Below are 55,331 nucleotides of genomic sequence, written 5' to 3' on the forward strand. Positions count from 1 at the left end.
AAGCGCGGGGCCGAGGTGATCCTGCGCAACCGTGTCGTCGAGTTGAAGTCTCGCGCGGACGGTCACTGGGACGTCGTCACCGAACAGGGCACGATCGTCGCCGAGCATGTCGTCAACGCCGGCGGGCTGTGGGCCAAGCAGCTCGGCCGCATGGCCGGCGTCGACCTGCCGGTGACGCCGATGGAGCACCATTATTTCGTCACCGAGGACATTCCGGAGATCGCGGCACTGGACCGGGAGATCGGCATCGCCGTCGACCTCGACGGCTTTTCCTACCTCAGGCAAGAGCGCAAGGGCGTGCTGCTCGGCGTCTACGAGCAGAACCCGAAGCATTGGAACATGGACGGCGCGCCGTGGGATTACGGGATCGAACTGATCCCGGAAGACATCGACCGCATCAGTCCCGAACTCGCCAAGGCGCATGAGCGCTTTCCCTGCCTGGCCAGCGCCGGCATCCGCAAATGGGTCAACGGCGCCTTCACCTTCACGCCGGACGGCAACCCGATCGTCGGACCCGTGCGTGGCCTGAAAAACTACTGGGTCGCCTGCGGCGTCATGGCCGGCTTCAGCCAGGGCGGGGGCGTCGGCAAATCGCTTGCCGAATGGATGATTTACGGCGAACCGCAGGCCGACATTTTCGGCATGGACATTGCCCGCTACGGCGCCTTCGCCGCCAATCGCGAATATCTCAAGCAAACGACGCGGCAGTTCTATTCGCGCCGTTTCGTCATGACCTTTCCCAATGAGCGTCTGCCAGCCGGCAGGCCCTTGAAACGCCCCGGCGCCTATGACGGCATGAGTGCCGCGGGTTGCGAATGGACGGCGTCGTGGGGGCTGGAAATCCCGGCCTATTTCGCGCCGATGGGTTTTCGCGAGAACACCACGCTCAAACGCTCCAATGCCTTCGACATCGTCGGCGACGAGGCGCTGCAGGTCCGGCGTGCCGCCGGCCTCGTCGATATCTCGGCCTATTCACGCTATGCGGTGTCCGGGCCGAGTGCCGAAGCATGGCTCGACCGGCTGCTGGCCTGCAAGCTGCCGAAGGCGGGACAGGCGCGGCTGGCGCCGATGCTCGGGCCGGACGGGCGGCTGAAGGGCGACCTCACCGCGATCAACTGGGGTGGCGGCGACTATTGGCTGATGGGTTCCTACTATCTCAGGGAATTCCACATGCGCTGGTTCGAGAGCCAAGCAGGAGAGGGCGTCGCGGTCACCGACATTTCCGACGCGACGGGCGGCTTCCTGCTGACCGGGCCGAACGCGCGGAAAATCCTGGAGCGTACAACACATCAGGACGTCTCCGCCGCTGCACTGCCGTTCATGGCTTGCGGCGCGTTCGACATCGGCATGGTGCGGGCGCGGGTTGCCCGCCTCTCTATCGCCGGCGAGCTCGGCTTCGAGATCAGTTGCCCGGTAACCATGCATGCCACGCTGCGCGACACGCTGCTCGCGGCAGGCGAGGATCTCGGTCTGGCCGAGATCGGCTACTACGCGCTCAACGCGCTCAGGCTGGAGAAGAGCTTCGGCATCTGGTCGCGCGAATTCACGCAGGGCTACACGCCGGGCCAGACCGGCCTCAACCGCTTCATCGCCTTCGACAAGGGCGATTTCGTCGGCCGCGAGGCGGCATTGAAGGAACGTCAGGCAGGCACCTCGCAGCGGATCGTGACGCTGGAGATCGATGCGCTCGATGCCGACGCCAGCGGCTTCGAGCCGGTCTGGCGCGACGACCGGCGCGTCGGCTTCGTTACTTCGGGCGGTTTTGGCTACACGATCGGCAAGAGCGTCGCGCTGGCGTTGGTGGACGACGATTTTGCCGAGGAGGGGACGGCGCTTTCGGTGCACATTGTTGGCGTCGAGCGGCCGGCACGGATCATCGCGGCCTCGCCCTACGATCCCTCGGGCAAGGCGATGCGGCAATGAGGAGGATTTTCGATGGTCGATGACGCGGCACGAGACAGCAGGCGCGAACGCCGGCGCGGACGCACCGGCGAGGCCGGCAGCGAGAGCAGCCGCCGGCCCAATTACCGGTCGCTGAAGAACCCGTTCCTACCGCAGCCGGTGTTTTCGGATGACCAGGTGGCTTCGATCCACGACACGGCGCTGCGCGTGCTGGAGGAGCTCGGCATCAAGGTGCTGCTGCCGCAGGCACGGGAGCTTTTCGCCAGCGCCGGCGCGCTGGTCGACCCCGACACCGACATGGTGCGCATCGGCCGCGACATGGTGACGGCGGCGCTCGCCTCGGCGCCGAAGTCGATCCAGGCGCGAGCCGGCGACCGTTCCCGCGACCTGACGCTGGAACTCGGGTCGATGACCTTCCTCGCCGGATGCGGCGCGCCGAACGTCACCGACCTAGAACGCGGCCGGAGGCCCGGCACGCTCGCCGATTTCGAGGATCTGCTGCGGCTGGTGCAGCATTTCGACGTGCTGCATATGCTTGGCCCCTGCATCGAGCCGCAGGATGTCGACAACCACCTGCGTCACTATGCCGTCAACCGCGCGCAGCTGACGCTGTCCGACAAGTTTCCGTTCGTCTTCGCGCGCGGCACGCCGCAGGTCGAGGACGGTTTCGAGATGATCCGGCTGGCGCGTGGCCTGTCGCAGGACGAATTCCTGGCGGACGCGCATTGCTACACGGTCATCAACACCAACTCGCCGCGCCAGCTCGACATCCCGATGGCGCAAGGCATCATCGATTTCGCCAAGGCGGGGCAGGTTTCCGTCATCACGCCGTTCTGCCTGGCGGGCGCGATGGCGCCGATCACGGTGGCCGGCGCGCTGGCGCTGCAGCATGCAGAGGCGCTGGCGGGGCTGACGCTGGCGCAGATCGTGCGGCCCGGCGCGCCGGTCGTCTATGGCTCCTTCTCCTCCAATGTCGACATGAAATCCGGAGCGCCGGCCTTCGGCACGCCGGAACATGTCAAGGCGACGCTGGGCGCTGGCCAACTGGCGCGCTTCACCGGACTGCCCTGGCGTTCCGGCGGCGGCAGTGCCGCCAACATCTCGGACGCGCAGGCCGCGCACGAAACGCAGTTCGCGCTGTGGGGCTCGGTGTTGGCCGGCGCGACCATGTGCATCCACGCCGCCGGCTGGCTGGAAGGCGGCCTGAGCGTCTCCTTCGAGAAGGTGATCACCGATATCGAGGCGCTGCAGACGGTGGCCGAACTCTGCGCCGCGACGCCCGGTGACGACGATGCGATCGGCTTCGAGGCGATCGCCGAAGTGCAGCCGGGTGGTCATTTCTTCTCGGCCGGCCACACGATGGCGCGCTACCGCACCGCCTTCTACGAACCGCTGGTGGCCGACTGGTCGAACTTCGGCAACTGGACGCAAAGCGGATCGAAGACGGCGAGCGAACGCGCCACCGGCATCTGGCGGCGCGCCGTTGCCGATTTCGAGCCGCCCGCCTCGGCCGCCGCCACATCAGGCGTGCTCGACGAATTCATCGCGCGGCGCACCGAGGAGGGCGGCGCGGCACCGGTGTCGTGACCGGCAGCCGCGGCGCCCAGATGGGCTATGTCGGGTTGTCGAGCGTGAACAGATCGCTCTCCTCGTCGTAGGCAAAATACTCGGCGTAGCGGGCCCAGCTGATGACGGCGCGCACCGTCTGGTCGGCATAGCCCTCGGACATGTGGTCCTCCAGCTCGTCGCGGAAGCGGCGGGCCGGCGCCTTGTGGTTGGCGCGTTCGTCGAGCACGCGGCGGATGTGGCCGGCCAGCGGCACATAGGTCGCCAGCTGCTGCGCGAACAATTGCTTGCGCGCGTCGACCTCGCTTTCGGCGAAGCGTTTGCCGGCCAGGGTCAGCTGGATGTCGCCCTCGGCCAGTTCGGCAAAGCGCAGCAGCTGAAGCGTTTCGGCGATCGGGAACAGGTCATCGATCTCGAGCTGCAGGCTGGCGGCCAGCGGCGGCAGATCGGCATGCCCGTTGTAGGGCGCCGCCGCGACGGCCTCGATCAGGCCGGCGAGCAGGTTGGTCGAGACGCGCGGCAGCACCATGGCGATGCCCGAACCCGGGAAGACGCCGTCGCGGGCAGGGCTGCCCGGCTCCTTCCTGGCGGTCATGCGGGCATAGATGTCCTCGACCAGCGCGCGGAAGGCCGGGTCCAGCCGGTTGCGCGGCTGCGGCAGATCGATCCTGAGCTCGGCGACGACGCGGCCCGGATTGGACGAGAAGATCAGCACGCGGTCGCACATCAGCACCGCCTCCTCGATGTTGTGGGTTACCATCAGGATCGACTCGATCGGCATGCGGCCTTCCGACCAGAGGTCGAGCAGGTCGGTGCGCAGCGTCTCGGCCGTCAGCACGTCGAGCGCCGAGAACGGCTCGTCCATCAACAGCACCTTGGGATGCACCACCAGGGCGCGGGCGAGCCCGACGCGCTGGCGCATGCCGCCCGACAGCTCCTTCGGATAGGCGTTTTCGAAACCATCGAGGCCGATCAAGTCAATGGCCGACAGCGCGCGCTTGCGGCGCACTGCCGGCGAGACGCCCTGTGCCTCGAGCCCGAGTTCGACATTCTGCAGCACGGTCAGCCAGGGAAACAGGGCGAAGCTCTGAAAGACCATGGCGATGCCGTCCGGCGTGCCGGAGACAGCCTTGCCCTCGAAGGTGATGGCGCCCTGGCTCGGCCGGATCAGGCCGGCGATCGAGCGCAGCAAAGTAGACTTGCCGGAGCCGGAGCGGCCGAGCAGGCCGACGATCTCGCCGGAACCCAGCGTCAGCCCGACCTGGTCGAGGACGATGAGCTTGCCGGCACTGCCCTTGTCATAGGTCTGGCAGACGCCATGGACTTCGACGAGCGGACGGTTCTTGGTGACGACAGCTTGGGTGATGACAGCTTGGTTCATGATCAGTCTCCTGAAGAATGGGTCAGTCGAGCCGCATGCGGCGTTCGGCGAAGACATAGAGGGGGCGCCAGAGGGTGCGGTTGAAGAGGGTGACGAAGAGCGACATCACGGCGATGCCGAGGATGACGCGCGGAAAATCGCCGGCTTCTGTCGCCTTCGCGATGTAGGAGCCGAGCCCGAAGGCTTCGAGCCTGGTATTGCCCCAACTTGCCAGTTCGGCGACGATCGAGGCGTTCCACGAACCGCCGGAGGCGGTCAGAGCGCCAGTGATGTAATAGGGAAAAATCCCCGGCAGCATGACGTTCTTCCACCACGACCAGGACCGTATCTTGAAGACCCTGGCCGCCTCCTTGAGATCGGAAGGGAAGGCGCTGGCGCCGGCGATGACGTTGAACAGGATGTACCATTGCGTGCCCAGCACCATCAGCGGCGACAGCCAGATGCTGGGGCTGGCGCCGGTGGCGACGATGGCGATCACCGCGAACGGGAACAGCACGTTGGCGGGGAAGGCGGCGAGGAATTGCGCCAGCGGCTGCACGCGTTCGGCGACCGCGGGCCGCAAGCCGATCCAGACGCCGATCGGCACCCAGATCACGCTGGCCACCGCGATCAGCACGACCACGCGCAGCAAGGTGAGCAGGCCGCCGCTGAAGGCTTCGGCCACATCGTTCCAGCCAAGGGTCTGCCGCAGATACAGGACCGTCTCGACCACACCCCACAGGGCGACAAGCAGCACCAGTCCCAGCCAGGCGATGTCGAGCGCCCGCGAGAAGCGGCGCGACGTGGCGGTGGACGCTGCCGGCATGGCCCGCTTGCCCAGGCGAAGCAGCATGGCGCGCTGCCAGAGCCATGCGATCGGCAGCCCCACGGTGTGCAACAACCGGGCCCGGCGCAGGATGTCGTAGACCCAGGAGCGGGGCTTTTCCTGCCCGGCGGTCTGCTCGAAACGGAACTTGTCGGCCCAGGCGACGACAGGCCGGAACAGCAACTGGTCGTAGAGCAGGATGAGCACGCCCATCGCCAAAACTGCCCAGGCGACGGCGGTGAAATCCTGCTTATCGATGGCGAGCGCCAGCCAGGAGCCGATGCCGGGCAGTTGCACGGTGGTGTTGCCGACGGTGATGGCCTCGGAGGCGACGACGAAGAACCAGCCGCCGGACATCGACATCATCGTGTTCCAGACAAGACCTGGCGCGGCGAACGGTGCCTCGAGCCGCCAGAACCTCTGCCACGCCGAGAGCCCGAAACCGCGGCTGACCTCGTCGAGGTCGCCCGGCACCGTGCGCAGCGACTGGTAGAACGAGAACGCCATGTTCCAGGCCTGGCTGGTGAAGATGGCGAAGATCGCGGCGCATTCGGCGCCGAGCTGGCTGCCGGGAAACAGGCCCATGAAGAAGGTCACGGTGAAAGTCAGGAAACCCAGCACCGGCACCGACTGCAGGATGTCGAGCGCGGGAATGATCACCATTTCGGCGCGCCGGCTCTTGGCGGCCAGCGTCGCCACCGTGAAGGTGAAGACCAGTGAGACGATGATGGCCGCGAACATGCGCAGCGTGGTGCGCAGCGCGTATTCCGGCAGGTTGGCGAGATCGAGCGTGACCGGCGATGTGGTGAGCAGGGCGCTCGGCGCACGCATGCCGGCGGCGCCGTGCGCCAGAAGCACCAGCAGAGCCACCAGCATGGCAAAGGCGATGGTGTCGTAGATGTTGGGGGCGATGCGTCCGCGCGCCAGCGCGGCGGCTTCGCCGAGGGAATTGCGGTTGTGAGGCAGGAAGATCATGGCGGGCCTCCGGATGATGGGCAGATTGCAGTGTGATTTGGGAGAGGGTGATTGCGGGCGTGCGGAAGGGTGCGACCGGGTGGCGGTCGCGCCGGGCGCCAGGGCCCGGCCGTCAGTGCGGAGGTCTGGGCTGCGTTGAAGAGGGGCTCAGGCAGCCCGCCGTGGGAGGACCGTTCGACAACTGACGCCCTCTTCGGAGACGGGCTGCCGTTCCCGGGTCCAGCGGCATTCCAGCCGGCCGCTTACCGAGCCGCGGCGCCAGACGCAGACGAGCCGGGTCGGCGGCATGGTGAAGCCGGCCTTGCCCGCCAGGCCGCGCGTTGTTGCCACGGATGGCCGGGCAGCTGAAGCGGGGCGCGTGGCGGAACGCGCACGGAAGGGAATGACATTGGTGTTCATGGCTCACCTCTCGCGGTCCGGCGGGACGGCAAGGCGAGCCGAAGGCGGGTTATGCCCTGCCGAGGACCGACCGGCGCCACATGCCGGAAACCAAATCTGTTGACGGGGCCAGTGTCCGGACCGTGCCTTGGGCTTGATCCGGACAGCGACTGGGATAGCTGTCCATTACCTGTTCGATCTCGAGTTGATGCCTCGGTCAGCCGAGGCCACGCCGCCTTACGCCCATGGCTTGCAGCGTGTCAACGCGAGCGCCGGAATCTTAAGTATATGGCTTGATACCAAGGCATAAGGAGGCAGATCCCGTGGCAAGGGATGCGCTAACAATGCATTGAAAAATAACGGTTTATCTGTCGGCCTGAAGGGGTCAGATTCCGAGCTTGGCGGCCATTTTGATGAGCTCGGCCAGCGAGCCGGCCTGCATCTTGCGCATGGCGCGGGCGCGGCGGACCTTGACGGTGATCTCGCTGACGCCGAGGTCGCCGGCGACCTGCTTGTTGAGCCGCCCCTGGACCACCAGCGCCACGACGCTGCGCTCGCCTTCGCTCAGCGTCGCCAGGCGTTCGCGCAAGATATCAATCTCGGCTTTCAGCGCCCGCCGCGACCGGTCCTTGTCCAGGGCGGCGGCGATGGCATCGAGCAGGTCCTGTTCTCGGAACGGTTTCGGCAGGAAGTCGACGGCGCCGGTCTTCATCGCCTGCACCGACATGGCGATATCGCCATGGCCGGTCATGATGATCACGGGCAGCGGCGCATCGGAACGGGCGAGCTCTTTCTGGAAGTCCATGCCGCTTTTGCCGGGCAGGCGCACGTCCAGCACAAGGCAGGAGGGGATGTCCGGCAGTGGCGCCCCCAGGAATTCGGCGACCGAACCGAAGCAGCTGATATCCAGCCCGACCGAGCGCAGCAGGCTGTCGAGCGCCTCGCGCATGGCGGGATCGTCGTCGATGACGAAAACGATCTGTTCCGGTTTGCTCGTTTCCGATCCGCTGGCTTGCTTCATTGGTTCGACCCGCGCGATCCTGTCCGGTCTGCCGGCAGCGAAAGGAAGAATGCGGCACCGCGCGGCATTGTCGGCTGTACCCAGATGCGTCCGCCATGGCTTTCGACGATCGAGCGGCTGATGGCAAGCCCCATGCCCAGGCCCTCGGGCTTGGTGGTGTAGAAGGCGTCGAAGACATGGTCGAGCTGGACGCCGCTCAGGCCACGGCCGGAATCGCGGACTTCGATCACGATCTCGCCGGGCTTGCCGGCACTGGTCACGATTGTCACGTCGCGCTCTTGCTCGCCGCTCACCGCCTCGATCGCGTTGAGGATGAGGTTGAGGATGACCTGCTGGATCTGTACCGGGTCGGCCTCGGCTCGAGGCAGCTTGCCGGCGAGTTCTGTGCGCAAGGAGACATGGCTTCTGCCGGCCTCGTTCTCCACCAGGGTCAGCGTCTCCGATATCAGCTGATTGACATCCAGCCAGACGGCCTTGCCGGCCGCCTTTCGGGTCAGGCCGCGCAGGCGCTTGATCAGCTCGCTGGCGCGTTCGGCATCCCTGACGATGCGCTCGGCCGCCTTGCCGGCCTCATCCGGATTGCCGGCCGCCAGCCAGCGCCGGGCGGCGTTGCCGTTCAACACGATCGCCGCCAGCGGCTGGTTGAGCTCATGGGCGATCGAGGCCGTCAGCTCGCCCAGCATCGTCACCCGCGTGATGTGGGCGAGCTGTGCCTGCGCCTCGCGGGCGGACGCCTCGGCGGCGGCGGTGCGCAGCGCCAGATAGGCGGTGACGGCGATCGCCACCAGACTGATGGCGCAGTTGATCACGCCTGCCGGCACCGAACCTGCCCGCGTGAGGAAGAAACTCAGCACGGTCAGCGCCATGCAGGCCGCCGCGACCATCGCCACGCCGCGCTGGTCGAGATAGCGGACCGCGATCAGGACAATGGCGACATAGAAGACCGCGACGGCGATCTCCAGATTGGTGATCGTGTCGGCGAGGAAGATCGCCGCCGCCAGCAGCACAAGCAGGGCCGGCAGCAGCGGCCGGCGCCAGAGGAGCGGCAAGGATGATCTTCCAGACATGCCGACCTCCTTGCTGATCAAATTGCCCTGTTTGCGGACAAGAGGACACTACCGTGCCACCTTTTGGCCCGGCAAGGCGCTGCCATATCGCATTGGAACCACGAATACGCCCGACTTTCGTCTTTGACGGGCCGCCCTGGCATTGGCAATTGGTGCGTCCCGTGCAGAAATGCGGTTCATGCGCGAAGCCTTGATCGCATTGGTGATTTTCCTGTGCCTGGCGGCGTCGGCGTTCGCCAGCATGACGATCTGGCCGAGATTGCCGGCCAGGCATCGTGATGACGACACGAACACGGTGGTTCGGCTCGCCGCCAATCTGTTCGGGGTGATGACCTCGCTGATACTCGGCCTGATGATCAACTCGGCCAAGAACACCTTCGAATCGATCGATCACAACGTGCACGCCTATGCGACGGAGCTGATCCTGCTCGACAGGACCTTGCGCCAGTATGGCCCGGAGACCGACGCGGTGCGCCAACCATTGGTCGCCTATGTGCAGCGGGTGGTGGACACCTCGTCACAAAACAGCGAAACGACCATCGCCGCCAATCAGCTTTCCGAACGCCTGCTGACGGAGATTGGCGTGCGGCTGAATGGCCTGACCCCTCCCGACGCTGTACACGGTTCCCTTCTGCAGGACGGACGCCAGCGCCTGCAGAAGGTGCTGGAACTGCGCTGGGTCCTGGTCGAGCAGTCTGAAGGCACGATTCCCTGGCCGCTGATCGCCATGCTGGTCACCTGGCTGGCGCTGATCTTCGCCAGTTTCGGGTTCAGGGCACCGAAGAATACAATCACCGCCGGAACCCTTATGGTGTCGGCCGCGCTGATCGCCGGGGCGATCTACCTGATCCTGGACATGGATGTGGCGTTCTCCGGACCCATCCAGATTTCGGCGGCGCCGCTGGAAAGGGCATTGGCGGAATTGCAGCGATGAGGCGGAACCGGCCGCATTCCCAGGCATTCATGGGAATGAACCACGGAGGACGACATGGGTTTCGACCAGTATCACGAGCCGCCTGAAGAACTGTCGCAGAAGGTGCGGACCTTTGCCCGCATGATCACCTCGCTGATCGAGGAGGCGGAAGCGATCGGCTGGTACGAACAGCGCATTTCGGTGGAGAAGGACCCGCAGGCCAAGGCGATCATGAAGAACGCGCAAAGCGAGGAGTTCAAGCATTTCGGCATGGATCTGGAATTCCTGCTGCGCCAGAAGAAGGACTGGCGGGCGGAACTGAAGGAAATCCTGTTCACGACGGGCGACATCGTCAAGGCCGGCGAGCGGGGCGAGAAGAAGGTGGATTGATTGCCTTCGCCGACTTTGCGGGAAGCCCGCAGGGTTCGGTTCATACCGCCGCGACGAACCCGTCCAGCACGCGTTTCTGCCCTGCCTTGTCGAAGTCGATGGTCAGCTTGTTGCCTTCGATGGCCGAGATATTGCCGTTGCCGAATTTCTGGTGGAAGACGCGGTCGCCGACGCTGAAGGCGGACGGCGTGTCGGAGACGGATTTGGCGACCAGTTCGCCGTCGATGGTGCGGCCCTTTACGCTCGTGCGGCCCGCGCCGTAGCCGCTGTCGGTCTCGCCATAGCCGATGCGCTCGACCTGGTGGCCGGAGCGCGAACCCCAGTTGCGGTCGGTCGCTTCGGTGCGGTTGGCCTGCGCGCGCTGCCAGCCTGGCGTCGAATAGGTGTTGGAGAAGGCGCCGGATTTCTCCGCGCCGCCATTGCTGGCGCCAACATTGTCGAAGCGCGACGCGCCATAGGGGTTCTGGCGGCCGCCACGACCGGAGGCGAATGAGCCACCGCCGTAGGAATTGCCATAGCCGCCATAGCTATTGCCGCTTTCCGCGACCTCGACATGGGCCTCCGGCAGCTCCTCGAGGAAGCGCGACGGGATGGTCGATTGCCAGAGCCCGTGGATAAGACGGTTGGAGACGAACCAGATATGCAGGTTCTTCTTGGCGCGCGTCAGGCCGACATAGGCCAGCCGGCGCTCTTCCTCCAGCCCGGAGCGGCCGCCTTCATCGAGCGCGCGCTGGTGGGGGAAGAGGCCTTCCTCCCACCCGGGGAGAAAAACCGTCTCGAATTCGAGGCCCTTGGCCGAATGCAGCGTCATGATGGAGACGGCGTCCTGCCCGGCATTCTGCTCGGCATCCATGACCAGCGCCACATGTTCGAGGAACGAGCGCAGCGACTCGTATTCCTCCATCGAGCGGATCAGTTCCTTCAGGTTCTCCAGCCGACCTGGCGCCTCGGCCGAGCGGTCGTTCTTCCACATGTCGGTATAGCCGCTCTCCTCGAGAATGGTCTCGGCGAGCTCGGTGTGCGGCTTGGTCTCCAGCGCCTTCTGCCAGCGCTCGAAATTTGCGGCCACTTCGCGCAGGGCTGCGCGCGGCTTCGGCTTCAACTCGTCGCTTTCGGCGAGATTGCCGGCGGCCTCCAGCATCGGAATGCGCAGCGCGCGCGCCGTGTCGTGGATCTGGCGGATGGTGGCCTCGCCCAGGCCGCGCTTGGGCACATTGACGATGCGCTCGAAGGCGAGGTCGTCGCCGCCGTTGGCAACGACGCGGAAGAAGGCCAGCGCGTCGCGGATTTCCATGCGCTCATAGAAGCGCGGGCCGCCGATGACGCGGTAGTTCAGGCCGAGCGTGATGAAGCGGTCCTCGAAGGCGCGCATCTGGAAGGACGCGCGCACCAGGATCGCCATGTCGTTCAGATTATGCTTCTGGCGCTGATACGCCTCGATGGTCTCGCCGATGGCGCGGGCTTCCTCTTCGGAATCCCAGGCGGCGTGGACATTGACCTTGCCGTCCTCGGGGTCGTTGCGGTCAGTGAACAGCGTCTTGCCGAAACGGCCCTCATTGTGGGCGATGAGGTGGGAGGCAGCACCCAGGATATGCGCGGTGGAGCGGTAGTTGCGCTCCAGCCTTATGATGGTGGCGCCCGGGAAATCCTTATCGAAGCGCAGGATGTTGTCGACCTCGGCGCCGCGCCAGCCATAGATCGACTGGTCGTCGTCGCCGACGCAGCAGATGTTGACTTTGTTGTCGCTCACGGCCGCACGCGAGCTTCGCTCGCTGGCCTCCGCGGGGGCGGCCTGGCCGGCCGACGCCCGGTCGGGCTTGCGGCCTTCGGCCGATCGCATATCCGTCGACGTTGACGCACGACCGGCTTCCGGCCGCTGCGCCAAAAGCCGCAGCCACATGTACTGGGCCGTGTTGGTGTCCTGGTATTCGTCGACGAGGATGTATTTGAAGCGCCGGTGATAGTCCTTCAGCACATCCGGATTGGCGCGGAAGATGCGGATCGGGTGGCAGAGCAGGTCGCCGAAGTCGCAGGCGTTCAGTGTCTGCAGCCGCTCCTGATAGGCCTTGTAGAGCTCGCGGCCCTTGCCGTTGGCGAAGCTGCGCGCGTCGCCTTCGGCGATATCGGCCGGACCTTGGCCCTTATTCTTCCAGCCGTCGATCATCTGCGCGAACTGCTTGGCCGGCCAGCGCTTGTCGTCGAGGCCCTCGGCCTGGATCAGCTGCTTGATCAGCCTGACGACATCGTCGGTGTCGAGAATGGTGAAATCGGAGCGCAGCCCGGCAAGCTCGGCATGACGGCGCAACAGCTTGACGCCGATCGAGTGGAAGGTGCCGAGCCACGGCATGCCCTCGACATTGCCTTCGCCGATCAGGATGCCGATGCGCTGTTTCATCTCGCGCGCGGCCTTGTTGGTGAAGGTCACGGCGAGGATCTGGGAGGGGAAAGCCTTGCCGGTGGCGAGGATGTGGGCGATGCGGGTGGTCAGCACGCGCGTCTTGCCGGTGCCGGCGCCGGCCAGCACCAGAACTGGACCCTCGGTGGTCTCCACCGCCAGCCTTTGTTCTGGATTCAGCCCCCGGAGATAGTCCGGCGCATTGTTGTGGCCGCCGCGGGCAGCCATGGCGCGCGCGGCAATGCCCGACGGGGCCGTGGGCCGCGCATTGGGTTCGTCGAAAAAGGGCATGTCTTCGGAAAAGCCGGACATCTTCCCCCCGAATGTAGTGATTCGGGAGGGAAAGACCAGAACTGTCTACGTTTTGTTCTGGGTAAAGTGGCTTATCCGGCCACCTTGGCTCGCATGACGCTCAGCCCGCCGCGCATTTGCAGCCGGACCGAGAGCTGCCCGTCGGCTTGTGGCCCAAGCTTGACAGGCGAGGCGGGCGGGAGAAAGTTGCGTACCGGGCAGGAACGCAATGCCGGGTTGCCCATGGCCGCGCGAGGCGCGCAACAGTCGAAGGAGTATCATCTTGGCTGTCACCATCACCTCCCTCGTTCTCTTCCTCCTCAGTCTGGCGCTTGGCGCTGGCGGCATCTGGTTGGCCTCGCTGGGCGGCAGCTGGTACTACATCATCGTTGGCTTGGCCTTCCTGGTCGCGGCCTGGCTGCTCTACCGGCGCCGTTCCACGGCGCTGTGGCTCTACGCGGCGATCGTGCTCGGCACGCTGGCATGGGCGGTCTGGGAAACCGGCTTCGACTGGTGGGAACTCGGCCCGCGCGGCGGCATCATCGTGCTGGTGGCGCTATGGCTGCTGACGCCGTGGGCGCGGCGAGGCCTTGTCGGTCCTGACGGGCGCGCGCCGCTGATCCTGGCGGTGCTGGCCTCGCTGGCAGTGGCCGGCTATTCGATGACCACGGACCCGAAGGACATCGCCGGCGCGCTCGACACCGACAAGGTGACCCCCAACGCCAATCTGGGCAATGACGTGCCGGCCGGCGAATGGCACTTCTATGGCCGCACGCAATTCGGCCAGCGCTATTCGCCGCTCGACCAGATCACACCGGATAATGTCGCCAATCTGCAGCCGGCCTGGACCTATCGCACCGGCGACGTGAAGGGGCCGGACGATATCGGCGAGACCACCTACCAGGTGACGCCGCTCAAGATCGGCGACACGCTCTACATCTGCACGCCGCACAATTTCGCCATCGCGGTCGACGCCGCGACCGGCAAGGAAAAATGGCGCTACGATCCCAAGATCAAGCTCGACAAGGACCGCCAGCACCAGACCTGCCGCGGCGTGTCCTACTATGCCGATGCCGCTGTCGCGGCCGGCCAGCCCTGCGCGACCCGCGTCTACCTGCCGACCTCGGATGCCCGGCTGATCGCGCTCGACGCCGCCAACGGGCAGGTCTGTCCCGCCTTCGCCGAGGCCGGCACGCTCAACCTCCTGACCAACATGCCGTACCCGAAATCGGGCTATTACTATTCGACCTCGGCGCCGCTGATTGCCGGCGGCAAGATCATCGTCGGCGGCGCGGTCAACGACAATTATTCGACGCAGGAGCCGTCGGGCGTTATCCGCGCCTATGATGCGAGCACCGGCAAGCTGATTTGGAACTGGGATTCCGGCAATCCGGACCAGACGACGCCGCTGCCGGCCGGCCAGACTTACACCGCCAACTCGCCCAACATGTGGTCGACGCCCAGCGCCGACGAGAAACTTGGCCTGCTTTACGTGCCGCTCGGCAACCAGACGCCGGACCAGCTCGGCGCCGGACGCAGCGCCAATGTCGAGAAGTTCTCCTCCTCGATCACCGCGCTCGATCTCAATACCGGGCAATTGAAATGGGTGCGGCAGACCGTGCACCACGATTTGTGGGACATGGACGTGCCGGCGCAGCCGAGCCTGATCGACATCACCAAGGCCGATGGCACGATCGTGCCCGCGCTGGTCGGGCCGACCAAGCAGGGCGACCTCTATGTGCTCGACCGGCGCACCGGCGAGCCGGTGATCGCGGTCAAGGAAGTACCGGCGCCCGGCGGCGCCATCGAGGGCGACCATGCGTCGCCGACGCAGCCTTCGTCCGATCTCTCCTTCAACCCGAAGCCGCTGACCGAAGCCGACATGTGGGGCATCAGCATGTTCGACCAGCTGGCTTGCCGCATCGCCTTCCACAAACTGCGCTATGAAGGCCGCTACACGCCGCCCTCGTTGCAGGGATCGCTGATCTATCCCGGCAATTTCGGCACCTTCAACTGGGGTGGCGTGGCGGTCGATCCGGTGCGGCAGGTGATGTTCGGCATGCCGACCTATCTCGCCTTCACATCCAGGCTTGTCCCGCGCGCAGACGTGCCGGCGCCGGGCGACGACACCAAGGGCAGCGAGCAGGGGCTCAACCGCAATGAAGGCGCGGCCTATGCGGTGGTGATGGGGCCGTTCCTGTCACCGCTCGGCGTTCCCTGCCAGGCGCCACCGTGGGGGTATGTCGCCGGGGTCGATCTCAGGACCGGCACGATTAACTACAAGCACCGCAACGGCACGGTCTACGACATGACGCCACTGCCGCTGCCGCTGAAGGTCGGTGTGCCCGGCATTGGCGGGCCGATGATCACCGCCGGTGGCGTCGCCTTCCTGGGTGCCGCGGTCGACGATTATCTGCGCGCCTACGACCTGACGTCGGGCAAGCAGCTCTGGCGGGCGCGGCTGCCAGCCGGCGGTCAGTCGACGCCGATGACCTATACGGTCGCCGACGGACGCCAGTTCGTGGTCATCGTCGCCGGCGGCCACGGCTCGGTCGGCACCAAGCCGGGGGATTATGTGATGGCTTACGCGCTGCCCAAGTAGACGGGTTGCCTGGAGGCAAGCTCGGCGAATTGACGATCAGCCGAGCCCGAGATGGCTCTTCAGGCTGGGCACCGAGCCCAGCACCTGGTTGGTCAGATCGGGGCCGGCCGCGGCTTCGGCCTGCTGGACCAGTGTGGCGCCAGCCTTCTGGATCTGCGCCAGATCGAGGCCGGATGCCTTGAGGGCGGCGAGGCCGTTGACCAGCGCGCCCGCCTTCTCGCCGAGAACGCCGCCAAGCGCGCCTTGCAGCGACGACAGGAAGCCGCCACCGCCGCCGGCAGGGGCGGCGGCCATGACGTCATATTTCTGCGCCAGTGCATCGGCGCCCGGGATCTTGGCGAAGAAGGCTGAGGCGCTGGTGCCTTCCGCCTCATGCTCGAGCACCGAGAAGATAGTGCCGACGACCTTTTCCGTCGTTGCCTGGTCAAGGCCGGCCTTCTGCGAAACGGTGTTCACAATATCCTGTACGTCCATGACTTCACCTCAACCTTGGGTTTTCGTGTTTGCCGGATGGCGCTGGCGGCCGCGGATCTTGACCATGGACTTCCGGCTTGCCGCTACAACGGCCGCGCGCATCGCCAGGATGGCGGCCGCGGCAACGATAAGGCGGTTGCCAGGATCGGCGAGGGCATGGTCATTGGCGGCTTCCTTTCATATCGGGCCTTTTGGGACCGTGGCCGCGCCATGGGGCGGCCGTGCGGGCAGTTTCCCCTACTATTGTGGCAGCGCCATCAAGATTTGCCGTCGATGACCAAATTGTGATGAAGCCAAATCGGGATAATGGTGCCGCCGCTCTGCGGGAGAGACGGGATGTCACCGCGCCGTGACTGGACGATGCAAGGCCCACCCCTATCTTGCGGACGGCAGGACATCGCATCGAGACAGCGAGATCGAGGAGTGCGCCGATGACCAAATCCACCGCCACCGACAAACCCGCCATCACCCAGGCGATGATCGATGCCTATGACGAATACACGCATCTGACGCTCGACCGCCGCCGCTTCATGGAACAGCTGACCAGGCTTGCCGGATCGGGTGCCGCGGCGGCCGCGATCGTGCCGATGCTGGCGGCGAATTCCGCCCAGGCGGCAATCGTTGCCGACAACGATCCGCGGGTGAAAGGCGAGGAGATCACCTATCCGGGCAGTGGCGGCGAGATGAAGGGCTATCTGGTCAAACCGGCGAACCAGGCCGGCAAACTCGGCACCGTCATCGTCATCCATGAAAACAGGGGGCTCAACCCGCATATACGCGACGTCGCTCGGCGCGTGGCGCTGGAGGGGTTCGTGGCGCTGGCGCCGGATTTCCTGTCACCGCTCGGCGGCACGCCCGCCGATGAGGACAAGGCGCGTGACATGTTCACGAAGCTCGACCCGGCGCAGACCGCTGCCAACGCCGTGGCGACCGTCGCTTTCCTGAAGGCCGACAAGGACGGCAATGGCAAGGTCGGCGCCATCGGCTTCTGCTGGGGCGGCGGCACGGCCAACATGCTGGCCGTCAATGCGCCGGATCTCGCGGCGAGCGTCGCCTATTACGGCATGCAGCCGAAGGCCGCCGATGTTTCGAGGATCAAGGCCGCGCTGCTGCTGCACTATGCCGGCCTCGACGACCGCACCAATGCCGGCATCGATGCCTTCAAGAAGGAACTCGACGCCGCGCATGTCGACTACGCGGTGTATGTCTATGAAGGCGCCAACCATGCCTTCAACAACGACACCTCGGCGGCGCGTTACAACAAGAAGGCGGCCGATCTCGCCTGGGGCAGGACGATCGCCTTCCTGAAGCAGAAGCTGGCGTAGGACGTCAGACCGCTGGCGTCCAGACCGCCGCGAAGGCCGGCGACAAGGTGAAGCCGGCTGGACGTGTCGAAACCGGAGGCGGGCGGCGCACGCCCTCCTGCAGGTACCGCAACGCCGATGTCAGCCCGTTCATCGTATAAGGCTTGGCGATGACGCCGATCGCACCGGCGAAATGGTCGGGGATGCGCTTCGGATTGGCGGTCATGAACACCACCATCGAACGTTTCTTCTCGCCGATATAGTGGGCCACGTCGACACCGGTCGGCCCGTCGGTGAGATGGATGTCGACAAAGGCGATGTCGGCATCCGTGGACTCGACCATGCTTTTTGCTTCCGCCGAGGACGTCGCCCAGCCGACGACGCTATGGCCGGCTTCCTCGACAAGGCTTTCCAGTTCCATCGCCAACAGCGCTTCATCCTCGACGATCAGGACCTTGAGTGGTTCAGTCATGAGAGAGTCCTTTTTTGCTGCGGTTCGTTTGGCATCGAGATCACGACCGTGGTGCCGGGGCCGGCGTCACGCCATTCAATATCGGCGTGCAACTGGCGGGCGAGCGATTTGATCAGCCGCATGCCGAAAGAGGCATCGCCATTCGCTTCGGCCATGCCGACGCCATCGTCCGAGACCTCGATGTTGAAGTGTCCGTCGGGCTGGCTCATCTTGACGCCGATGCGCCCCGCTGTGGTCCCGTCCGGTCCTTCCTTGAAAGCATGCTTCAAGGCATTGGTGACGAGTTCATTGACCATCAGCGCGACAGGCGTCGCCTTCTCGGCTGAAATGACGATGGGTTCGAGCTCAAGGTTCGACTTGATCCCGGATCGCCCCGACGCCGTCAGCAGATCCGTCACCAGGTCCTTGGCGAAATCCGAGACGTCGAACCGGCTGACATCCTTCGACTGGTAGAGCCGGCGATGCACGGTGCTGAGCGCCTCGATGCGCTCCAGCATGGTGGTCAGCGAATGCCTGGTCGCCTCGTCCTGTATGGTCCGCCGCTGCATGATGATGAGCGATGAGATCATCTGCAGATTGTTTTTCACCCGATGATCCACCTCGTGCAGCAAGGTGGTCTGCGCCTCAAGGGCTGCTTCCAGTTCGGCGGTGCGTTCCTTCACCGCTTTCTCGAAGCGGTCCTTGTCGGCGGTGATGCGATGTTCCGAGCGTTTGCGGTCCGAGACGTCGAGTTGCGAGGCGAAGAAGAACTGCACTTCGCCCTTGTCGTTGGAGACAGGGCTGATGTAGAGCGCGTTCCAGAAAGTCGAACCGTCCTTGCGGTAGTTCAGGATGTCGACGCTGACATCGGCGTTGTCCTCGACCGCCGCGCGGATCTGCCCGACGGCGGCCTTGTCGGTTTTCGGCCCCTGCAGGAAGCGGCAGTTCTTGCCCATCACCTCATTACGCTCATAGCCGGTCAATCGCAGGAAAGCGTCATTGGCGAAGACGATCGGGTTATCAGGTCGCCGAGGATCGGTGATGATCATCGACATGCGGGTGGCGCGAATAGCCGCCGCGAACGGGTCGCCCTTGCCGTGCTCGACATGAAGGTCATCCGTCATGTGCCAAGCGTCGGCGGGCTCCCTGGTCCGTTTCCAGTCCATGGTGTCACTCCAAGCCGTTTTCGTAGGGGACAACGGCTCAAAGGCGAGATTGGTTCAATCTTGAGCGTCTTGTCGCAGTCAGGCGAGATCGGGAACCGACTCGGGAGTTCTACAAGCAATTGAAGATAAAGACTTTCCTGGCGGCTAACTGCTGGATGCAGGCTTGTGGAAGGCGACACCGGCAACCACCAGTGCGATGCCGAGGCAATCGATGAGGCTCGGAATCTGACGCAGCACGATGACGCCGATCAGCGTTGCCGTGACCGGCAGCAGCGACAGCATCAGCGCGAAACTCGCGCGCGGCAACCGCGACATGGCAAGCTGGTCGCAGATGTAGGGAATGACCGAAGAGCAGATGCCGACGCCGATGGCGGCGACCAGCAGCGGCGCCGAGAAAAAGGCGGGCAGGGCATCCGCGAAGCCGATCGGCAGCACGACGATGAAGGCGACCGCCATGGCGGCACCGAGGCCCGCAATGCCGTCGCCTGCGCCGGAACGGGCGACGCGGTGGCCGAGCACGATGTAGCCGACAAACAGCGCGCCGTTGAGGAAGGCCCAGAACAGACCGACGGGATCATCGGACCATCTGACGTCGATGAGCAGCAAGGTGCCGGTGACGGCGACGGCGAGGGTAGCCAGGTTGCGGGCGCTCCTGAGGCCAACGAGCGCGACGCCGATGGTGCCGACGAATTCGATCGCCGCCACCAGCGAGATCGGCAAGCGGTCCAGCGCCAGGTAGAACGAGCAATTCATCACCGCCAGGCAGGCACCGAAAGCCAGCAGCAACAGGCGCGTTGCGGGATCGGCGCGAGCGAAGCTTCGCCACGGGCGCGTCAGCGGCGCGAAGATCAGCGCCGCGGTGGCGATACGCAGCCATGCCATGCCGAGCACGCCGACATGCGGGAACAGCAGCACCGCGAAGGCCGGGCCGAGATAGTGGAAGATTGCGCTGACACCGAACCAGACATGTGGCGGCAACCTTGCCGCCAGAGTGTCGAGCACCGGCCCGTTGAGGGCAGGGCCGGCAGCCGGCGCTTGCGTCTGATCGTTCATCGGATCAGTATCGCAGGCAATTTTTCTACTTTATATGGCGAATAACCGACTGCTCCGGCAATTTCATTCCTGAAAGAAAGGATTTTTCGTTGAAACGCCTTGGAACTGAAAATGCCGACCTCGACGCGGCGGATATGAAAATCCTGCGCCTGCTGGAAAAAGATGCGCGCATCAGCACGGCGGAGCTTGCGCGCTCGGTAGGCCTGTCGGCGCCGAGTGTCGCCGAGCGCATCAAGCGGCTGCAGGAGAATGGCGTCATCGAAGCCTATTGCGTCCGGATCAATCCGGCCGCGCTTGGCCTGACGTTGTCAGCGTGGCTGCGCATCCGGCCGGTGCCGGGACAATTGTCGGTCGTCGCCGATATCATTCGCGAGCTGCCGGAGATCGCGCAATGCGACCGGGTGACCGGCGAGGACTGCTTCATCGCGCTCGCCCATGTCGGCTCGGTGGCCGAGCTCGAACGGGTAATCGACCGCATCATCCCCTATGCGATGACGAATACGGCCATCATCCAGTCATCGCCGGTAGCGGCGCGCTCGCCGCTGGCGGCGGCGAAGCGATCGCCGTGAAATGGTACGACAAAATTGGTTGGCCGGTTTTTCTCAGGCCGACGCGCCGACGCTAGGCGTGGCCGCGCTTCAGGCGGGCGCGCTTCAAAATGCTGCGCCAGCGGATCATGTCGAACGGGATCGGCTCGTTGTTGTTGGCGATATGGAAGATCTCGTTGTCGACATTCTTGAGCGAACGCCAGAAATCATAGTCCGATATGCGCGGATCAGCGGCCAGCCTGTCCACCTCGACCTTGATGTCGGTTTTCATGCACGTCCCTCGAACCGGCTTCGCCCCGCCGCTCGTAAACAAACTCTATGCGGATGGTTTTCGACCGCTCCGCTGAGTCGTTCAACGGCTCAATTGGCTTGTTCCCGTTAAAACCTCGGTAAGGTTAACGCCGGTCCAAACCCGCTTCAAGCACCGCTGCCGGTGGATATCGGGAGCTCCGCGATTTTGAGTTCAGGGTGTGGCTTTGAAGTCAGACCCAATGCCCCGCCGTGCCGAATCTGGATGGATGTCGGCTTCGCCCTACTTGTGTTTGATGCCGATCGCGCGGCCGGCGCGCTCCGGCATGGGCAGCACCGAATGGGCGGCGCGCATGGCTTCGATCTTGGCCAGAACATCGGCGGGGAAGGGCGCGACCTTCGGCCCCGCCATGTCGACATGCAGCGACAGCGTCTCGGACGTGGCGGCGAGCCAGCCGTCGACATGGCGGATTTCCTGGTAGGACCTGATCCGCTTCGCGTCATGGTCGATGAGCTGGAAGGAGACCGTGACCTTGTGGTCGAGATGCAACTCCTGGACGTAGCAGACATGGACTTCGGCGGTGTAGATGGTGAGGCGCCGTTGCTTCACATAGTCCAGTCCCACCCCCATCGCCGCGAAGGCCTCATCCGAGCAGCGGTCGAACAGGACGTTATAATAGGCCATGTTGAGATGGCCGTTGTAATCGATCCAGTCCTTCTGGATGTCCATGGGCCTGGAGACGAAGGGGGCGGGGATGGACATTGAAACTTCCTTGTTCTGGTGCTGGACAGAGCGTGGCTGCGGAGACTTTTTTGTTCTGACGCCATCCCCAGGGAAAGCGCCATGCGGTTTTCCCGGGAAAAGCGCTTCACACTTTTCCTGGAATTGCTTTAGGCATCCATAGCTGCAAAACAAGCGTGGGCGCTGGTCCATTCGCGGAGGAATTCATGGCTCTGAGCGACCTCAATCCGGTCGAACGCAACGAGGAAGGGATCGCTGCGGTCCTCGGCATCCTCAAGCAACAGTTGGGCGAGCGCTTCCAGACCGGCCAGGCCATCCGCTCGCAACACGCGCACACCACCACCTATATCCCGACGCAGGCGCCCGATGGCGTCGCTTTCCCGGAGACGACGGCCGAGGTGCAGGAGATCGTGCGCGCCTGCGCGGCGCACCGTGTGCCGGTGATCGCCTTCGGTGTCGGCTCCTCGCTGGAAGGCCACACCAACGCGCCGGGCGGAGGCATCTCGGTCGACACCTCGCGCATGAACCGCATCCTTGCGGTCAACCCGCAGGATCTCGACTGCACGGTCGAGCCCGGCGTGACACGCGAGGATCTGAACCGGCATCTGCGCGACACCGGCCTGTTCTTTCCGATCGATCCGGGCGCCAATGCCTCGCTGGGCGGCATGGCGGCGACGCGGGCTTCCGGCACCAATGCGGTGCGCTACGGCACGATGCGCGAAAACGTGCTGTCGCTGACGGCCGTCATGGCCGATGGCGAGACGGTGACGACCGGCAAGCGAGCCAAAAAGAGCTCGGCCGGCTACGATTTGACCAGGCTTCTGGTCGGTTCGGAAGGCACACTCGGCATCATCACGTCACTGACGCTGAAGCTGCAAGGCATTCCGCAGGCGATCTCGGGTGGTGTCTGTCCATTCCCGAGTGTCGAGGCGGCCTGCAACGCCGTCATCGCGACGATCCAGATGGGTATTCCGGTGGCGCGCATCGAACTGGTCAACGGGTTGCAGATGCGGGCGATGAAGAATTATTCCAAGCTCGACTATCCCGAGAGCCCATGCCTGTTCGTGGAGTTCCACGGCAGCGACGCCAGCGTTGCCGAACAAGCCGAGACTTTCGGCATGATCGCCGAGGAAAATGGCGGCGGCCCGTTCCTGTGGACCAGCGTCGCAGAAGAGCGCACCAAGCTGTGGAAGGCCAGGCACGATGCCTACTGGGCGTCGCTGACGCTGCGGCCGGGCGCCAAGGGCCTGTCGACCGATGTCTGCGTGCCGATCTCGCGCTTTGCCGAATGCGTCACCGAAACCGAGGCCGACATCGCCGAAATGGGCCTGATCGCGCCGATCGTCGGCCATGCCGGCGACGGCAATTTTCATACGCTGGTGCTGATGGATGTGAACGATCCGAAGGAGATCGCGCTCTGCGAAGAATTCGTCGCGCGGCTCAACATGCGGGCTATCGCCATGGATGGCACCTGCACCGGCGAGCACGGCATTGGCCAGGGCAAGATAGGCTTCCTGCGCCGCGAACTCGGCCACGGCGTCGACATCATGCGCACCATCAAGCAGGCGCTGGACCCGCAAAACATCATGAATCCGGGCAAAATCCTGCCTGACGTGGGGTAGGGACCATCCCGCCGCAGCCAGGAGCCGGCGCGAGGCCGGTATTCTCATGTCCAGCGGTGGCCCGGATCATATCGACGAACGACGTACCGGCTCGGCCCGATGGAGATAGCCGGTGAATGTGTCGGGAGACGTGGGCTTCGACAATTGGGTGACGATGCGGCCGACTTCGCCGCGATGATAGCCGCCATGGGTGATGACGTGCGCCAGCATCTCCTCGCGCGACATTTGCCCCAAGGCGCCGTCCGTGAAGGTAAACCGGATCGTCTCCGCCAGCGCTCCCGGTTCAACCTCTTCGACATAGCGGAGATACCACCGGTCCGTTTTGACGATTGCCTTGGACAGTTCGGCAAGGGTCGGCGTGTTGTTCGTGCCGGTGTCCCGGTAGGCGTGCTTCTTCTTCTCGACGTTCGAGGCAAATATCCGATCGACGACATGCGCGTGATTGATGGTTTCAAGGATCTCGCCGAGCTGCTGGTCGGGTAGCTCACTCTCGATCTCGGCCAGCAAAGCGAGCAATTCGTCGTCGGCCCAGCATTTGTAACGGAACAGGGATAGAAGCAGTGTCTTGCTGCTCATGATGGTCTCTCATTGGCTTGCGTTGCGGGCTTGGATAAATGTGAGCTGACAATCGCATTTTGGTGAAGACGCCCTGACATGGCTACTCGCGTTCCGGCAGAGCAGGCAAACGTGCGCAAAGCGCCGCGGCAGCAGCGTTCGCGCGCGACCGTGGACACGATTGTGGAGGCTGCGGCTCGCGTTCTGGCGCGGCGCGGCTGGGCGGATTTCACCACCAACGAAACCGCCTCCGTGGGCGGTGTCAGCGTCGGTTCGATCTATCAATATTTTCCCAACAAGCTGGCGCTGGCGGAAGAGATCCGCAAACGCCATCTCGACGCAGTGCTCGCCGCGATTTCCGGTTCGGAACAGCGCGACGGAGCGATGACGCTCGAGCAGTGTGCAGCAAAACTAATCGACGGTGTCGTCGCCGCCCATAATGTCGATCAGGACCTGCATCGTGTCCTGCTCGACGAGGTGCCGCTGGCCGCGCGCTCGACGCAGGATGAGTTCGAGGCGGAGTATCTGCGCCGCTACCAGGGCGTAATCGCATTGGCCTCGGGCAAGCCCGATCCCAAGCGGGACGAGATTGCCGGGCGTGTGCTGTCGGGCGCCGTCGAAGGGGTCGTGCATACTGCGGCGCGACATGGCGAACTCGATTCACCGGCGCTGCGGGCCGAACTCATCGAACTGGTCTGCGCGTATCTGCGCGGCCGATCCGCTAGCTGATCGGAGTGGCATCGGCTGCCCGACAAAAGGCTCGTCTTGACCGCGCCACCATTCGGACCGAACCTCCAGAGGCGGCGGGCCTGAAAGAGCAGGCACGCCAGCTGAGGAGGACTGTGATGGCCATTTCACGCAAGGAAGAAGCGCGCGCGCTGAGCGCCGATGAAAAGGAACTGGTGGAAAAGTCGCACCATCCGGCGGTGCAGGAGCTTTCCGACGCCGACCTTTCCGGTCTGGTCAAGCTGCTGCGGGAGCGGCGCGACAAGGCGCAGACCGAAGCGCACCGCCGCCGGCGTGAGATCCGCGGCAAGGGTGCGCCGAAAGGCGCTACGCCTTCAAAGGCCGATGGTGGCTCGCAGGTGAAGCTGGCGGTGCTGGCCATGGCCATGCGGCGGCTGAATGGCGAGGCCGAACGGCGGCGCCAGCTGGCAGCCCGCGTTTCCCTGGTCGGGAACGCACGCAAGGCCTTGGCCTTGAAGCAAGGTGCGCCATCGGACGGTCCGTCTCACAATTCACGGACGGCTCACAAGGGCATGCGCTCCGTGGCCAATAAGCGGGCGCCGAATCTGGTCCGGCCGGCGGAACTCGGCCGGCAGCGCAAGGCAGGCAAGGTGGCACAAGCCAAGCGCGACGCACGCTGAGGTTTTGCGGACAATAGCTGTCGGCCCGCCGCTTTACCGTGCGGCGGGAAGCTGCTCCTGCGCGTTCTGGACGAGCGTTTGCAGCAGGGGACGGGTCGGCGCGAAGAATGTCGTGCCGGTCTGCGGTGTCGAGACGTCGAGCAGCCGGTCGTAAGCCCCCGGCGGATCGCCGACATACATGCGCTGCAGCATTTTCTCGGTGACCCAGAGGTACCTGCTGTAGCCGATGAAGTAGGTGCCGAACTCGTTCTGTCCGGGCCTGCCGAACGGCATGTTGTCGCGCAATATGTCGTACTCGTTGCCGTCGGCATCCTCGATCGTGGCCAGCGACTTGTGCGATTTGCGCGGCGCGTCGTCATCATCGATCTCGATGTTGTCGATCTTGGTTCGGCCGATGATCGCCTCCTGCTCGGGCGTCGGAATGCGCCCCCATGCCTGCATATCGTGCAGATATTTCTGGACGACGACATAGCTGCCGCCGGCAAAGTCACCATCTTCGTCGCCCACGAGTGCCGAGGCGGGCAGGTCGAGGCCGGTCGGGTTGGCGGTGCCGTCGACGAAGCCGAGCAGGTCACGGGCATCGAAGTAGCGAAAGCCCGTCACCTCGTCCACGACGGTCACATCGGGACCAAGCCTGTCGAGCAGGATACGCTCGAACTCGAAGCACATGTCTGGCCGTTCGGACCGGATGTGAAAGAGGAGGTCGCCCGGTGTCGAGGGCGCCGAATGGACCGCTCCCTTGATCGGCGCGAACGGCTTCAGTTCCAGCGGCCGCCGGCCGGGGCTGAGACGGTCCCAGAGATCGCGGCCGATGCCGGCAATGCACGACAGGTGGCCACCCAGGTCGCGGAACCCGACGGTCTTGACCAGATCGTCAAGCTCGCCCAGCACGGAACAAACCTTGGCCAGGGCCGGCTGTTCCGCGGCGACCGTGACGACGAGGAAAATCGCCGATTGAGAAAGCGGAGCATCGACGCTCTGCGCATCGATCGGCACACGGTCCCAGTTCTTGCTCGACATCCGAAAATCTCCGCTTGTCCCGGATTTGTTTCAGATCGTCCGGGATGACGCAATACTGGATGAATTGCCTCTTTATCGACACGCGGATGCGGGTAGAGTGCGGCAGAATTTCAATCAACCTGTTCGGAGCTGATGCTCGCACGCCTGTTCGTGATCTTCGGTGGCTTGTTTGTGCTGGTGCTGTGCGCGGCGCTGGTGGGACCGTATTTTGTCGACTGGACCGGCTACCGCGCCCAGTTCGAGCGCGAGGCAAGCGCGATCCTCGGCCGCAAGGTGACGGTGCAGGGCGACGCCACGGCCAGGCTTTTACCATTCCCCTCGGTGACCTTCTCCAACGTCGCCGTCGCCGGTGGCCCCAACGGCCAGCCGGCCATGACCGTCGAGACGTTTTCGATGGATGCGGAACTGGCGCCCTTCCTGCGCGGCGAGGTGCTGATCTTCGACATGCGGCTGGTGCACCCGAAGGCGACCATCGATATTGCCAATGACGGCACGGTCGACTGGGCGATACGGCCGTCGTCGCCCTTCGATCTCAACCAGATCTCGATCGAGAAGCTGACGGTGACGGAGGGGCAGATCGAACTGCGCCATGCCGCGGGCGGACGCAGCCATGTCTTTTCCGAAATCAACTCGACCATCTCGGCCAAGTCGCTGGCCGGCCCATGGCGCATGGACGGCACGTTGCGGCTGGACGGGTTGCGCACCACGGTCGCGGCGTCGACCGGCAAGGCCGAAGGCAATGGCCAGATGCGGCTTCGCCTGAAGGCCGATCCCGATGCCTATCCGCTGGTCATCGAGACCGACGGCAATGCCGGCATCGTCAACGGCGCCGCCGTCTATTCCGGCCAGTTCAAGATTTCGAGTGCTGACAAGAATGGCGCCGACAAGAACAGCGCCCAACTGCGCGGCAACGATGGCGAGACGGTGAAGGTCAGCGCCGGCAAGCCCGATCCGGGCTTCCGGCTGAACGGCAAGTTCTCGCTCGACCATCAGAAGCTCGGCGTCGACGAGTTCCGCTTCGAGACCGGACCGCTGGACAATCCCTATACAGCCGACGGCAAGGCCTCGGTCGATCTCGGCCAGAAGCCCAGCTTCGCCATCGAGGCCAATGGCGCGCAGGTGCAGTTCGACGAGGCGGTCGGTGCCCAGGCCGGCACCGGCCTGACACTCGACCAGCGCATTGCCGGGCTGGAGCAGGCGCTGCTCGGGCTGCCGAAGCCGACCATACCCGGCACCGTGGAAGTGAAGCTGCCGGCGGTGGTGGCCGGCGATACGACTGTGCGTGATGTCCATCTTTCCGCCGAGCCGGTCGAAGGAGGCTGGTCGGTTAAGTCGCTCGCCGCGACCTTGCCCGGTCGCACCACGCTGGAAGCCAATGGCATGCTAAGGGTCGAGGACCATTTCGGCTTCACCGGCTCGCTGCTGCTGGCCGTCGCCCAGCCGTCCGGTTTTGCCGCGTGGCTGTCGAAGGATGTCGACGAGGCGATCCGCCGTCTGCCCGCCGCCGGCTTCAAGGCCAAGGTCGATCTCTCCGAGAAGCGCCAGGCCTTCAGCGACCTCGAACTGATCCTGGGCAAGGCGAAGTTTTCCGGACGCATCGATTCCAGCCAGCCCGACGAAGCCAGGCCGTCGGTGCTGATGCGGCTTGAAGGCGGCGAGCTTGACGTCGATGGGCTGGCGGCCTTCGCCTCGATCTTCGTCAGCGACAAGGGGGCCAACCGCTTTGCCGACCGCGATCTCGATTTCCAGATCAAGGCCGGGCCGGTCAGCGCCGGCGGGTTGACCGCCGACACGGTCGACACCGCGCTCAGGCTGCGCGATGGGCTGCTCGAAGTCGACCGGCTCTCGGTCGGCGGGCTGGCGGGCGCCTCGATCAGCGCCACGGGCCGGATCAAGGATTTCCCGGCGAGCCCCACCGGCAAGCTCGACGCTTCCGTAGTCGCTGTCGACCTCAAGCCGCTGATCGACGTTGCCGCGCAGCATTATCCCGACAATGCGGTGCTGAAGGGGCTGGCAAGCCGTGCCGCCGCCTATCCGGACCTGTTCCAGGATGCGCGTGTCGACCTTGTGGCGAGTGCCGCCGACAATGGCGACGGCACGACGGGATTGGCTGTAAGCGGGCAGGGTAACGCCGGAGGCTCGGCCTTTTCGGCTTCGCTGTCGGGGAAGGGGACGCTGGACAGACTGCTTGACGCGCCGGTGACGCTGACCTTCAACGCCAAGAACCCGGACGCCACCGCACTGCTGGCGCTTTACGGCCTGCCGGCGCTGCCGCTTGGCATGCTGGGCGAGGCACACACGGACATCCAGGCCAAAGGCACGCTTGGCGGCGGCCTGGCGACGACTTTCAGCCTTGTCGGCAATGACTTCAAGGCCGGCTTCGAAGGGACGATCGCCGATACGCCGCAAGGGCCCACCGCCAAAGGCAAGATCGACCTCGATGCCGCCGACATCGAACCCTGGCTGATGACGACAGGCATTGGCCTGCCGGGCATGGGAGCGGGCATGTCGACGTCGCTCTCGGCGCAAGGCGACTATGGCAACGGGCTGCTGGTGCTGGACAGCGTCAGCGGCGCCATCAACGAAGCGGCGGTCTCAGGCGACATCAATATCGACACCAAGGACGGCATTCCGCATCTGGCCGGCGCGCTGGCGCTCGATGAGCTCGATCTCGATCCGATGGCCGTGGCGCTGTTCGGCGATTCCGCCTTCCTTGTTGACAAGAAAAACGGGGCCGACAAGAGCGCGAGCGACAAGGCGGGCGTTTGGCCGTCCTCGCCCTTCAGCCAGAAATCCAGCCTGCCGTTCACCGCCGACCTCGACCTGACGACATCAGCCCTTGCCGCCGGACCGTTCGCCACCGCCTATGACGCCGCCTTTTCGCTCAAGCTCGACAAGGAAGGCATCCGTGTTTCGGACCTCAAGGCGAAACTTCTTGGTGGTGCGTTGACCGGCCTGTTCGAGCTGAAGAACAATGAAGGCACCGGGCTCTTCACCGGCCAGATGAAACTGGCGGGTGCCGACCTGGCGAACGTGTTGCCGGATACAGGCATTGGCGGCATCGGCGATTTCTCGACGACGCTATCGACCAGCGGCAAGTCGGTCGATGCGATGATCGCGGCCCTGTCCGGCTCCGGTACGGCGACGCTGAGGAGCTTGCAGGTCGCCGGCGTCAATCCCGATGCGTTCAGCGCCTTCCTGGCCAAGGCGGACGCGATCGGGCGCGACATCGACGTGGCCAAGACCGCCGACTTCGCGCCCGGGATCGCGGCTGATGGCAGTTTCGCCGCCAAGGATGCCGACATCGCCTTCACCATTGCCGGCGGCACGCTGCGGGCGCCGCCGATCAGCCTTGAAAACCCGGCGGCGACCCTGTCCGCCGACATCACGGCGGATCTCAACACCAGCACGGTCTCCGCCAAGGGCGCGATCACCTATCGGCCCGGCGACGAGGCGCTGGTCGGTTCGGAGCCGGTCGTCAATTTCACCGCCGAAGGGCCTTTCGGCGCCGTCACGCGGCAGTTCGATAGCGAGCCGCTGGCGCAGTTCCTGACCCAGCGCGCGCTGGAAAGAGAGCAGCAGCGCGTCGAGGCCATGCAGGCGGCGCTGCTCGAAAAGCAGAGGCTGCGGCGCGAGGTGCGCTATTACGCGGCACTACAGGACGCGCGCGACAAGGCGGCGGAAGAATTGCGCCAGCAGGAGGAAGCGGCGCGGCTGAAGGCCGAGGCGGACGCCAAGGCGAAAGCGGAGGCTGACGCCCAGGCCCAGGCTGAAGCGGAGGCGAAGGCGAAGGCCGACGAAGAGGCGAAAGCCCAGGCCGATGCCGACGCCAAGGCAAAGGCCGATGCCGATGCGAAAGCCGCGGCCGAGCAGCAGGCCGCCGACGAAGCCGCCAAGGCGCAAGCCGAGCAGGAGCGGCAGAAGGCGGAAGAAGCGCTACGCATCGCTTCGCAGGAAAAGGCCAGGCTCGAGGCCGAACGCAAGGCCGCGGAACAGGCACCCAAGGTCGACCGTGCGCCGCTGCCGGAGGCCAACGACAATCCACCGCCGGCCAAGCCGAAGTCCAATCCGTTCACGATCGACAATCTGCTGAAGTCGCTGCAGTAGGGCCGCGCAAGACGCCCGCGCGTCACTCGCGGCCCTGGTCGAGCAGGCGCCGCAGCATGGGCTCGATGCGAGAAAGCTCGTCGAGATGCGCCGCCGACAGTTCGGCCAGGCAATCGTCGGCGCGCTCGGTCAGCCGCAGCAGCACACGGCGGTGGTCATTCTTGTCCTGATCCCGTGCGACCAGGCCCGCCTCGCTGAGGCGATTGACCAGTTCGACCGCGCTGTGATGGCGGATGCGCAGGCGCTCCGCCAGGTCGCCGACCGTCACCGGTCCGCCGCCCGGAAATCCCTTGATCGCCAGCAGGGCCTGGTGCTGGCGCGGCGTCAGGCCGGCGTCTTCCGCCTGCAACTGGCTGAATTCGAGGAAGCGGCGGATCAGGTAGCGGAATTCGGACAGCCGCTGGTAGTCGGCCTGTTTGATGGCGGGGCGAGGTTTCTTCGGCTGCGTCATTCCTGACATTTGTTCCATTCCGGCAAAAGGCTCAAACGGTTTTGATGCAAACCGGCTTGAATTTATATCGTGTTACGATACATAGCGAGCCGACAAAGCCGGCTGGCGTCTTCGCCCGTGCCGCATATCCGAGATCCGGCCGCCGCCAGAAAGCCAGCCATGAAGCCCCATCATTCCGAAAACGGTCACTTGCGCGATTTCACCACCGACGCGCGGGTCTTGACGATTGCCACCATAGCCGTGGTGGTCGCCACGGCGGGGCTGTTCGCCGGCATCGTGCTTTTGAAACTGATCCGGCTCGCCACCAACATCGCCTACTTCGGCCAGTTCACGCTCGACGACCTGAAATTGCAGGACACGCCGCTCGGTTACGCCGCGGTGGTGGTGCCGGTGATAGGTGCACTGATCATCGGCCTGATGGCGCGCTATGGCAGCGAGAAGATCCGCGGCCACGGCATTCCAGAGGCCATCGAGGCGATCCTGCTCGGGCGCTCGAAGCTCGATGCCAAGGTTGCGATCCTGAAGCCGTTATCGTCGGCGATTTCGATCGGCTCCGGCGGACCGTTCGGCGCCGAGGGCCCGATCATCATGACTGGCGGCGCGATCGGCTCGCTGATCGCGCAGATGCTGCCGGTCACTGACAATGAGCGCAAGACGCTGCTGGTGGCCGGGGCGGCGGCGGGCATGACCACCGTGTTCGGCACGCCGATAGCCGCGATCATGCTGGCGGTGGAACTGCTTCTGTTCGAATGGACGCCACGCAGCTTCATTCCGGTGGCGGTGGCCGCCATCGTGGCCGAGGTAGAGCGCACCGTGCTGCATTTGCCCGGGCCGATCTTTCCGTTCCAGGGCGGCATGGCGGTGTCGTTCACCGGGCTCGGCGGCTGGGTTCTGGTCGGCATCTGCGCCGGCCTGTTGTCGGGGCTGCTCACCCAGATGGTCTATGCCTGCGAGGACGCCTTCCAGAAACTGCCGATCCACTGGATGTGGTGGCCGATGATCGGCGGCCTGGTGGTCGGTATCGGCGGCTTGATCGAACCACGGGCACTCGGCGTCGGCTACGACAACATCGCCGACATGCTGGATGGCCGCACGATCGCCGCCGCGGCGCTTCTCCTGCTTGTGGTCAAGGCGATCATCTGGTCGGTGGCGCTCGGCTCGGGAACATCCGGCGGCGTGCTGGCGCCACTGCTGATCATGGGTGGCGCAATGGGCGCGGTGCTTGCCGGGATACTGCCCGCGGCAGATCCGGGCTTCTGGGCGCTGCTGGCCATGGCCGCCACGATGGGTGGTACGATGCGCGCGCCGCTGACGGCCACGTTCTTCGCCGTCGAGTTGACCGGCAACACGCATGTGCTGGTGCCTCTGATCGCGGCCTGTGCGGCGGCGCATGCCGTGACGGTGCTCCTGATGAAGCGTTCGATCCTAACCGAGAAGATCGCCAGGCGAGGGCACCACCTCGTGCGCGAATATCGTGTCGATCCATTCGCGCTGACCAGGGTGCGCGAGGTGATGACGTCGCAGGTCGAGAGCGTGCCGGCGACGATGACGCTGCATGGCGCGGCGGCGTTCCTGACCGCGCCGGAGACACGCCATCCGAGTTTTCCCGTGATCGATGAGAACGGGCAGGTGCTCGGCCTCATCGATCCGCCGGCGATCCTGCGCTGGCGCCGTGCCGGCACGCACAGGACGACGACGCTCGGCGAGCTGCTCGCCGGAAGCAAGGTGACCCTGGCTTTTCCCGACGAATATCTGGAAGGTCTGTCCGACAAGCTGTTGATGGCCAATGTGTCGCATCTGCCGGTCGTCTCGCGCGAGGACGCAAAGCTGGTCGGCTATGTCGGCTGGAAGGATCTGATGCGCGTGCGGTCGAGAAAACAGGCCGAGGAGCGTGATCGTTCGACCTTGCTTGGCTTCGGCACCAGGCGCGGGAAAAAGGCAGGCGCTGTCGAGAGCACCTAGGCTAGGCGTTGGCTCCGCGCTTCGCCCACTCCAGGACATGCAGCCTCAGCGCCGAGGACAGGTTGGTGTCACGGCGCCGGCTCTCGTCGACCTCGGCCACGAGTGCGGCGAGCGTCAGCTTTCTCTGTGCCGCGATCGCGACGAGATCGTCGTAGAACGGTTTTTCGAGGGAATAGCTGGTGCGATGGCCGCGAATGGTCACCGAGCGCTTTTCGACGACGCTCACGGCCGAACGCTCATTGCTCGTCCTTGCCGGACGGCTCGATGCGATGGCCTTCGACAAATTTTTCGGCCTTGTCGGCGACCAGCCGATCGCGTTGCTTGTCCGCCTTGGAACGACCGTGCAGGGCACGGTTCTGTTCGGCGACGCGCAGCTTCTCGTCCCGCGCCCTCTGCTTGCGAGCCTGGCGGAGATTGACGATGTCGGCCATGGCGGGAGCCCGGGAGCCTATTTCTTGCGGAAGGCGTCGAGCGAAACCACTTCGGCGCCCTTGGTGCCGGCTTCAGCCGCGGCGGGCTTCTTCTCCGCTTCGGCGGCGGCTTTCTTCTCGGCCTTCGGCTTCTTCTCGGAGACGATGGTCAGCGGCTCGGGCGCGGGCGCGGCCGGTTCCTCATCGGGCTGGGCGTCGGTCTTGACGTCGAACTCGAGTTCGAAATTGACCGAGGGATCATAGAAGCCGCGCACGGCAGAGAACGGGATTTCCAGTTTCTCCGGCACGTCGGAGAAGGACAGGCCAACCTCGAAGCCGGTGTCGGTCACCTTCAGGTCCCAATACTGGAACTGGATGACGATGGTCATCTGCTCGGGATAGCGCTCGCGCAACCGCGACGACACGCGCACGCCGGGCGCGCCGGTCAGGAAGGTGATGAAGAAGTGGTGGTTGCCGGGAAGGCCGGTGCGTGCGACCTCGGCCAGGACCTTGCGCATGACGCCGCGCAACGCCTCCTGGGCCAGAATGTCGTAGCGGATGTGGTCGTCGGCCATGTGGTGGTCGGGTTCCGTTGAATCGTCCGCATAGCTGTAATCAAGCTTGAGCGCGGCGTAAACCGCATATAGATCACCGCCGCGTCGAAGCGAGGACTATTGCCAACGATTTGATCGGCAAGCCGGCTTCATGGCAACCGCAAATGTTATGCGTTAGCCAGCGTAGCGTGCTTTTTCGTGCTGGCCGCCGTGGGGCGCTTGCCGAAAGCGCGCAGGAAGGTGCGCACGCCGTTTGTCGCCGATTGCACCACCTCATCCTCGCGCGGCGTGCCGCCGAGCATGAAGGTGGTCTGCAGTTCGGCATTGACCAGGCCGAGGAACTGGCGCGCCGCGACGTCGGGATCATCGATTACGAGATGGCCGCCATAGGCGAGGCGGGCGAAGCGGGCGGCGATTGCCGGCCATGTCCTGCCCGGGCCTTGCTCGCGCCACTCGGCAAACAGTTCGGGATAGCGCTCACCTTCGGTCTGGATCAGCTTGCGCAGGAATTTTCCGTCGCGGTTGCAGATGCAGTTCTGGTTCAGGCGCACGGCAAAGCCGATCAGGTCGGCTTCGAGATCCCCTGGCTGGTCGGGAAAGGTGGCTATGGTGGCGAAGATGCCGACATTGCAGCGCTCGGTGAGGTCGCGCACCACGGCCATGAAGAGCTTTTCCTTGTCGCCATGGTGGTTGTAGACGGTCTGGCGCGAGACGCCCGCCTCGGCGGCGATCAGGTCGATATTGGCGCCGGCGAAGCCTTCGCGGCAGAACACGGTCGCCGCGGTGTCGACGATCGACAGGCGCTTGGCCTCGTGGCCGCGTGGCGGGAAAGTGTCAGGAGAAACGCTCGCTCTCATGAAAATCTATATAGAGGTGATTGACGATTTAGACAAGACTGTCTAAATTTGTGGACAAGATACAAAGAGGTTTCGCTCCGAAGAAGTGTCGGAACCTCATGGGATGGACCGTCCTAGGGTTAGACGTCGCTTGGCGGCGGCAGCCAGATTCGAAAGAAGCCAATATCATGAGTCCCAAATTCCTCCGCATCGCGGTCGTGCTCGGCCTGTTGTCCGCCATCGGCCCGTTCGCGATCGACATGTATCTCCCCGCTCTGCCGTCGATCGGGGCGGATCTGCATGCCGGCACGGCCGCCGTGCAGATGAGCCTGCTGATCTTCTTTCTGTCGATGGGTTTCGGCCAGATCGTCGTCGGTCCGATCTCCGACATGGTCGGCCGCAAGCTGCCGCTCTATGGCGGCCTTGCGCTGTTCATGGTCGGCGGCATCGGTTCGGCAATGGCGCCGACCATCGAGTGGCTGATCGCCTTCCGGTTCCTGCAGGGCCTTGGCGCCAGCGCCGGCATGGCCGTGCCGCGCGCGATCGTGCGCGACCTGCACACAGGCAATGAGGCGGCCAAGCTGATGTCCTTGCTGATGCTGGTGTTTTCGGTGTCGCCGATCCTGGCGCCGCTGACCGGCAGCCAGATCATCGAGAATTTCGGCTGGCGCGCCGTATTCTGGACGGTGACCGGCGCGGCGGCCCTTGCCACCATCCTGCTCGCGACCTCGCTCAAGGAGACGCGGCCGGCGGAAGAACGCGTCGGTTCTTCCTTCGGAACCGCACTTGCCGGCTACCGCTTCCTGATGGGGGACCGCAATTTCCTTGGCCTGGTGGCGATCGCCGGCTTCGGCATTGCGAGCTTCTTCGTCTATCTGTCGAGCTCGTCCTTCATCCTGATCGACCATTACGGGCTGTCGCCTTCGGTCTACAGCGTGTTCTTCTCGATCAATGCGGTCGCCTTCATCGGCATGTCGCAATTGACGGGAGTGCTGGCCGAGCGTTTTGGGCTGCGGCGCGTGGTGCGCGTCGCGGTGACCGGCTATGCCTCGACGATGGTGGTGCTGTTCGCGGTGATGGCGACGGGTATCGACCGGCTCGATGTGATGGCGGCACTGCTGTTCGTCGGTTACGGCTTCCTCGGCCTGGTCATCCCGACCACTTCGGTGCTGGCCATGGAAGAGCATGGCGAGATCGCCGGCACGGCCTCGGCGCTGATGGGCACGCTGCACTTCGCCATCGGCGCACTCGCCATGGGCGTCGCCGGTGTGTTCTTCGACGGCACGCCGCTGCCGATGGTCGCCGGCATCACGCTGTGCGCGGTGATTTCCTTCACGCTGGCCAAGGTCACACTCGGCCGCTCGCGCGAGGCAGTCGAGGCGCCAGCGGAATAGGCACCACTTGCAAGCACATGAAAAGGCCGGGTTTCCCGGCCTTTTTTATTGCGTGGCCCATGGCGGCCGGCACAAGCACGGCCATGTTCCGAGCTGCGTATCTCTCCGCAACGCCTCATGAAATCCGGGCTTCGAACGACCTTGTGATCAAATGGGTACCACGTTTAAGTGAGTATCTTGCATAAACAGGTACCTTCCAATAGAGTGTACTGGACTTGCCGGGAACGGACGATGACCGATCCAAATGACGTCCAGCTGAAAAAGGGAGCGCTCGAACTGTGCGTGCTTGCCTTGCTCGCCCGGCGGGAAAGCTACGCCTATGAGATCGCCAGCACGCTGGCCGAGCGTGTCGGCATGGGGGAAGGGACGATCTATCCGCTGATGCGGCGCATGCAGAGCGATGGGCTTGTCGCGACATGGCTCGTCGAATCGACGAGCGGCCCCTCCCGCAAATACTACCGGCTCACCGCGGCCGGCAGGACCGCCTACGAAGCGCGCAGCAGAGAGTGGCGGAGCTTTGTCGATGCCGTCGACCTTTTCCTGGGAGAGATGGAATGAACCGCGATGCTTTCTTGGTTTCCCTGCGCAACAGCCTGGCCGGAATGCCCGCGGGCGAAATCGACGAAATCGTCGCCGACTACGGTGCCCATTTCGACGAGGCGCGGGCCTCGGGACGGAGCGAAGAGGATGTCGCCAAGGCACTCGGCGATCCGGCGCGGCTGGGGCGGGAGCTGAGGGCGGAAGCAGGGATCCGCCGCTGGGAGCATGATCGTGGTCCGGCCGGCGTTGCCGCCGCGCTGCTCGCGCTGACCGGGCTCGCCGCCTTCGACATCCTTCTGCTGCTGCCGGTTCTCATCGTCTTCTGCGTCGTTGCGCTCGGTCTCGGCATTGCGGTCCTGGCGCTGGGCGTCACCAGCATCGGACTGCTGTTGAGCGTCGTGCCGTTCTGGCATTTCGCTTCGTGGGCCACGGCGTTCGCACGCCTGCTGGCCGCTGTCGGCCTTGCCGCCGCCAGCATCGGATTGGGCTCGCTGCTGCTGCTTGGCCTCAATGTCGGGGTCAGGCTGCTGGGGGATTATGCGCGCCTGCACTACCGCCTGGTCAAACCACGCCAGCCCTGATCAACCCCGTGGCGCGCTGCCACGCAGAAATAACAGGTGCAACATGAACAAGACGCTTGCCTGGACCGTCGTGCTGTCGCTCGCCGTGGCGGTGATTTGTCTGTCGCTGGCCAATTCGATCGCCGGCAACGAGTGGAGAGGCGGCCGTTGGTGGAATTTTGCCTCCAGTTGCCGCACTTCCGGGGACGGGACCAAGCCCGGATCGGTAACGCTGGCCTGGGAACCGATCTCCAGCGAATTCCAGATTGCGCTGCCGGCAACGGTGACTTATCGGCCCGGCACGCCTTCCCAGGCTGTCGTGAGCGGCGATCCCGAAGCTGTTTCGCATGTGCGCCTGTCCGGCAATGTGCTCGACTTCGATGACGGTTTCGATTGTGACGGCCTGCCGGTCAGCGTCCAGCTTACCGGTCCAGCGGTCCCCAGTTGGCGGTTGAGCGGCAGCGGCAAGCTCGAGCTTTCCGCTCTTGCCCAGGAGGCGCTCGATCTGCGCATCAGCGGCAGCGGCGATGTGCGCGCCAGCGGCAATGTGCAGGATCTGTCCTTGCGCATCTCCGGTTCGGGTTCAGGCGATTTCGGCAAGCTCGCGGCCAAGACCGCCAGCGTCCAGATCAGCGGCAGCGGCAATGCCGATATTGCGCCGCAGAACCAGGCTGACATCCGCGTGTCGGGCAGCGGCAACGTGCAGGTCCACGGCAACCCGAAGATCAATTCGCATGTCAGCGGAAGCGGCAGGGTCGAGACCGTGCCCTGAACGGTCGTAAGGCGCTTGCGCAGCCGCGCCGGTAGCACGCCTGGTGGCCACGACGACTCATGCCGCCGGCCTGAAATTCATTCGGATTCCGGCGGATGCGGCGGGGCCGGCCATCGACGCGGCCATGTGGTCGCCGTGTGCCGGCGGCTTCGACCGCATTGCCTTCCACAAGACGTTCAATGCCGATGTGTTTTGCCTTCTTTCGCCGGTATCTGGACGAAGACCAGGGGGCAAAGACGTCCGGGTCTGGCCATGAAGCAGTTGAAACGGTGGTGCAATAGGCAATTGCCACCGATGGAAGGCCCGGACTATCCGGCCTTTCACGCCAATCCTGCCTCGGCCAGTATGAAGCGCAGCCGTGTCTCGACCGGCCCCAGAGGCAGCGGAACCAATTCATAGCCCTGCTCCGTATAGACGCCGGCCAGCGCATGGTAAGTGCGCTCGGCCTCGTCTGGTGTCTGCTTGCGTTCCTCATCCTGCGCGAAGATATCAGGCCAGGGCGGAGCGATGAAGACGCGCGGATTGTAGCGGAAGCGCTTGGCGGCGGTCCTGACGTGCTCTGCCACGGGCAGGCCGCTCAGCCTGAGATAGCCAAGCGTGTCCGGCACGCCGCGATCGAAGAAGACCGGTCCTTTCTGTTCGATAGCGTTCTGGTAGGAGCGCATCTCCCAGGACAGCATCAGTTCGGCGAACAATCCACGATCCTCCCAGGGTAGGGCGGATCCGCCAATGGTGCCCTGGTCGCGGATGATGCCGCGTCCGGCCTCGACTGAAGTCGCAAAGCCTGCCCGGCGCAAGGCTTCGATCAAAGTGGTCTTGCCGGAGCCCGGACCACCGGTCAGCACGAAGAATCGATCGGAATCGTTTTGCATTGTTTGCCCATGGAGGAACAGACACGCGCGACGCGGCAGCTTCGCGGCCCACGGGCCGTGCGAAGTCTGGACGGCGAAAAGCTGCCGTCGCGCATGACTCGGATTGAAGGAGGGGGAGAAGTGGAGGTTTCTGTTGCCAGGTACCTCCGAACCCCGCCTAGAAGTGCGAACCCCTAGGGCTTGATTTGAAGCGTTCGCACTGCATTAAGCAGCGAGACGAGCTTCCGCATAGTTGTCGTTGGCAACTATAAGTTTAGCCCGATGACGGTGGTACAATGCCGGGCAAAAGTACGATCTTTACACCTTCGTCGATCCTATTTCGCCCCCAGCAAAAACCGCTCTGTCGTCAACAGCGGCTTTTGGTGGAGGCGCCGGGTACCGCCCCCGGGTCCGAACGGCTTATTTCATCGCCCATTTATCGCCATAGTCGGTCAAGCCGACAAAACGAATATAGGGGGCGTTTGACTGAAATGAAAGGCCGCAATGGGGCTTTGTCCCTGTGTCAAATTGCGACGGCAAGGGTTGACTTGGGCGCGGTCTCAACCGAAGCTTTGCGGGCGGTGAGGAGTTATCGACCTAGCGCACAGATTGCGAAGCGCGCCACAGCCCTCATCGATCGGATCCGTGGCGCCGACGAGGGGAATTTTAATGGCCGACTATCTTGCAGACGTGAAGAAGTACGACGCGGGCGCCAGCGCTGAAATTGTCGAAAAGATCGTCAAGCATCTGGGCATTGCGCTCAGGAACCGCGACTCCTCGCTGGTGTCCTGCACGGACCCGAAGGAGCTTGAACGCGTCAAGGAGAGCTGGGTCGCCAAGAAGCTCGGCATCAGCGACGGCGCGAAAGCCGATGCCTCGATCGAGAAGACCTGCAAGGCCATGCACGCCGACAATACCAAGAGCCGGGTGACTTTCTACTATCTGGTGGCCAAGGATCTGGGCAAGCTCGGCTCGCTCTGAAACATCTGATACTTCCACTTTGGCGGCCGATTAGCGCGGTCTTGCGCGCTTCGGCTCGCCGGAGCGAGTTCTGAAGAGGGCTCCGCTGCTCATCCGCGTGGGGAAGACTTCAGACAGGCGTGGCGTCGGCGCGCACATGCGCTATGATTGGTGAAATCTCGAATCGAGCCGGAACCGATGCGCCAATATCTCGACCTCTTGCAGCATGTGCTGGAAAACGGTGCCGATCGCGGCGACCGCACCGGTACTGGCACGCGCTCCGTCTTCGGCTACCAGATGCGTTTCGATCTGGCGCGCGGCTTTCCCGTGACCACGACAAAGAAGCTGCATCTGAAGTCGATCATCCATGAACTGCTGTGGTTCCTGGCTGGCGACACCAACATCAAGTACCTGACCGAGCATGGCGTCACGATCTGGGACGAATGGGCCGACGAGAACGGCGACCTTGGCCCCGTCTATGGCAAGCAATGGCGTTCCTGGCCGGATGGCCATGGTGGCTCGATCGACCAGATCGCGAATCTTCTCAAGGAGATACGCCGCAATCCGCAATCGCGGCGGCTGATTGTCTCGGCATGGAATCCCGCCGAGGTGGAAGCCATGGCACTGCCGCCGTGCCACTGCCTGTTCCAGTTCTATGTCTCCGAGGGCCGGCTTTCCTGCCAACTCTACCAGCGCTCCGCCGATATCTTCCTCGGCGTGCCGTTCAACATCGCGTCCTACGCGCTGTTGACGCTGATGGTGGCGCAGGTGACCGGGCTGAAGCCGGGCGATTTCGTCCATACGCTGGGTGACGCGCATCTCTACTCCAACCATTTCGAACAGGCGCGCGAGCAGTTGCGGCGAACGCCAAGAGCGCTGCCGACGATGTGGATCAACCCAGAGGTGAAAGACCTGTTCGCCTTCCGCTTCGAGGACTTCCGGTTGGAAAACTATGTCGCCGATGCCTCGATCAAGGCGCCGATCGCGGTTTAAGCCGCTCGCAGGACTTAGCCAATTTCGAAGTCACCCGCCTGTGGCGGCGCGATCGGCTTGAACAGCGTGCGATCCGGTTTGAGGTCGAGCAGCGGCGTGCCGTCGACGCAATCCATGCCGCGTACCAGCAGTGCCGATCCCTCGACGCGGACAAGGCTGACGATCGAGGTGCCGATCGGATTGGGCCGGACCGGCGAGCGCAGCGCGAATGTTCCGCGCGAGGTGCCGTCGCTGGCCGGGCTCTGCTTGACGAGGTCGCGCCGCGACAGATGCAGCCAGTAGAGCACTTCCAGCCGCTCGAATTTTTCGACGCCCTCCAGGGCCTGCCGCCAGGGATCGAAGATTTCGATGCGGCAGACAGGGCCGTCGTCACGGCCCTGTCGCGGCGTGACCAGACGCGAAACCCAGGGCGTGCGGATGACGCCGATGAACACCAGTCCGGCGTCGGTCGCCGGCGGTGCCTCGATCGCGACCTCGCTCGGCCGGATCTCGTTTTCGCGAACCATGTCTGGCCGCAAGTGGTTCAGTCGATGCCGACCATCACGTCCGAGGCCTTGACCACGGCATAGGCCTGCTTGCCCTTTTCGAGCTTGAGGTCGGCGACGGCTTCGTTGGTGATCGAGGCGGTGACGATGGCGCCGCCGCCGATATCGATCCTGACATGCGAGGTGGTGGCTCCCTTGACGATCTCGGTGATCGTCCCCTTGAGGACGTTGCGGGCGCTGACCTTCATCGGGCTCTCCTTTGGTTTATGCATGCCGTTCTCCCAAGACCGAGGTCACTTTTGGGCGACATGCATTAGGTTTCCTGATCGTCTTACCAGAACAATCGACGCCGCACAGACGTTTTCGCAAGGCGCCGGGCCTTCCCTTGTTATATTCATGCGGATATATCGGATGGCAGGCTGCGAGCCGCACGGATTTCAAACCAGGGAGAGTTTTCGATGACGCGCAAAGGTTTCGGGTTGAGGGCGATCGCCATTGGCGGTTTTGCGGCGACGCTGATGGCGGCGATGCCGGCCGCCCATGCGGAAGACAAGGTCGTGGTGTTCGCGGCGGCCAGCCTCAAGGACGCGCTCGATGCGGTGAACAAGGCCTGTGAGGCTGATGTCGGCGAGGCCGCTACCGTCTCCTATGCCGCGAGTTCGGCACTGGCCAAGCAGATCGAGGGGGGGGCACCGGCCGACGTCTTCATCTCGGCCGATCTCGACTGGATGAAATATCTCTCCGACAAGAAGCTCACCAAGCCGGACACCGAGGTGAAGCTGCTCGGCAACGAGATCGTGCTGGTGGCGCCGAAGGATTCGACGGTTGACGCCAAGATCGAGAAGGGTTTTGACCTCGCCAAGCTGGTCGGCGACGGCAAGCTCGCCATGGGCGATTTCAAGGCGGTGCCAGCCGGCAAGTACGGCAAGGCGGCACTGGAATCGCTGGGCGTCTGGTCTTCGGTCGAAGGCAAGGTGGCGCAGGCCGAGAATGTGCGCGCGGCACTCAAGCTGGTTTCAACGGGGGAGGCCGCTCTCGGCATCGTCTACGCCACCGACGCGCATGCCGAAAAGGGCGTCAAGGTGGTCGGCACATTCCCGGAGGATTCGCATCCGCCGATCATCTATCCGGTTGCCCAGACCGCCGATTCAAAGGACAAGGATACGCCTGCTTTCCTGAAATGCCTGCAGTCCGCCAAGGCCGGCGCGCTCTTCAAGGAACAGGGCTTCACCGTGCTCACGCCGAGCAACTGAGACGGGTCTGACATCGCAATATGAACTGGCTGCTGGACCTCACTCCCGACGAATGGAATGCGGTCCGGCTATCCATCAAGGTGGCGACTGTGGCGATGCTCGCCAGCCTGCCGCCCGGCATATTGATCGCGCTACTGCTTGCCCGAGGACAATTCTGGGGCAAGACGCTGCTCAACGGCGTTGTCCACCTGCCGCTGATCCTGCCGCCCGTGGTGACCGGCTATCTCCTGCTTTTGACGTTCGGCAAGCGCGGCCCGGCTGGTGCCTTCCTGGCCGAGCATTTCGGCATTGTCTTCTCGTTTCGCTGGACCGGTGCGGCACTTGCCTGCGGCGTCATGGGATTTCCGCTGATGGTGCGGGCGATCCGGCTGTCGATCGAAGCGGTGGACCGCAAGATGGAGGCGGCGGCGGGCACGCTTGGCGCCAATCCCTTGTGGGTGTTTGGCACCATCACGCTGCCACTGATCCTGCCCGGGCTGATCGCCGGTTCCATCCTGGCCTTCGCCAAGGCAATGGGGGAATTCGGCGCGACCATCACCTTCGTCTCCAACATCCCTGGCGAGACGCAGACGCTGCCCTCGGCGATCTACACTTTCACCCAGGTGCCGGGCGGCGATGAGGGCGCATTGCGGCTGACATTGATCTCGATCGTCATCTCGATGGCGGCACTGGTCGCCTCGGAAGTGCTGGCGCGGCGCGTCGGGCGGCGGATGGACATCGAATGAGCGTCATCGTCGACATCGGCCACCGGCTGGGCGATTTCGCCATCGAGGCCCGTTTCGAGAGCGCAGGGCGGCTCACAGCGCTGTTCGGGCCGTCCGGTTCGGGCAAGACCACGCTCATCAACATGATCGCCGGGCTGATCCGGCCCGACAAGGGCCGCATCGAGGTCGACGGCCGCGTGCTGGTCGACACAGATGCCGGGATTTTCGTACCGAAGCACAAACGCCGCATCGGCATGGTGTTTCAGGATGCGCGCCTGTTCCCGCATATGAGCGTGGCCAGCAATCTGCGTTACGGCCGCTGGTTCACGCCGGCAAAGGAGCGCTATGCCGACATGGATGGCGTCGTCGACCTGCTCGGCATCGGCCCGCTGCTCGGGCGGCGCCCGGCAAAGCTGTCGGGCGGCGAGAAGCAGCGTGTGGCGATCGGCCGGGCGCTGCTGGCCAGCCCCGGATTGCTACTGATGGACGAGCCGCTGGCCTCGCTCGACGAGGGGCGCAAGGCCGAGATCCTGCCCTATATCGAGCGGCTGCGCGACGAGACGAAAATCCCGATCGTCTATGTCAGCCATTCGGTCGCCGAGGTGGCGCGGCTGGCTAGCGACGTGGTGATGCTGGCGCAAGGCAAGGTCGTCGCCAGTGGTCCGACCGAGGCCGTCATGCAAAGGCTCGACCTGTTGCCAGCGGAAGAGCGTGGCGAGGGTGGCGCCGTGCTGGACACGAAGGTGCTGCGTCACGACGAGGTGTTCGGCATGACCGTGCTCGGCTCGGCCGCCGGCGAAATCCGCGTGCCGCGCCTTGCGATGAAGACAGGGGCTCCCGTGCGTGTCCGCATTCGTGCCCGCGATGTGATGATCGCGACGGAGAAACCGACAGGCCTCAGCGCGCTCAACATCCTGCCCGGCACGATCGTCGCGATCAGCCCGGGCGAGGGGCCGACGGTCGAAGTCGGCATCGATTGCCATGGCGCGACCGTGCTTGCCCGCATCACCGAACAGTCGCGGCAGGCGCTGAAACTGCGGCTTGGCGGCAAGGTTTTCGCGGTGGTCAAGACGGTGAGCTTCGACCGGGCGAATACTGGGGCCGGCCTGCCCGCCGAGGCGGATGGATGAGTGCGCTATGTCTTTTTGGAATAGCGGTATCGCTGAAGACCTTCTACTATGGGGATCTGGCGTGAGCGAGGAGGAGCAAAAATGCCATCGCTGAGCTTGCGGATAAATCTCGATCCTGACGGGCGGATCGGTCCGGGCAAGATCGAGCTCCTGGAGCATATCGCCACCTTCGGTTCGATCTCGGCCGCCGCGCGCGGCATGGAGATGTCCTACAAGCACGCCTGGGATCTGGTCGAGGACATGAACCGGGTGTTCGGCAAGCCGCTGGTTTCGGCGCAGACCGGCGGCCGCAAGGGGGGCGGCGCGCAGCTGACTGCCATCGGCCTGGCCGTGGTCAGCCGGTTCCGCGCCATCGAGCGCGCGGCGACGGCCGCGGCGGCGACGCATATGGATGCACTGCAGGCGGAGATCGACGCGGGTTGAGATCGACTGGAAACTCTACCCGACGGGCGACTAGCGCGATTTTCTGCGCTTCCGGTGCTCTCGGACTTAATGTCCGCTCCGCTCCGGTTCTCGAAATTCACGCTATTCACCTCGTCAGGGCGAGTTTCGAGCCGATCTCAGCGTTGGCGCTGAGAAAAGGGATTAATTCTCTTCCGGTTCACCCGCCTTGCGCAGGAGGTAGGTGTCCATGATCCAGCCCTTTTTCCGACGGGCTTCCTCGCGGACCTTTTCAATTTCGGCGCCGACATCGCTGAGGCGGCCTGAAAGAATGATTTCGTCAGGCGTGCCGAGATAGGCACCCCACTGGATGAAGACATCCTTGTCGGTAAGCGTGTTAAAGGCGCATTTGCCATCGAGCATGACGACTGCCGAGCCTGCATTGGCAGGCAAGCCTTCCTCGGTCAGCCGTCGGCCAGTGGTGACCAGGATGGAATCGCCGATGCGGTTCAGCGCTGTCTTGTGACTGGCGGCAAGCGCCTGGATTGCGGTGATGCCGGGGACGACCTCCAGTTCGAAGGCCACATTGTCTCTCAGGCGCACCCGCTCGAGGATGCGCAGCGCGCTGTCGTAAAGCGAAGGATCGCCCCAGATCAGGAAGGCGCCGCAGCCGTCGTCCGCAAGTTCATCGCGGATCAGGCTTTCGTAGATGGCGGCGATGGCTTCGTGCCAGTCGTCGACGGTCGAGCGGTAGGAGGATGTCGGTTCGGCGCGCACCGGCACGTCGAACTCGACCCGGCGGGATTTCGGGTTGGTGACGAAGCGGTCGCAGATCTCGCGCCGCAGGTCGGCGAGGTCGTTCTTTTTCGCGCCCTTGTCGGGGATGAACAGCACGTCGGCGCGGTTCAGGCCTGATATGGCCTGCACGGTCATGTGGTCGGGATTGCCGGCGCCGATGCCGATGACGAGAAGCTTGCGCATGAGGCGAACTCCTGCCTGATCGCAACCTGCGTGTCCAGACCGCCACTGCGTGTCCAGAGCGCTACTGCGTGTCCGGCCCTGGGCCGCATGCCAAGACGCTGTCGTGTGCCCATGCGAGCGGAAGGGCTTTGAAACGCCGCATTGAAACGGCTAGGGTCATCAGGGCATTCTTGCCGAGGGGGCTTCGATGTTGCGATATGTTCTAACTGCGGCGCTTGCGCTTTCCGCTGTGCCTGCCTTGGCCAACGACTCTGTTGCCGAACTCGGCACCGGCGGTCTGATCCTGTCGCGCAGCGACGCGGTCGCGATGCAAAGCGAGGATCTCTTCATCTCGCCCGAGAAGGTGACGGTCGACTACGTCTTCCACAACAACACCGATAGGGATGTCGATTCGATCGTCGCCTTCCCGATGCCGGACATTTCGGGCGATCCCAATGAGATGCCGGCGATTCCTGAGAACCAGAGCGACAATTTCCTCGGCTTCGAGGTGACTATCGACGGTGTCGCGGCAAAGCCGCAACTCGAGCAGAAGGTGTTCGCGCTCGGCATCGACATCAGTGCCGACCTGAAGGCGCAGAATGTGCCGTTCAACCCGTTCGGTGACGCGGCCAAGGCGGCACTGGCGAAGTTGCCGAAGGCGGTGGCAGACGACTGGGTTGACCGCGGCATCATCATCGAGGATCCGGAAGGCGACAGCGACCCAGGCACCAGCCCGTCCTATGCACCCTTCTGGCAATTGCGCTCGACCTATTGGTGGCGCTCGACCTTTCCGGCCAACAAGGACGTGCGTGTCTCTCACCGCTACAAGCCCAGCGTCGGCGCCACGTCATCGGTCAGCTTCTTCAGTGACGGCCAGTTCCAGGGCGCATACGCCGCCTACAAGACCCGCTACTGCCTGGACGGCACGTTCGAGAACGCGGTGCGCAAGGCGGCGAAGGACAATCCGGACGGTTATCCGAAATATTACGAAAGCCGCATCGCCTATATCCTGACCACGGGCGGCAACTGGGCGGCGGGCACCATCGGCAAGTTCAAGCTGACCATCGACAAGGGCAATGCGAAAGCCCTGGTCTCGTTCTGCGGCGACAACGTAAAAAAGGTCGGGCCGACGACCTTCCAGATGACGGCGGATGATTTCTACCCGGAGCACGACATCGATATCCTGCTGCTCGAACCGTCGAACAACAATGGCGGGGACGCGAACTGATGCATGTCGCTATCTATGTCGCCATTGCCGAGAACGGCGTGATCGGGCGGGACGGCGGGTTGCCTTGGCGGCTCTCCACCGATCTCAAGCGGTTCAAGGCCGACACGATGGGCAAGCCCATTATCATGGGCCGCAAGACCTATGAAGGCATCGGCCGTCCGCTGCCGGGCAGGCTGAACATCGTCGTCACGCGCGACAAGACCTGGCGCGCCGAGGGCATCGAGGTGGCGCATACGCTGGAAGCCGCGATTCAGCTGGCAACGGTGCGCGGGCGCTGCATGGCCGGCGTGGACGAGGTCTGCGTCATCGGCGGCGGGGAGATCTATGCCCAGGCGCTGCCGCTGGCCGACCGGCTGCACGTCACCCATGTGCTGGCCAGCGTCGATGGCGATGCGCATTTTCCGCCGATCGACCCTGAGATATGGCGCATGGTCAGTGCGCAGGAGGTTCCGGCTGGAGAAAAGGACAGCCACGCAACGCGCTATTCGGTTTACGAGCGCCTTCGCCAGATACTTTGATAGATAAAAAACGTGCATTGAGGGACGACAAAGGGTCGCTACCGGGCCAAAAGGGATGATGTCGGCGGCGCATCGCGTTGAAAGCGCGCCGTGGCGTCCCTATAGAAGAACAACACTGGATTTGCGCCGTAACTCCGGCGCTTGAGGGAATTCCAAGCGAAAGGACATTCATGCCCTGGAACGACAAGAGTGGCGGAGGCGGCGGCCCGTGGGGCGGCGGCGGTAACAATCAGGGACCCTGGGGGCAGGGGCCAAAGGGGCCGAGCGGCCCGCAAGGCTCGCCTCCCGACCTCGAAGACATCATCCGCCGGGGCCAGGATCGGCTGCGTCGCGCGTTGCCCGGTGGCGGCGGTGCCAGTCCGGCTATTTTCGCGCTTGTCGCGGCAGCGCTTGTCGTGCTGTGGGCGTTCCAGGCGATTTACACCGTGCAGCCCGACGAGGTCGCGGTCGAACTGCGCTTCGGCAAGCCAAAGGCCGAACTGTCACAGCCCGGCCTCCATTTCCATTGGTGGCCCCTCGAAACCGTTGAAACGGCGAAGATTTCCGAGCAGCTCGTGGACATTGGCGGCGGCAATACAAGCGGCAACGGCCTGATGCTTTCCGGCGACCAGAACATCGTCAACGTGCAGTTTTCGGTGGCCTACCAGGTCTCCGATCCCCGCGCCTATCTGTTCGACGTTTCCGATCCTGACGGCATGCTGCGGCAGGTCGCCGAAAGCGCCATGCGCGAAGCCGTCGGCCGCAGGCCGGCGCAGGACATCTTCCGCGACGACCGCCAGGGTATCGCTGCCTCGGTGCGCGAGATCATCCAGACCACGCTCGACGGCTACAAGGCCGGCCTGCAGGTCAATGCCATCTCGATCGAGGACGCGGCGCCGCCGCGCGAAGTGGCCGATGCCTTCGACGAAGTGCAGCGCGCCGAGCAGGACGAGGACAAGTTCGTCGAGCAGGCCAACCAGTATTCCAACCAGAAGCTCGGCGGCGCGCGGGGCGCGGCGGCGCAGATCCGCGAGGACGCGGCCGCCTACAAGAACCGCGTCGTTCAGGAGGCGGAAGGTGAAGCGCAGCGCTTCATCTCGGTCTATGACGAATATGCCAAGGCGCCAGATGTGACCCGCAAGCGGCTTTATCTGGAAACGATGGAGAAGGTTCTGAAGGACTCGAGCAAGGTCATCGTCGAACAAGGCAACGGGCAAGGGGTCGTCCCCTATCTGCCGCTGCCGGCATTGCAGCCGAAAGCGCCGGCACCAGCCGCCTTGGGTGCGAACACGGGAGGTAACCAGTGATGGCCAACCGTCTTCCCATCTTCGTCGTCATCGCGGCGGTCATCCTGTTCCTCATCTATTCCTCGGTCTTCGTGGTCAATGCGAAGCAGCAGGCTATCGTCCTGAGGTTCGGCGAGATCGTCGACGTCAAGAGCGAGCCTGGCATCTACTTCAAGGCGCCGTTCTCGTTCTTCGACGCCGATACGGTGCAACTGATCGAGAACCGGGTGCTGCGCTTCGACCTCGACAACATCCGCGTCCAGGTTTCGGGCGGCAAGTTCTACGAGGTCGATGCCTTTATCGCCTATCGCATCTCCGATCCGCGCATCTTCCGTGCCGCGGTGTCCGGCCAGATCGAACTGGCCGAAGCGCGGCTGAGGACCCGTCTCGACGCTGCCTTGCGCCGTGTCTACGGCCTGCGTGACTTCGAGGCGGCGCTCTCGGAAGAGCGCGCCGTGATGATGCGCGAAGTCCGCGATCAGCTCAGGCCCGACGCCACGTCGCTCGGACTGCAGATCGAGGATGTCCGCATCCGCCGGACCGATCTTACGGCCGAGGTTTCACAGCAAACCTACGACCGCATGAAGGCGGAGCGCTTGGCGGAGGCTGCGCGGCTCAGGGCACGCGGCAACGAAGCGGCACAGCGCATCACGGCACGGGCCGATCGTGAAGTGGTCGAGATCGTTGCCGAAGCGCAAAAGGAGTCCGAGATCCTGCGCGGCGAGGGCGAGGCCCAGCGCAGCGCCACCTTCGCGCAAGCCTATCAGCGCGACCCGGCCTTCTTCGATTTCTACCGGTCGATGAACGCCTATGGCACGGCGCTGGACAACACCGGGACGACCATGGTGCTGTCGCCGAGCTCGGAGTTCTTCCGCTACTTCCGCGATCCCGACGGCAAGGAAGGGCCGGCGAAACAGACGCCGCCGGCACCGGCCGCACCGGCGACGGCACCCGCCGCGCCGACGACACAACCCAGCACCGGCCAGCAATAGCCGGTGCAGGACTTCTTCGCGGCGATAGGCCTGGTCCTTGTCATAGAGGGCCTGGTCTATGGCGGCTTTCCCGGTTTCGCGAGGAAGCTCGCGGGCGAGGTGCTGTCGATGCCGGAGAACGCATTGCGGATCGCGGGGCTGGTCGCCATCGCCATCGGGGTCGGCGTCGTCTGGCTGGTGCGGGGCGGATGAGAACCACCGGTTTTCGTCTTCGGCAAAACGGAGGATTTATCCTCTGACGCTGGTCGTAGCCGCAAACGTGCCGTATTTTTTGCCAACATGGCGCAACGCGGTGTTTTTGCCGTTGCGCTTTCTCTTTCAGAAATACCGGGAGGCTTCTCGATGACATCAACACTCCTTTTGCGCGCAGCACGGCGGACATTCATAGCCGGCACGGCGGCACTTCTTGTCGGCACTGTCGCCGTACCGTCCTTCGTGACGCCGACCTTCGCGGCCGACGGGCCTGCTTCGGTGGCCGACCTCGCGGAAGGCCTGCTCGGCGCGGTGGTCAACATCTCGACCTCGCAGACGGTGAAGGGCACGGAAGGGCCGGGCGCCGTGCCGATGCCGCAGCTTCCGGAAGGCTCGCCCTTCCAGGACTTCTTCGACGATTTCTTCAAGAACCGCGGCGGCGACAAGGATAATGGCGCGCAGAAGGTGCAGTCGCTGGGATCCGGTTTCGTCATCGACGCCGAGCAAGGCATCGTCGTCACCAACAACCACGTGATCGCGGACGCCGACGACATCGAGGTCAATTTCTCCGATGGCGTGACGCTGAAGGCAACGCTGGTCGGCACCGACACCAAGACCGACGTCGCGGTGCTCAAGGTCGATCCGAAAGGCCACAAGCTCACCGCGGTGAAGTTCGGCGATTCCACCAAGATGCGCGTCGGCGACTGGGTGATGGCGATCGGCAATCCGTTCGGCCTTGGCGGCACGGTCACGGTCGGCATCGTCTCGGCGCGCAACCGCGACATCAATTCCGGCCCCTATGACGATTTCATCCAGACCGATGCGGCAATCAACCGTGGCAATTCCGGCGGGCCGCTGTTCAACAGCGCCGGCGAGGTCATCGGCATCAACACGGCGATCATTTCGCCCTCCGGCGGCTCGATCGGCATCGGCTTCTCCATCCCCTCGCAGCTCGCCTCGGGCGTCGTCGACCAGTTGCGCCAGTTTGGCGAGACGCGGCGCGGCTGGCTCGGCGTGCGTATCCAGCCAGTGACGGACGACATCGCCGAGAGCCTCGGCATGGCGACCGCCAAGGGGGCGCTGGTGGCCGGCGTCATCAAGGGCGGACCTGTCGACAACGGCACCATCCAGGCCGGCGACGTCATCATCAAGTTCGACGGCAAGGACATCCATGAGATGCGCGACCTGCCGCGCGTCGTTGCCGAAAGCCCTGTCGGCAAGGCAGTCGACGTGCTGATCGTGCGCAAGGGCGTCGAGCAGACGGTGAAGGTGACGCTCGGCCGGCTTGAGGATGGCGAGAAGCTCGCCAGCGGCGAGAATGGCAACACCGACAAGGACAAGGGCGACAAGGCTCCGGCCGTTTCGACCGCCTCGGTGCTCGGCATGACCGTGGGCGAGCTCAATGACGAGACGCGCAAGAAGTTCAGCATCGCCGCCGATGTCTCCGGCGTCGTCATCACGGACGTGGCCAAGGACTCGGCCGCCGCCGAGCGGGGCATCCAACCGGGCGAAGTGATCACCGAGATCGCGCAGGAATCGGTCGCCACGCCCAAGGACGTGATGGACCGGATCGGCGCGCTGAAGGAGCAGGGCCGCAAGAACGCGCTTCTGATGCTGGCGTCGAAGACAGGTGAGTTGCGTTTCGTGACGATCCGGATGGATTGAGTTTTCAATCCGCCATCTTTCAAAAAAAACGCGGCTAACGAGCCGCCTTTTTTCTTGCCTGCCAACCCTCGCGAGAGAGCCGGTAGAGCACATGCCGCTTGAGCGCGGGATGGCTGTCGGGAATGCCGGGATGATCGAAGTCGGCCGACGGATCGGCCGTCATGCCGAGGCGTTTCATGACGGCGGTCGAGCGGTGGTTTTCCGCGACGGCGAAGGAGACGATTTCGTCAACGTCAAGCGTCTCGAAACCGTAGGCAAGCCATGCCTCGGCGGCCTCGGTGACATAGCCCTTGCCCCAGAATTCCGGGGCCAGCCGCCAGCCGATCTCGATCGTGCCGGCCGGCAGGACGTCCATGTCCTCGGTTCCTGATAGTCCGACAAAGCCGATGCACGCGCCCGTGGCGGCAATTTCGGCCGCGGCGAAGCCATAGCCGTCCTCATCGATCCATGCGCGGACCTCGTCCATCTTGGCGTCGGCGGCGGCGCGGTCGCGACGGAACGGGAAGAATTCCATGACGCGCTCGTCGGAATTGATGCGATGGAAAAGCTCGCGGTCGCGCTCTTCCCAGTTGCGCAGGATCAGCCGCTCGGTACGCATTGGTTTCATTGCGCAAATTCTTCCTGGCGATAGCCCTGCAAATAGAGCAGTGCGGTCAGGTCGCCATGGTCGATGCGCACCTTCGCCTGCGCCGCCACTGTAGGCTTGGCATGGAGCGCCACGCCGGTGCCGGCGAGGCGGATCATGTCGAGATCGTTGGCTCCGTCACCGACGGCGATGGCGTCGGCGGGTGTCAGTCCAAGGCGCGCCGAAATTTCGAGCAGCGCGTCGGCCTTGGCGGCGCGACCGAGGATCGGCTCACCGACCAGGCCGGTGAAGTGTCCATCCTGTTCGAGCAGGCGGTTGGCGCGGTTTTCCTGAAAGCCGAGCATCGCCGCGATGCGTGTGGTGAAGACCTCGAAGCCGCCCGAGACCAGCGCTGCCCAGGCGCCGTTGGCGCGCATGGTCTGGACCAGTTCGCGGCCGCCCGAGGCCAATGTCAGCCGGTTGGCGACGATGCGATCGACGACGGCGGCATCGAGCCCCTTCAACAGCGCGACGCGTTCGCGCAGAGCCGGTTCGAAGGCAATCTCGCCGTTCATCGACCGCGCGGTAATTGTGGCAACGCGATCCTTGACGCCGATCTCGTCGGCCAGTTCGTCGATGCATTCCTGGTCGATCATGGTCGAATCCATGTCGGCGATGAGGATTTTCTTGCGACGCGTTTCCGCCTGCTGGACGATCACGTCGACCGGTTCAGCGGCCAATGCGGCGCGCAGGGCGTCGGTGATCCCGGCGATGTCAGCCTCTTGCGGCAAGGCAATATCGCAGGCAATGCCTTCGGCCAGCCAGACAACGGTGCTTGCGCCCACCGTCCGCGAGGCCATATTCGCAAGCGACCGCGACAGAGCGCGGTCAGCGGGACGGGAAACAAGCGTGGCAATGAGCGGCATCGAGAATTCCGGCGCGGATGCGGGCGAAGGCCGCGTGAAGAATGCGATCCTGATAGCCGGGCCGACCGCCAGCGGCAAGTCGGCGCTGGCGCTCGACCTGGCCGAACGCACAGGCGGCGTCATCATCAACACCGATTCCATGCAAGGCTATTCGGTTCTCGACGTGCTGACCGCCAGGCCGCAGCCGGCCGACCTCGCACGGGTGCCGCATTTTCTCTACGGCCATGTCCGTCCCGATACGGCCTATTCGACCGGCGCGTGGCTGCGCGACGTGATGAAACTCATCGACGACGGAACGCTGTCGCGGCGGCCGGTCTTCGTCGGTGGCACGGGCCTCTATTTTCGCGCGCTGGCCGAGGGCATTTCGGAAATGCCCGATATTCCGCCGCGCATCCGTGACCGCTGGCGCTATGAGCTGAAAGAGCAAGGCGCGGTCAAGCTGCACGGGCTGCTGCTGCGCGAGGATTCGAGAGCCGCCATGCAGCTCAAGCCAACCGACAGCCAGCGCATCGTGCGGGCGCTCGAAGTGCTCGACGCCTCCGGCCGGTCGATCCTGGAGTGGCAGGCAGAGCGCGGCCGACCACTCATCGACAGACAGACGGCGCGTTTCCTGGTCATCGAGCCGGACCGGGCCGCGCTGGTCGATCGCATCGAAAGGCGCTTCGACCAGATGCTGGACAAGGGCGCGCTGGAGGAGGTCAGGCAACTTGCGGCCCTTCACCTCGATCCGGACCTGCCGGCGATGAAGGCGATCGGCGTTCGCGAACTGCAAGCCGCGATGGCCGGCCTATCCAGCTTTCCCGAGGCGATCGAGCGCGCCAAGATCGCGACCCGGCAATATGCCAAGCGGCAAGCGACCTGGTTTCGACACCAGCTGGGGCCGGAATGGCAAAGATTGCGCTGGGATGACGATCTCGAAACCACGATCCAAACGCTTGTTGCTAATGCAACTTAAAAAGTTGACCTTGAGGGAAAGGTTCCCGTCGAGGTTGTCGGAGTTAACGCTCCGTAAGGCGGTCCGTGCCATAAGGTCGACGGGCACTTTTCCATTGGGGAGCAGATGCGTTTCCACAAGGCGGAATCCGCTTTTTTCGTCTTTATTTTCGTGATCCTGGCCGCTGGTCTGGTGACGCTGCACGCCTATGGACTCATGCAATCCTTCGCCACCGAACTCCATACCCAGTCGGGCCTGGACAAGGTCATCTATCTCAACAAGCTGTTGTTCGCGACCGGCGTTCTGCTCGCCACCGCGCTGTTTTTCGGCATCTTCTTCATCTACCCGCTGATCCGCAAACAGGCGACGGAAGAAGGCAAGCTGCGCGCCATGACGGTTTCGCTCAGCGCCCGTTCCGAAACGCTCGAGCACGCCGCCCTGACCGATGGCCTGACCGGCATGCAGAACCGGCGCTATTTCGACGATGCGCTGAAGGAATATCTCGAGGAGTTCCGGCGTATCGAGAAGCCGGTCGGGTTGATGATCCTTGATCTCGACCATTTCAAGCAGGTCAACGACACGCACGGTCACGACGTCGGCGACGAGGTGCTGAAGGCCGTCGCCAGCTGCCTGAAGGACATGACACGCTTCCATGATGTGGTGGCGCGGCTCGGCGGTGAGGAGTTTGCCGTGGTCACGCCTAATATGGAGGCGGAACTGCTGGGCAAATTCGCCGAGCGCATCCGCAAGGCCATCGCCAACATGTCGATCCTCTCGGGCAATGTCAGGCTCAAGATCACGACCAGCGTCGGGCTCGCCGTCTGGGACCGGAAGGAAACGGCGGAGGAGTTCTATCGCCGCGCCGACCGCCAGCTCTACGAGGCGAAGAGGCAAGGCCGCAACCGCGTCTGCGCCTGAAATCCCATCATCGAATTCGTGAGGCCGGCCGTCTGTTGCCGCTTTCTGCGCTTCCGGTGCTCACGGACCAAAAGTCCGCTCCGCTCCGGTTCTCGAAAACAGCACCAGCCGACTCGGCCCGACGAATTCTCTGACGGGATTCACCCAAGCTTCCGAGCGGAGAAGAGCCATGGCCTGGCGCGGCTTCTCTGAACTGCCGGCAAATGGGCGTGACGCTCTGGACTCAGTCGTTCTGGGGGCGCAGGCCGAAGGTGGCGGGCTTCAGGCCGTAGCGCATGTCGAAATCGTCGTCCGATGGCACGCGGGTGGTCGCCGGCTTTCGATAGTCGGGGTCGCCGGCCTGGCGGCCGGAATCGACCACCTCGGCGAAGGCCATCGCCTGCGGTGTCGGTTTGGGCACGTTGCGCAGCCGCTCGACGATCGCCACCAGATCGACATCGTCGCCGGTCTTCGCCGCCTCGGCTTCTTCGCGTTTGGCCGTACCGGGCAGCAGGTGGGCTGGCAGTTTTTCAAACTTCAGCCGCATGGTCGTCGCCACGCCTTCGCCGAAGGCAATGGCCTCGCGCTGGCCCATGGACGACAGGAAGG

At 64.2% G+C, this 55,331-nt stretch carries 56 protein-coding genes and 1 other RNA gene (2 of these 57 only partly in view); 31 read left to right on the forward strand and 26 right to left on the reverse strand.

All coding sequences use genetic code 11. The features are described from left to right. Both MesoLj_RS18215 and MesoLj_RS18220 read left to right on the forward strand, forming a co-directional pair. On the forward strand, positions 1-1,923 hold the 3' portion of the coding sequence (locus tag MesoLj_RS18215; protein WP_202327035.1) for a GcvT family protein. 489 nt of this gene lie to the left of the window's left edge; 1,923 of the gene's 2,412 nt are visible here — the last part of the coding sequence; the start codon falls outside the window, past its left edge; the stop codon is at positions 1,921-1,923. A 12-nt stretch (positions 1,924-1,935) separates the two neighbouring features. After that, positions 1,936-3,489, forward strand: a complete 1,554-nt coding sequence (locus MesoLj_RS18220; RefSeq protein WP_202327036.1) for a trimethylamine methyltransferase family protein — start codon at positions 1,936-1,938, stop codon at positions 3,487-3,489. A 25-nt stretch (positions 3,490-3,514) separates the two neighbouring features. Here the strand turns inward: MesoLj_RS18220 and MesoLj_RS18225 are convergent, their stop codons facing one another. The 4 genes from MesoLj_RS18225 to MesoLj_RS18240 form a co-directional block, all read right to left on the reverse strand. Beyond that, positions 3,515-4,849 carry an ABC transporter ATP-binding protein gene (locus MesoLj_RS18225; protein ID WP_140775824.1) on the reverse strand — a complete coding sequence of 445 codons (1,335 nt, stop codon included), beginning with the start codon at positions 4,847-4,849 and terminating at the stop codon, positions 3,515-3,517. 22 nt (positions 4,850-4,871) lie between these two features. Continuing rightward, on the reverse strand, positions 4,872-6,629 hold the full coding sequence (locus MesoLj_RS18230) for an ABC transporter permease (protein WP_202327037.1): 1,758 nt from the start codon (positions 6,627-6,629) through the stop codon (positions 4,872-4,874). A 763-nt stretch (positions 6,630-7,392) separates the two neighbouring features. Next, on the reverse strand, positions 7,393-7,956 hold the full coding sequence (locus MesoLj_RS18235) for a response regulator (protein WP_244735491.1): 564 nt from the start codon (positions 7,954-7,956) through the stop codon (positions 7,393-7,395). A 68-nt stretch (positions 7,957-8,024) separates the two neighbouring features. Next, on the reverse strand, positions 8,025-9,095 hold the full coding sequence (locus tag MesoLj_RS18240) for a sensor histidine kinase (RefSeq protein ID WP_140775827.1): 1,071 nt from the start codon (positions 9,093-9,095) through the stop codon (positions 8,025-8,027). 178 nt (positions 9,096-9,273) lie between these two features. On the opposite strand from MesoLj_RS18240, the gene MesoLj_RS18245 reads away from it, so the two are divergent. Together MesoLj_RS18245 and MesoLj_RS18250 are read left to right on the forward strand one after the other, a co-directional pair. Next, entirely contained in the window at positions 9,274-10,029 is a 756-nt protein-coding gene (locus MesoLj_RS18245) for a bestrophin-like domain (protein WP_202327039.1), read from the forward strand. Positions 10,030-10,083: 54 nt separating this feature from the next. After that, complete coding sequence (locus MesoLj_RS18250; protein WP_202327040.1) at positions 10,084-10,398, forward strand: ferritin family protein; 315 nt, start codon at positions 10,084-10,086, stop codon at positions 10,396-10,398. Between the two features lie 40 nt (positions 10,399-10,438). Here MesoLj_RS18250 and MesoLj_RS18255 read toward each other — a convergent pair whose 3' ends face one another. After that, on the reverse strand, positions 10,439-13,105 hold the full coding sequence (locus MesoLj_RS18255; protein ID WP_202327041.1) for an ATP-dependent helicase: 2,667 nt from the start codon (positions 13,103-13,105) through the stop codon (positions 10,439-10,441). Positions 13,106-13,367: 262 nt separating this feature from the next. On the opposite strand from MesoLj_RS18255, the gene MesoLj_RS18260 reads away from it, so the two are divergent. After that, positions 13,368-15,686 carry a glucose/quinate/shikimate family membrane-bound PQQ-dependent dehydrogenase gene (locus tag MesoLj_RS18260; protein ID WP_274609161.1) on the forward strand — a complete coding sequence of 773 codons (2,319 nt, stop codon included), beginning with the start codon at positions 13,368-13,370 and terminating at the stop codon, positions 15,684-15,686. Positions 15,687-15,722: 36 nt separating this feature from the next. Here MesoLj_RS18260 and MesoLj_RS18265 read toward each other — a convergent pair whose 3' ends face one another. Next, positions 15,723-16,160, reverse strand: a complete 438-nt coding sequence (locus MesoLj_RS18265; protein ID WP_202327045.1) for a hypothetical protein — start codon at positions 16,158-16,160, stop codon at positions 15,723-15,725. Between the two features lie 36 nt (positions 16,161-16,196). Here MesoLj_RS18265 and MesoLj_RS18270 point away from each other — a divergent pair, with 36 nt between their 5' ends. Beyond that, positions 16,197-16,448, forward strand: a complete 252-nt coding sequence (locus tag MesoLj_RS18270; protein WP_202327047.1) for a hypothetical protein — start codon at positions 16,197-16,199, stop codon at positions 16,446-16,448. Between the two features lie 143 nt (positions 16,449-16,591). Next, positions 16,592-17,485 (forward strand): dienelactone hydrolase family protein, encoded by an 894-nt coding sequence (locus MesoLj_RS18275; protein WP_202327049.1) that lies wholly within the window; start codon positions 16,592-16,594, stop codon positions 17,483-17,485. A gap of 4 nt (positions 17,486-17,489) precedes the next feature. On the opposite strand, the gene MesoLj_RS18280 is transcribed toward MesoLj_RS18275, so the two are convergent. The 3 genes from MesoLj_RS18280 to MesoLj_RS18290 all read right to left on the reverse strand — a co-directional run bounded on the left by MesoLj_RS18280 (position 17,490) and on the right by MesoLj_RS18290 (position 20,134). Continuing rightward, the gene (locus MesoLj_RS18280) at positions 17,490-17,936 is read right to left on the reverse strand and encodes a response regulator (protein ID WP_140775833.1); all 447 of its coding nucleotides are present in this window, start codon (positions 17,934-17,936) and stop codon (positions 17,490-17,492) included. After that, positions 17,933-19,081 (reverse strand): histidine kinase dimerization/phosphoacceptor domain -containing protein, encoded by a 1,149-nt coding sequence (locus MesoLj_RS18285; RefSeq protein ID WP_140775834.1) that lies wholly within the window; start codon positions 19,079-19,081, stop codon positions 17,933-17,935. Before MesoLj_RS18285 ends, MesoLj_RS18280 begins: the two co-directional genes overlap by 4 nt. A 144-nt stretch (positions 19,082-19,225) precedes the next feature. Next, positions 19,226-20,134, reverse strand: a complete 909-nt coding sequence (locus tag MesoLj_RS18290) for an EamA family transporter (RefSeq protein WP_202327051.1) — start codon at positions 20,132-20,134, stop codon at positions 19,226-19,228. 89 nt (positions 20,135-20,223) lie between these two features. On the opposite strand from MesoLj_RS18290, the gene MesoLj_RS18295 reads away from it, so the two are divergent. Next, positions 20,224-20,703 carry an Lrp/AsnC family transcriptional regulator gene (locus MesoLj_RS18295; RefSeq protein ID WP_202327053.1) on the forward strand — a complete coding sequence of 160 codons (480 nt, stop codon included), beginning with the start codon at positions 20,224-20,226 and terminating at the stop codon, positions 20,701-20,703. Positions 20,704-20,755: 52 nt separating this feature from the next. On the opposite strand, the gene MesoLj_RS18300 is transcribed toward MesoLj_RS18295, so the two are convergent. Together MesoLj_RS18300 and MesoLj_RS18305 are read right to left on the reverse strand one after the other, a co-directional pair. Beyond that, a complete protein-coding gene (locus MesoLj_RS18300; RefSeq protein WP_015317249.1) occupies positions 20,756-20,953 on the reverse strand; it encodes a hypothetical protein in 198 nt (65 codons plus the stop codon). A gap of 261 nt (positions 20,954-21,214) precedes the next feature. Then, positions 21,215-21,694 (reverse strand): thioesterase family protein, encoded by a 480-nt coding sequence (locus MesoLj_RS18305; protein WP_202327055.1) that lies wholly within the window; start codon positions 21,692-21,694, stop codon positions 21,215-21,217. Between the two features lie 185 nt (positions 21,695-21,879). Between MesoLj_RS18305 and MesoLj_RS18310 the strand changes: the two genes are divergently transcribed. Further along, positions 21,880-23,295, forward strand: a complete 1,416-nt coding sequence (locus MesoLj_RS18310) for an FAD-binding oxidoreductase (protein WP_202327057.1) — start codon at positions 21,880-21,882, stop codon at positions 23,293-23,295. 66 nt (positions 23,296-23,361) lie between these two features. Here the strand turns inward: MesoLj_RS18310 and MesoLj_RS18315 are convergent, their stop codons facing one another. After that, positions 23,362-23,871 carry a DinB family protein gene (locus MesoLj_RS18315; protein WP_202327059.1) on the reverse strand — a complete coding sequence of 170 codons (510 nt, stop codon included), beginning with the start codon at positions 23,869-23,871 and terminating at the stop codon, positions 23,362-23,364. A gap of 111 nt (positions 23,872-23,982) precedes the next feature. On the opposite strand from MesoLj_RS18315, the gene MesoLj_RS18320 reads away from it, so the two are divergent. Next, entirely contained in the window at positions 23,983-24,579 is a 597-nt protein-coding gene (locus tag MesoLj_RS18320) for a TetR/AcrR family transcriptional regulator (RefSeq protein ID WP_202327063.1), read from the forward strand. Between the two features lie 116 nt (positions 24,580-24,695). Beyond that, a complete protein-coding gene (locus MesoLj_RS18325; RefSeq protein WP_140775841.1) occupies positions 24,696-25,217 on the forward strand; it encodes a hypothetical protein in 522 nt (173 codons plus the stop codon). 33 nt (positions 25,218-25,250) lie between these two features. Here the strand turns inward: MesoLj_RS18325 and MesoLj_RS18330 are convergent, their stop codons facing one another. After that, positions 25,251-26,237 carry a Dyp-type peroxidase gene (locus MesoLj_RS18330; RefSeq protein WP_202327065.1) on the reverse strand — a complete coding sequence of 329 codons (987 nt, stop codon included), beginning with the start codon at positions 26,235-26,237 and terminating at the stop codon, positions 25,251-25,253. A gap of 132 nt (positions 26,238-26,369) precedes the next feature. Here MesoLj_RS18330 and MesoLj_RS18335 point away from each other — a divergent pair, with 132 nt between their 5' ends. Then, the gene (locus MesoLj_RS18335) at positions 26,370-30,344 is read left to right on the forward strand and encodes an AsmA family protein (RefSeq protein WP_202327067.1); all 3,975 of its coding nucleotides are present in this window, start codon (positions 26,370-26,372) and stop codon (positions 30,342-30,344) included. 22 nt (positions 30,345-30,366) lie between these two features. On the opposite strand, the gene MesoLj_RS18340 is transcribed toward MesoLj_RS18335, so the two are convergent. Then, on the reverse strand, positions 30,367-30,813 hold the full coding sequence (locus MesoLj_RS18340; protein ID WP_202327069.1) for a MarR family winged helix-turn-helix transcriptional regulator: 447 nt from the start codon (positions 30,811-30,813) through the stop codon (positions 30,367-30,369). A gap of 141 nt (positions 30,814-30,954) precedes the next feature. Between MesoLj_RS18340 and MesoLj_RS18345 the strand changes: the two genes are divergently transcribed. Then, entirely contained in the window at positions 30,955-32,757 is a 1,803-nt protein-coding gene (locus MesoLj_RS18345; protein ID WP_202327071.1) for a chloride channel protein, read from the forward strand. A 1-nt stretch (position 32,758) separates the two neighbouring features. On the opposite strand, the gene MesoLj_RS18350 is transcribed toward MesoLj_RS18345, so the two are convergent. The 4 genes from MesoLj_RS18350 to MesoLj_RS18365 all read right to left on the reverse strand — a co-directional run bounded on the left by MesoLj_RS18350 (position 32,759) and on the right by MesoLj_RS18365 (position 34,578). Beyond that, positions 32,759-32,983: a ribbon-helix-helix domain-containing protein gene (locus MesoLj_RS18350; RefSeq protein ID WP_202327073.1), complete on the reverse strand. Its 225-nt coding sequence runs from the start codon at positions 32,981-32,983 to the stop codon at positions 32,759-32,761. Between the two features lie 10 nt (positions 32,984-32,993). Then, positions 32,994-33,188 (reverse strand): DUF4169 family protein, encoded by a 195-nt coding sequence (locus MesoLj_RS18355; RefSeq protein WP_202327075.1) that lies wholly within the window; start codon positions 33,186-33,188, stop codon positions 32,994-32,996. 17 nt (positions 33,189-33,205) lie between these two features. Further along, positions 33,206-33,742, reverse strand: coding sequence for an SspB family protein (locus MesoLj_RS18360; RefSeq protein ID WP_056573125.1), 537 nt, complete (start codon positions 33,740-33,742; stop codon positions 33,206-33,208). A gap of 146 nt (positions 33,743-33,888) precedes the next feature. Next, positions 33,889-34,578, reverse strand: coding sequence for a TetR/AcrR family transcriptional regulator (locus MesoLj_RS18365; RefSeq protein WP_202327078.1), 690 nt, complete (start codon positions 34,576-34,578; stop codon positions 33,889-33,891). Between the two features lie 167 nt (positions 34,579-34,745). On the opposite strand from MesoLj_RS18365, the gene MesoLj_RS18370 reads away from it, so the two are divergent. The 4 genes from MesoLj_RS18370 (at position 34,746) to MesoLj_RS18385 (ending at position 37,823) form a co-directional block, all read left to right on the forward strand. Further along, complete coding sequence (locus MesoLj_RS18370) at positions 34,746-35,951, forward strand: multidrug effflux MFS transporter (protein ID WP_202327080.1); 1,206 nt, start codon at positions 34,746-34,748, stop codon at positions 35,949-35,951. A 231-nt stretch (positions 35,952-36,182) separates the two neighbouring features. Next, positions 36,183-36,509 carry a PadR family transcriptional regulator gene (locus MesoLj_RS18375; RefSeq protein WP_202327082.1) on the forward strand — a complete coding sequence of 109 codons (327 nt, stop codon included), beginning with the start codon at positions 36,183-36,185 and terminating at the stop codon, positions 36,507-36,509. After that, positions 36,506-37,072 (forward strand): DUF1700 domain-containing protein, encoded by a 567-nt coding sequence (locus tag MesoLj_RS18380; RefSeq protein WP_202327084.1) that lies wholly within the window; start codon positions 36,506-36,508, stop codon positions 37,070-37,072. Before MesoLj_RS18375 ends, MesoLj_RS18380 begins: the two co-directional genes overlap by 4 nt. A 43-nt stretch (positions 37,073-37,115) precedes the next feature. Then, entirely contained in the window at positions 37,116-37,823 is a 708-nt protein-coding gene (locus MesoLj_RS18385) for a GIN domain-containing protein (RefSeq protein ID WP_202327087.1), read from the forward strand. 320 nt (positions 37,824-38,143) lie between these two features. On the opposite strand, the gene MesoLj_RS18390 is transcribed toward MesoLj_RS18385, so the two are convergent. Next, complete coding sequence (locus MesoLj_RS18390) at positions 38,144-38,695, reverse strand: AAA family ATPase (RefSeq protein ID WP_202327090.1); 552 nt, start codon at positions 38,693-38,695, stop codon at positions 38,144-38,146. 119 nt (positions 38,696-38,814) lie between these two features. Continuing rightward, positions 38,815-39,175: a transfer-messenger RNA gene (ssrA, locus tag MesoLj_RS18395) on the reverse strand. Positions 39,176-39,343: 168 nt separating this feature from the next. Here ssrA and MesoLj_RS18400 point away from each other — a divergent pair. Both MesoLj_RS18400 and MesoLj_RS18405 read left to right on the forward strand, forming a co-directional pair. Continuing rightward, on the forward strand, positions 39,344-39,655 hold the full coding sequence (locus MesoLj_RS18400; protein WP_056573114.1) for a DUF2853 family protein: 312 nt from the start codon (positions 39,344-39,346) through the stop codon (positions 39,653-39,655). Positions 39,656-39,832: 177 nt separating this feature from the next. Continuing rightward, on the forward strand, positions 39,833-40,627 hold the full coding sequence (locus MesoLj_RS18405) for a thymidylate synthase (RefSeq protein ID WP_140775949.1): 795 nt from the start codon (positions 39,833-39,835) through the stop codon (positions 40,625-40,627). Between the two features lie 14 nt (positions 40,628-40,641). Here the strand turns inward: MesoLj_RS18405 and tsaA are convergent, their stop codons facing one another. After that, the gene (tsaA, locus tag MesoLj_RS18410) at positions 40,642-41,133 is read right to left on the reverse strand and encodes a tRNA (N6-threonylcarbamoyladenosine(37)-N6)-methyltransferase TrmO (protein ID WP_202321621.1); all 492 of its coding nucleotides are present in this window, start codon (positions 41,131-41,133) and stop codon (positions 40,642-40,644) included. 17 nt (positions 41,134-41,150) lie between these two features. After that, positions 41,151-41,360, reverse strand: a complete 210-nt coding sequence (locus MesoLj_RS18415; protein ID WP_056573106.1) for a TOBE domain-containing protein — start codon at positions 41,358-41,360, stop codon at positions 41,151-41,153. Positions 41,361-41,570: 210 nt separating this feature from the next. Here MesoLj_RS18415 and modA point away from each other — a divergent pair, with 210 nt between their 5' ends. The 4 genes from modA to MesoLj_RS18435 all read left to right on the forward strand — a co-directional run bounded on the left by modA (position 41,571) and on the right by MesoLj_RS18435 (position 44,622). After that, positions 41,571-42,365: a molybdate ABC transporter substrate-binding protein gene (modA, locus tag MesoLj_RS18420; RefSeq protein ID WP_140775856.1), complete on the forward strand. Its 795-nt coding sequence runs from the start codon at positions 41,571-41,573 to the stop codon at positions 42,363-42,365. Between the two features lie 20 nt (positions 42,366-42,385). Next, positions 42,386-43,090, forward strand: coding sequence for a molybdate ABC transporter permease subunit (gene modB, locus MesoLj_RS18425; protein ID WP_202321623.1), 705 nt, complete (start codon positions 42,386-42,388; stop codon positions 43,088-43,090). Further along, positions 43,087-44,199, forward strand: a complete 1,113-nt coding sequence (modC, locus tag MesoLj_RS18430) for a molybdenum ABC transporter ATP-binding protein (protein WP_202321625.1) — start codon at positions 43,087-43,089, stop codon at positions 44,197-44,199. Before modB ends, modC begins: the two co-directional genes overlap by 4 nt. Before the next feature lie 81 nt (positions 44,200-44,280). Then, the gene (locus tag MesoLj_RS18435) at positions 44,281-44,622 is read left to right on the forward strand and encodes a winged helix-turn-helix domain-containing protein (protein WP_140775858.1); all 342 of its coding nucleotides are present in this window, start codon (positions 44,281-44,283) and stop codon (positions 44,620-44,622) included. Between the two features lie 162 nt (positions 44,623-44,784). Here the strand turns inward: MesoLj_RS18435 and cobF are convergent, their stop codons facing one another. Beyond that, a complete protein-coding gene (gene cobF, locus MesoLj_RS18440) occupies positions 44,785-45,561 on the reverse strand; it encodes a precorrin-6A synthase (deacetylating) (protein ID WP_202321627.1) in 777 nt (258 codons plus the stop codon). Positions 45,562-45,748: 187 nt separating this feature from the next. Here cobF and MesoLj_RS18445 point away from each other — a divergent pair, with 187 nt between their 5' ends. The 6 genes from MesoLj_RS18445 (at position 45,749) to MesoLj_RS18470 (ending at position 51,400) form a co-directional block, all read left to right on the forward strand. Continuing rightward, entirely contained in the window at positions 45,749-46,768 is a 1,020-nt protein-coding gene (locus MesoLj_RS18445; RefSeq protein ID WP_140775860.1) for a DUF4424 domain-containing protein, read from the forward strand. Further along, on the forward strand, positions 46,768-47,286 hold the full coding sequence (locus MesoLj_RS18450; RefSeq protein ID WP_140775861.1) for a dihydrofolate reductase: 519 nt from the start codon (positions 46,768-46,770) through the stop codon (positions 47,284-47,286). Before MesoLj_RS18445 ends, MesoLj_RS18450 begins: the two co-directional genes overlap by 1 nt. Before the next feature lie 170 nt (positions 47,287-47,456). Continuing rightward, positions 47,457-48,572 (forward strand): FtsH protease activity modulator HflK, encoded by a 1,116-nt coding sequence (hflK, locus tag MesoLj_RS18455; protein ID WP_140775862.1) that lies wholly within the window; start codon positions 47,457-47,459, stop codon positions 48,570-48,572. Continuing rightward, entirely contained in the window at positions 48,572-49,543 is a 972-nt protein-coding gene (gene hflC / locus MesoLj_RS18460) for a protease modulator HflC (protein WP_202321629.1), read from the forward strand. The genes hflK and hflC overlap by 1 nt, the downstream gene beginning before the upstream one ends. 3 nt (positions 49,544-49,546) lie before the next feature. Beyond that, entirely contained in the window at positions 49,547-49,735 is a 189-nt protein-coding gene (locus MesoLj_RS18465; protein ID WP_202321631.1) for a DUF2065 domain-containing protein, read from the forward strand. 150 nt (positions 49,736-49,885) lie between these two features. Further along, entirely contained in the window at positions 49,886-51,400 is a 1,515-nt protein-coding gene (locus MesoLj_RS18470; RefSeq protein ID WP_140775864.1) for a DegQ family serine endoprotease, read from the forward strand. 34 nt (positions 51,401-51,434) lie between these two features. Here the strand turns inward: MesoLj_RS18470 and MesoLj_RS18475 are convergent, their stop codons facing one another. Together MesoLj_RS18475 and serB are read right to left on the reverse strand one after the other, a co-directional pair. Beyond that, on the reverse strand, positions 51,435-52,007 hold the full coding sequence (locus tag MesoLj_RS18475) for a GNAT family N-acetyltransferase (RefSeq protein WP_202321633.1): 573 nt from the start codon (positions 52,005-52,007) through the stop codon (positions 51,435-51,437). Beyond that, entirely contained in the window at positions 52,004-52,891 is an 888-nt protein-coding gene (serB, locus tag MesoLj_RS18480) for a phosphoserine phosphatase SerB (RefSeq protein WP_202321635.1), read from the reverse strand. The genes MesoLj_RS18475 and serB overlap by 4 nt, the downstream gene beginning before the upstream one ends. Between serB and miaA the strand changes: the two genes are divergently transcribed. Next, entirely contained in the window at positions 52,881-53,846 is a 966-nt protein-coding gene (gene miaA, locus MesoLj_RS18485; RefSeq protein ID WP_202321637.1) for a tRNA (adenosine(37)-N6)-dimethylallyltransferase MiaA, read from the forward strand. The genes serB and miaA overlap by 11 nt on opposite strands. 105 nt (positions 53,847-53,951) lie before the next feature. Next, the gene (locus tag MesoLj_RS18490) at positions 53,952-54,743 is read left to right on the forward strand and encodes a GGDEF domain-containing protein (RefSeq protein ID WP_056573060.1); all 792 of its coding nucleotides are present in this window, start codon (positions 53,952-53,954) and stop codon (positions 54,741-54,743) included. Positions 54,744-54,966: 223 nt separating this feature from the next. On the opposite strand, the gene MesoLj_RS18495 is transcribed toward MesoLj_RS18490, so the two are convergent. Next, positions 54,967-55,331, reverse strand: the final stretch of a protein-coding gene (locus MesoLj_RS18495; protein WP_202321639.1) for an ATP-binding protein. 1,468 nt of this gene lie beyond the right edge of the window; 365 of the gene's 1,833 nt are visible here — the last part of the coding sequence; its start codon lies off the right edge, out of view; it ends in the stop codon at positions 54,967-54,969.

Source organism: Mesorhizobium sp. 113-3-9, assembly GCF_016756515.1.
Taxonomy (GTDB): Bacteria; Pseudomonadota; Alphaproteobacteria; order Rhizobiales; family Rhizobiaceae; genus Mesorhizobium.

Coding starts and splice junctions, on each gene's coding strand:
- MesoLj_RS18220 (WP_202327036.1), top strand. CDS start 1,936: ATGGTCGATGACGCGGCACGAGACAGCAGGCGCGAACGCCGGCGCGGA.
- MesoLj_RS18225 (WP_140775824.1), bottom strand. CDS start 4,849: ATGAACCAAGCTGTCATCACCCAAGCTGTCGTCACCAAGAACCGTCCG.
- MesoLj_RS18230 (WP_202327037.1), bottom strand. CDS start 6,629: ATGATCTTCCTGCCTCACAACCGCAATTCCCTCGGCGAAGCCGCCGCG.
- MesoLj_RS18235 (WP_244735491.1), bottom strand. CDS start 7,956: ATGCGCGAGGCGCTCGACAGCCTGCTGCGCTCGGTCGGGCTGGATATC.
- MesoLj_RS18240 (WP_140775827.1), bottom strand. CDS start 9,095: ATGTCTGGAAGATCATCCTTGCCGCTCCTCTGGCGCCGGCCGCTGCTG.
- MesoLj_RS18245 (WP_202327039.1), top strand. CDS start 9,274: ATGCGCGAAGCCTTGATCGCATTGGTGATTTTCCTGTGCCTGGCGGCG.
- MesoLj_RS18250 (WP_202327040.1), top strand. CDS start 10,084: ATGGGTTTCGACCAGTATCACGAGCCGCCTGAAGAACTGTCGCAGAAG.
- MesoLj_RS18255 (WP_202327041.1), bottom strand. CDS start 13,105: ATGTCCGGCTTTTCCGAAGACATGCCCTTTTTCGACGAACCCAATGCG.
- MesoLj_RS18265 (WP_202327045.1), bottom strand. CDS start 16,160: ATGGACGTACAGGATATTGTGAACACCGTTTCGCAGAAGGCCGGCCTT.
- MesoLj_RS18270 (WP_202327047.1), top strand. CDS start 16,197: ATGGCGCTGGCGGCCGCGGATCTTGACCATGGACTTCCGGCTTGCCGC.
- MesoLj_RS18275 (WP_202327049.1), top strand. CDS start 16,592: ATGACCAAATCCACCGCCACCGACAAACCCGCCATCACCCAGGCGATG.
- MesoLj_RS18280 (WP_140775833.1), bottom strand. CDS start 17,936: ATGACTGAACCACTCAAGGTCCTGATCGTCGAGGATGAAGCGCTGTTG.
- MesoLj_RS18285 (WP_140775834.1), bottom strand. CDS start 19,081: ATGGACTGGAAACGGACCAGGGAGCCCGCCGACGCTTGGCACATGACG.
- MesoLj_RS18290 (WP_202327051.1), bottom strand. CDS start 20,134: ATGAACGATCAGACGCAAGCGCCGGCTGCCGGCCCTGCCCTCAACGGG.
- MesoLj_RS18300 (WP_015317249.1), bottom strand. CDS start 20,953: ATGAAAACCGACATCAAGGTCGAGGTGGACAGGCTGGCCGCTGATCCG.
- MesoLj_RS18305 (WP_202327055.1), bottom strand. CDS start 21,694: ATGTCCATCCCCGCCCCCTTCGTCTCCAGGCCCATGGACATCCAGAAG.
- MesoLj_RS18310 (WP_202327057.1), top strand. CDS start 21,880: ATGGCTCTGAGCGACCTCAATCCGGTCGAACGCAACGAGGAAGGGATC.
- MesoLj_RS18315 (WP_202327059.1), bottom strand. CDS start 23,871: ATGAGCAGCAAGACACTGCTTCTATCCCTGTTCCGTTACAAATGCTGG.
- MesoLj_RS18325 (WP_140775841.1), top strand. CDS start 24,696: ATGGCCATTTCACGCAAGGAAGAAGCGCGCGCGCTGAGCGCCGATGAA.
- MesoLj_RS18330 (WP_202327065.1), bottom strand. CDS start 26,237: ATGTCGAGCAAGAACTGGGACCGTGTGCCGATCGATGCGCAGAGCGTC.
- MesoLj_RS18335 (WP_202327067.1), top strand. CDS start 26,370: ATGCTCGCACGCCTGTTCGTGATCTTCGGTGGCTTGTTTGTGCTGGTG.
- MesoLj_RS18340 (WP_202327069.1), bottom strand. CDS start 30,813: ATGGAACAAATGTCAGGAATGACGCAGCCGAAGAAACCTCGCCCCGCC.
- MesoLj_RS18345 (WP_202327071.1), top strand. CDS start 30,955: ATGAAGCCCCATCATTCCGAAAACGGTCACTTGCGCGATTTCACCACC.
- MesoLj_RS18355 (WP_202327075.1), bottom strand. CDS start 33,188: ATGGCCGACATCGTCAATCTCCGCCAGGCTCGCAAGCAGAGGGCGCGG.
- MesoLj_RS18360 (WP_056573125.1), bottom strand. CDS start 33,742: ATGGCCGACGACCACATCCGCTACGACATTCTGGCCCAGGAGGCGTTG.
- MesoLj_RS18365 (WP_202327078.1), bottom strand. CDS start 34,578: ATGAGAGCGAGCGTTTCTCCTGACACTTTCCCGCCACGCGGCCACGAG.
- MesoLj_RS18370 (WP_202327080.1), top strand. CDS start 34,746: ATGAGTCCCAAATTCCTCCGCATCGCGGTCGTGCTCGGCCTGTTGTCC.
- MesoLj_RS18375 (WP_202327082.1), top strand. CDS start 36,183: ATGACCGATCCAAATGACGTCCAGCTGAAAAAGGGAGCGCTCGAACTG.
- MesoLj_RS18380 (WP_202327084.1), top strand. CDS start 36,506: ATGAACCGCGATGCTTTCTTGGTTTCCCTGCGCAACAGCCTGGCCGGA.
- MesoLj_RS18385 (WP_202327087.1), top strand. CDS start 37,116: ATGAACAAGACGCTTGCCTGGACCGTCGTGCTGTCGCTCGCCGTGGCG.
- MesoLj_RS18390 (WP_202327090.1), bottom strand. CDS start 38,695: ATGCAAAACGATTCCGATCGATTCTTCGTGCTGACCGGTGGTCCGGGC.
- MesoLj_RS18400 (WP_056573114.1), top strand. CDS start 39,344: ATGGCCGACTATCTTGCAGACGTGAAGAAGTACGACGCGGGCGCCAGC.
- MesoLj_RS18405 (WP_140775949.1), top strand. CDS start 39,833: ATGCGCCAATATCTCGACCTCTTGCAGCATGTGCTGGAAAACGGTGCC.
- tsaA (WP_202321621.1), bottom strand. CDS start 41,133: ATGGTTCGCGAAAACGAGATCCGGCCGAGCGAGGTCGCGATCGAGGCA.
- MesoLj_RS18415 (WP_056573106.1), bottom strand. CDS start 41,360: ATGAAGGTCAGCGCCCGCAACGTCCTCAAGGGGACGATCACCGAGATC.
- modA (WP_140775856.1), top strand. CDS start 41,571: ATGACGCGCAAAGGTTTCGGGTTGAGGGCGATCGCCATTGGCGGTTTT.
- modB (WP_202321623.1), top strand. CDS start 42,386: ATGAACTGGCTGCTGGACCTCACTCCCGACGAATGGAATGCGGTCCGG.
- modC (WP_202321625.1), top strand. CDS start 43,087: ATGAGCGTCATCGTCGACATCGGCCACCGGCTGGGCGATTTCGCCATC.
- MesoLj_RS18435 (WP_140775858.1), top strand. CDS start 44,281: ATGCCATCGCTGAGCTTGCGGATAAATCTCGATCCTGACGGGCGGATC.
- cobF (WP_202321627.1), bottom strand. CDS start 45,561: ATGCGCAAGCTTCTCGTCATCGGCATCGGCGCCGGCAATCCCGACCAC.
- MesoLj_RS18445 (WP_140775860.1), top strand. CDS start 45,749: ATGTTGCGATATGTTCTAACTGCGGCGCTTGCGCTTTCCGCTGTGCCT.
- MesoLj_RS18450 (WP_140775861.1), top strand. CDS start 46,768: ATGCATGTCGCTATCTATGTCGCCATTGCCGAGAACGGCGTGATCGGG.
- hflK (WP_140775862.1), top strand. CDS start 47,457: ATGCCCTGGAACGACAAGAGTGGCGGAGGCGGCGGCCCGTGGGGCGGC.
- hflC (WP_202321629.1), top strand. CDS start 48,572: ATGGCCAACCGTCTTCCCATCTTCGTCGTCATCGCGGCGGTCATCCTG.
- MesoLj_RS18470 (WP_140775864.1), top strand. CDS start 49,886: ATGACATCAACACTCCTTTTGCGCGCAGCACGGCGGACATTCATAGCC.
- MesoLj_RS18475 (WP_202321633.1), bottom strand. CDS start 52,007: ATGAAACCAATGCGTACCGAGCGGCTGATCCTGCGCAACTGGGAAGAG.
- miaA (WP_202321637.1), top strand. CDS start 52,881: ATGAGCGGCATCGAGAATTCCGGCGCGGATGCGGGCGAAGGCCGCGTG.
- serB (WP_202321635.1), bottom strand. CDS start 52,891: ATGCCGCTCATTGCCACGCTTGTTTCCCGTCCCGCTGACCGCGCTCTG.
- MesoLj_RS18490 (WP_056573060.1), top strand. CDS start 53,952: ATGCGTTTCCACAAGGCGGAATCCGCTTTTTTCGTCTTTATTTTCGTG.